Origin of the sequence: Alteromonas gracilis, from assembly GCF_043642145.1 — a bacterium.
Taxonomy (GTDB): domain Bacteria; phylum Pseudomonadota; class Gammaproteobacteria; order Enterobacterales; family Alteromonadaceae; genus Alteromonas; species Alteromonas gracilis_B.
Genome location: NZ_JBHZRZ010000005.1, coordinates 1 through 53,901 on the forward strand (window position 1 = coordinate 1; position 53,901 = coordinate 53,901).

General features: G+C 41.8%; 75 protein-coding genes (1 of these 75 only partly in view). 11 read left to right on the plus strand and 64 right to left on the minus strand.

What is annotated here, in order from left to right; translation table 11 throughout:
* Positions 1-256: 256 nt before the first annotated feature.
* Together ACHUFN_RS11350 and ACHUFN_RS11355 are read right to left on the minus strand one after the other, a co-directional pair.
* Positions 257-1,219: a ParB/RepB/Spo0J family partition protein gene (locus ACHUFN_RS11350; protein WP_394222494.1), complete on the minus strand. Its 963-nt coding sequence runs from the start codon at positions 1,217-1,219 to the stop codon at positions 257-259.
* Between the two features lie 3 nt (positions 1,220-1,222).
* A complete protein-coding gene (locus ACHUFN_RS11355; protein ID WP_394222495.1) occupies positions 1,223-2,383 on the minus strand; it encodes an AAA family ATPase in 1,161 nt (386 codons plus the stop codon).
* Between the two features lie 127 nt (positions 2,384-2,510).
* On the opposite strand from ACHUFN_RS11355, the gene ACHUFN_RS11360 reads away from it, so the two are divergent.
* Positions 2,511-3,656, plus strand: a complete 1,146-nt coding sequence (locus tag ACHUFN_RS11360; RefSeq protein WP_394222497.1) for a replication protein RepA — start codon at positions 2,511-2,513, stop codon at positions 3,654-3,656.
* A 605-nt stretch (positions 3,657-4,261) separates the two neighbouring features.
* On the opposite strand, the gene ACHUFN_RS11365 is transcribed toward ACHUFN_RS11360, so the two are convergent.
* Positions 4,262-4,705: a hypothetical protein gene (locus ACHUFN_RS11365; RefSeq protein ID WP_394222498.1), complete on the minus strand. Its 444-nt coding sequence runs from the start codon at positions 4,703-4,705 to the stop codon at positions 4,262-4,264.
* Between the two features lie 2 nt (positions 4,706-4,707).
* The gene (locus ACHUFN_RS11370) at positions 4,708-5,769 is read right to left on the minus strand and encodes a ParM/StbA family protein (RefSeq protein ID WP_394222499.1); all 1,062 of its coding nucleotides are present in this window, start codon (positions 5,767-5,769) and stop codon (positions 4,708-4,710) included.
* A 570-nt stretch (positions 5,770-6,339) separates the two neighbouring features.
* On the opposite strand from ACHUFN_RS11370, the gene ACHUFN_RS11375 reads away from it, so the two are divergent.
* The 6 genes from ACHUFN_RS11375 to ACHUFN_RS11400 all read left to right on the plus strand — a co-directional run bounded on the left by ACHUFN_RS11375 (position 6,340) and on the right by ACHUFN_RS11400 (position 13,289).
* Positions 6,340-6,870 (plus strand): hypothetical protein, encoded by a 531-nt coding sequence (locus ACHUFN_RS11375; RefSeq protein WP_394222500.1) that lies wholly within the window; start codon positions 6,340-6,342, stop codon positions 6,868-6,870.
* Between the two features lie 90 nt (positions 6,871-6,960).
* Complete coding sequence (locus tag ACHUFN_RS11380) at positions 6,961-7,650, plus strand: hypothetical protein (protein ID WP_394222501.1); 690 nt, start codon at positions 6,961-6,963, stop codon at positions 7,648-7,650.
* The gene (gene mobH / locus ACHUFN_RS11385; protein ID WP_394222502.1) at positions 7,647-10,217 is read left to right on the plus strand and encodes a MobH family relaxase; all 2,571 of its coding nucleotides are present in this window, start codon (positions 7,647-7,649) and stop codon (positions 10,215-10,217) included. Before ACHUFN_RS11380 ends, mobH begins: the two co-directional genes overlap by 4 nt.
* The gene (gene traD, locus ACHUFN_RS11390) at positions 10,207-12,105 is read left to right on the plus strand and encodes a conjugative transfer system coupling protein TraD (RefSeq protein WP_394222795.1); all 1,899 of its coding nucleotides are present in this window, start codon (positions 10,207-10,209) and stop codon (positions 12,103-12,105) included. The genes mobH and traD overlap by 11 nt, the downstream gene beginning before the upstream one ends.
* Positions 12,106-12,108: 3 nt before the next feature.
* Entirely contained in the window at positions 12,109-12,642 is a 534-nt protein-coding gene (locus ACHUFN_RS11395; RefSeq protein WP_394222503.1) for a hypothetical protein, read from the plus strand.
* A complete protein-coding gene (locus ACHUFN_RS11400) occupies positions 12,642-13,289 on the plus strand; it encodes an IncC plasmid conjugative DNA transfer DtrJ family protein (protein WP_394222504.1) in 648 nt (215 codons plus the stop codon). Before ACHUFN_RS11395 ends, ACHUFN_RS11400 begins: the two co-directional genes overlap by 1 nt.
* Positions 13,290-13,344: 55 nt before the next feature.
* Here the strand turns inward: ACHUFN_RS11400 and ACHUFN_RS11405 are convergent, their stop codons facing one another.
* From ACHUFN_RS11405 to ACHUFN_RS11510, 22 genes are all read right to left on the minus strand, one after another.
* Positions 13,345-13,611: a hypothetical protein gene (locus tag ACHUFN_RS11405; RefSeq protein WP_394222506.1), complete on the minus strand. Its 267-nt coding sequence runs from the start codon at positions 13,609-13,611 to the stop codon at positions 13,345-13,347.
* Between the two features lie 496 nt (positions 13,612-14,107).
* Entirely contained in the window at positions 14,108-14,377 is a 270-nt protein-coding gene (locus ACHUFN_RS11410; protein WP_394222507.1) for a hypothetical protein, read from the minus strand.
* 443 nt (positions 14,378-14,820) lie between these two features.
* A complete protein-coding gene (locus tag ACHUFN_RS11415) occupies positions 14,821-15,099 on the minus strand; it encodes a hypothetical protein (RefSeq protein ID WP_394222508.1) in 279 nt (92 codons plus the stop codon).
* A 10-nt stretch (positions 15,100-15,109) separates the two neighbouring features.
* Positions 15,110-15,868 (minus strand): hypothetical protein, encoded by a 759-nt coding sequence (locus tag ACHUFN_RS11420; RefSeq protein ID WP_394222509.1) that lies wholly within the window; start codon positions 15,866-15,868, stop codon positions 15,110-15,112.
* A 641-nt stretch (positions 15,869-16,509) separates the two neighbouring features.
* Positions 16,510-16,791, minus strand: a complete 282-nt coding sequence (locus ACHUFN_RS11425) for a hypothetical protein (protein WP_394222510.1) — start codon at positions 16,789-16,791, stop codon at positions 16,510-16,512.
* A gap of 216 nt (positions 16,792-17,007) precedes the next feature.
* Positions 17,008-17,226, minus strand: a complete 219-nt coding sequence (locus tag ACHUFN_RS11430) for a hypothetical protein (protein ID WP_394222511.1) — start codon at positions 17,224-17,226, stop codon at positions 17,008-17,010.
* A gap of 260 nt (positions 17,227-17,486) precedes the next feature.
* Positions 17,487-17,759 (minus strand): hypothetical protein, encoded by a 273-nt coding sequence (locus tag ACHUFN_RS11435; protein WP_394222512.1) that lies wholly within the window; start codon positions 17,757-17,759, stop codon positions 17,487-17,489.
* A 199-nt stretch (positions 17,760-17,958) separates the two neighbouring features.
* Positions 17,959-18,105 (minus strand): hypothetical protein, encoded by a 147-nt coding sequence (locus tag ACHUFN_RS11440; RefSeq protein ID WP_394222513.1) that lies wholly within the window; start codon positions 18,103-18,105, stop codon positions 17,959-17,961.
* 227 nt (positions 18,106-18,332) lie between these two features.
* Entirely contained in the window at positions 18,333-18,611 is a 279-nt protein-coding gene (locus ACHUFN_RS11445; protein ID WP_394222514.1) for a hypothetical protein, read from the minus strand.
* A gap of 278 nt (positions 18,612-18,889) precedes the next feature.
* Entirely contained in the window at positions 18,890-19,372 is a 483-nt protein-coding gene (locus tag ACHUFN_RS11450) for a hypothetical protein (protein ID WP_394222515.1), read from the minus strand.
* A gap of 158 nt (positions 19,373-19,530) precedes the next feature.
* Positions 19,531-19,788: a hypothetical protein gene (locus tag ACHUFN_RS11455; RefSeq protein WP_394222516.1), complete on the minus strand. Its 258-nt coding sequence runs from the start codon at positions 19,786-19,788 to the stop codon at positions 19,531-19,533.
* A 366-nt stretch (positions 19,789-20,154) separates the two neighbouring features.
* Entirely contained in the window at positions 20,155-20,703 is a 549-nt protein-coding gene (locus tag ACHUFN_RS11460; protein ID WP_394222517.1) for a hypothetical protein, read from the minus strand.
* Between the two features lie 13 nt (positions 20,704-20,716).
* Positions 20,717-20,881, minus strand: coding sequence for a hypothetical protein (locus ACHUFN_RS11465; protein ID WP_394222518.1), 165 nt, complete (start codon positions 20,879-20,881; stop codon positions 20,717-20,719).
* Between the two features lie 331 nt (positions 20,882-21,212).
* Complete coding sequence (locus ACHUFN_RS11470; RefSeq protein ID WP_394222519.1) at positions 21,213-21,713, minus strand: hypothetical protein; 501 nt, start codon at positions 21,711-21,713, stop codon at positions 21,213-21,215.
* Positions 21,714-22,278: 565 nt separating this feature from the next.
* Entirely contained in the window at positions 22,279-22,788 is a 510-nt protein-coding gene (locus tag ACHUFN_RS11475; protein ID WP_394222520.1) for a hypothetical protein, read from the minus strand.
* Between the two features lie 10 nt (positions 22,789-22,798).
* Complete coding sequence (locus ACHUFN_RS11480) at positions 22,799-23,281, minus strand: hypothetical protein (protein WP_394222521.1); 483 nt, start codon at positions 23,279-23,281, stop codon at positions 22,799-22,801.
* A 221-nt stretch (positions 23,282-23,502) separates the two neighbouring features.
* The gene (locus tag ACHUFN_RS11485) at positions 23,503-24,054 is read right to left on the minus strand and encodes a hypothetical protein (protein ID WP_394222522.1); all 552 of its coding nucleotides are present in this window, start codon (positions 24,052-24,054) and stop codon (positions 23,503-23,505) included.
* A gap of 171 nt (positions 24,055-24,225) precedes the next feature.
* Entirely contained in the window at positions 24,226-24,462 is a 237-nt protein-coding gene (locus ACHUFN_RS11490) for a hypothetical protein (RefSeq protein ID WP_394222523.1), read from the minus strand.
* Positions 24,463-24,472: 10 nt separating this feature from the next.
* Entirely contained in the window at positions 24,473-24,688 is a 216-nt protein-coding gene (locus ACHUFN_RS11495) for a hypothetical protein (RefSeq protein WP_394222524.1), read from the minus strand.
* Positions 24,685-24,888 carry a hypothetical protein gene (locus ACHUFN_RS11500; RefSeq protein WP_394222525.1) on the minus strand — a complete coding sequence of 68 codons (204 nt, stop codon included), beginning with the start codon at positions 24,886-24,888 and terminating at the stop codon, positions 24,685-24,687. The genes ACHUFN_RS11495 and ACHUFN_RS11500 overlap by 4 nt, the downstream gene beginning before the upstream one ends.
* A gap of 173 nt (positions 24,889-25,061) precedes the next feature.
* Entirely contained in the window at positions 25,062-25,622 is a 561-nt protein-coding gene (locus tag ACHUFN_RS11505; protein WP_394222526.1) for a hypothetical protein, read from the minus strand.
* A gap of 217 nt (positions 25,623-25,839) precedes the next feature.
* Positions 25,840-26,154, minus strand: coding sequence for a hypothetical protein (locus tag ACHUFN_RS11510; RefSeq protein WP_394222527.1), 315 nt, complete (start codon positions 26,152-26,154; stop codon positions 25,840-25,842).
* A 617-nt stretch (positions 26,155-26,771) separates the two neighbouring features.
* Here ACHUFN_RS11510 and ACHUFN_RS11515 point away from each other — a divergent pair.
* A complete protein-coding gene (locus ACHUFN_RS11515) occupies positions 26,772-27,194 on the plus strand; it encodes a hypothetical protein (RefSeq protein WP_394222529.1) in 423 nt (140 codons plus the stop codon).
* 35 nt (positions 27,195-27,229) lie between these two features.
* Here ACHUFN_RS11515 and ACHUFN_RS11520 read toward each other — a convergent pair whose 3' ends face one another.
* From ACHUFN_RS11520 to ACHUFN_RS11620, 21 genes are all read right to left on the minus strand, one after another.
* A complete protein-coding gene (locus ACHUFN_RS11520) occupies positions 27,230-28,093 on the minus strand; it encodes a hypothetical protein (RefSeq protein WP_394222530.1) in 864 nt (287 codons plus the stop codon).
* A 220-nt stretch (positions 28,094-28,313) separates the two neighbouring features.
* Complete coding sequence (locus ACHUFN_RS11525) at positions 28,314-28,454, minus strand: hypothetical protein (RefSeq protein ID WP_394222531.1); 141 nt, start codon at positions 28,452-28,454, stop codon at positions 28,314-28,316.
* 379 nt (positions 28,455-28,833) lie between these two features.
* Positions 28,834-29,334, minus strand: a complete 501-nt coding sequence (locus ACHUFN_RS11530; protein ID WP_394222533.1) for a hypothetical protein — start codon at positions 29,332-29,334, stop codon at positions 28,834-28,836.
* 109 nt (positions 29,335-29,443) lie between these two features.
* The gene (locus ACHUFN_RS11535) at positions 29,444-29,662 is read right to left on the minus strand and encodes a hypothetical protein (RefSeq protein ID WP_394222534.1); all 219 of its coding nucleotides are present in this window, start codon (positions 29,660-29,662) and stop codon (positions 29,444-29,446) included.
* A 1,147-nt stretch (positions 29,663-30,809) separates the two neighbouring features.
* Positions 30,810-31,322 carry a hypothetical protein gene (locus ACHUFN_RS11540; protein ID WP_394222535.1) on the minus strand — a complete coding sequence of 171 codons (513 nt, stop codon included), beginning with the start codon at positions 31,320-31,322 and terminating at the stop codon, positions 30,810-30,812.
* A 53-nt stretch (positions 31,323-31,375) separates the two neighbouring features.
* Positions 31,376-33,451: a fimbria/pilus outer membrane usher protein gene (locus ACHUFN_RS11545; protein WP_394222536.1), complete on the minus strand. Its 2,076-nt coding sequence runs from the start codon at positions 33,449-33,451 to the stop codon at positions 31,376-31,378.
* Positions 33,452-33,456: 5 nt separating this feature from the next.
* Positions 33,457-33,804 carry a fimbrial biogenesis chaperone gene (locus ACHUFN_RS11550; protein ID WP_394222537.1) on the minus strand — a complete coding sequence of 116 codons (348 nt, stop codon included), beginning with the start codon at positions 33,802-33,804 and terminating at the stop codon, positions 33,457-33,459.
* A 316-nt stretch (positions 33,805-34,120) separates the two neighbouring features.
* On the minus strand, positions 34,121-34,351 hold the full coding sequence (locus ACHUFN_RS11555) for a hypothetical protein (protein WP_394222538.1): 231 nt from the start codon (positions 34,349-34,351) through the stop codon (positions 34,121-34,123).
* A 421-nt stretch (positions 34,352-34,772) separates the two neighbouring features.
* Positions 34,773-34,979 carry a hypothetical protein gene (locus tag ACHUFN_RS11560; protein WP_394222539.1) on the minus strand — a complete coding sequence of 69 codons (207 nt, stop codon included), beginning with the start codon at positions 34,977-34,979 and terminating at the stop codon, positions 34,773-34,775.
* Positions 34,980-35,199: 220 nt separating this feature from the next.
* Positions 35,200-35,370 carry a hypothetical protein gene (locus tag ACHUFN_RS11565; RefSeq protein WP_394222540.1) on the minus strand — a complete coding sequence of 57 codons (171 nt, stop codon included), beginning with the start codon at positions 35,368-35,370 and terminating at the stop codon, positions 35,200-35,202.
* The gene (locus tag ACHUFN_RS11570) at positions 35,370-36,395 is read right to left on the minus strand and encodes a hypothetical protein (protein ID WP_394222541.1); all 1,026 of its coding nucleotides are present in this window, start codon (positions 36,393-36,395) and stop codon (positions 35,370-35,372) included. Before ACHUFN_RS11570 ends, ACHUFN_RS11565 begins: the two co-directional genes overlap by 1 nt.
* A 175-nt stretch (positions 36,396-36,570) precedes the next feature.
* Positions 36,571-37,149 carry a hypothetical protein gene (locus ACHUFN_RS11575; RefSeq protein WP_394222542.1) on the minus strand — a complete coding sequence of 193 codons (579 nt, stop codon included), beginning with the start codon at positions 37,147-37,149 and terminating at the stop codon, positions 36,571-36,573.
* A 21-nt stretch (positions 37,150-37,170) separates the two neighbouring features.
* Entirely contained in the window at positions 37,171-37,494 is a 324-nt protein-coding gene (locus ACHUFN_RS11580; RefSeq protein ID WP_394222543.1) for a hypothetical protein, read from the minus strand.
* Positions 37,495-37,783: 289 nt separating this feature from the next.
* Positions 37,784-38,488: a DNA-methyltransferase gene (locus ACHUFN_RS11585; RefSeq protein ID WP_394222544.1), complete on the minus strand. Its 705-nt coding sequence runs from the start codon at positions 38,486-38,488 to the stop codon at positions 37,784-37,786.
* Positions 38,489-38,491: 3 nt separating this feature from the next.
* The gene (locus ACHUFN_RS11590; protein ID WP_394222545.1) at positions 38,492-38,662 is read right to left on the minus strand and encodes a hypothetical protein; all 171 of its coding nucleotides are present in this window, start codon (positions 38,660-38,662) and stop codon (positions 38,492-38,494) included.
* Between the two features lie 37 nt (positions 38,663-38,699).
* The gene (locus ACHUFN_RS11595) at positions 38,700-38,918 is read right to left on the minus strand and encodes a hypothetical protein (protein WP_394222546.1); all 219 of its coding nucleotides are present in this window, start codon (positions 38,916-38,918) and stop codon (positions 38,700-38,702) included.
* A gap of 108 nt (positions 38,919-39,026) precedes the next feature.
* Entirely contained in the window at positions 39,027-39,497 is a 471-nt protein-coding gene (locus tag ACHUFN_RS11600) for a single-stranded DNA-binding protein (protein WP_394222547.1), read from the minus strand.
* A gap of 2,282 nt (positions 39,498-41,779) precedes the next feature.
* Positions 41,780-42,976 (minus strand): DNA cytosine methyltransferase, encoded by a 1,197-nt coding sequence (locus ACHUFN_RS11605; RefSeq protein WP_394222548.1) that lies wholly within the window; start codon positions 42,974-42,976, stop codon positions 41,780-41,782.
* A 275-nt stretch (positions 42,977-43,251) separates the two neighbouring features.
* Entirely contained in the window at positions 43,252-43,572 is a 321-nt protein-coding gene (locus ACHUFN_RS11610; protein WP_394222798.1) for a sulfurtransferase TusA family protein, read from the minus strand.
* 147 nt (positions 43,573-43,719) lie between these two features.
* Positions 43,720-44,685, minus strand: coding sequence for a phosphoadenosine phosphosulfate reductase domain-containing protein (locus ACHUFN_RS11615; RefSeq protein ID WP_394222550.1), 966 nt, complete (start codon positions 44,683-44,685; stop codon positions 43,720-43,722).
* A gap of 191 nt (positions 44,686-44,876) precedes the next feature.
* The gene (locus tag ACHUFN_RS11620) at positions 44,877-45,110 is read right to left on the minus strand and encodes a hypothetical protein (RefSeq protein ID WP_394222551.1); all 234 of its coding nucleotides are present in this window, start codon (positions 45,108-45,110) and stop codon (positions 44,877-44,879) included.
* A 198-nt stretch (positions 45,111-45,308) separates the two neighbouring features.
* On the opposite strand from ACHUFN_RS11620, the gene ACHUFN_RS11625 reads away from it, so the two are divergent.
* Both ACHUFN_RS11625 and ACHUFN_RS11630 read left to right on the plus strand, forming a co-directional pair.
* A complete protein-coding gene (locus tag ACHUFN_RS11625) occupies positions 45,309-45,512 on the plus strand; it encodes a hypothetical protein (RefSeq protein ID WP_394222552.1) in 204 nt (67 codons plus the stop codon).
* 51 nt (positions 45,513-45,563) lie between these two features.
* Positions 45,564-45,902: a hypothetical protein gene (locus ACHUFN_RS11630; RefSeq protein WP_394222553.1), complete on the plus strand. Its 339-nt coding sequence runs from the start codon at positions 45,564-45,566 to the stop codon at positions 45,900-45,902.
* Positions 45,903-45,957: 55 nt separating this feature from the next.
* On the opposite strand, the gene ACHUFN_RS11635 is transcribed toward ACHUFN_RS11630, so the two are convergent.
* The 10 genes from ACHUFN_RS11635 to ACHUFN_RS11680 all read right to left on the minus strand — a co-directional run bounded on the left by ACHUFN_RS11635 (position 45,958) and on the right by ACHUFN_RS11680 (position 50,096).
* Positions 45,958-46,206, minus strand: a complete 249-nt coding sequence (locus ACHUFN_RS11635) for a hypothetical protein (protein WP_394222554.1) — start codon at positions 46,204-46,206, stop codon at positions 45,958-45,960.
* Between the two features lie 2 nt (positions 46,207-46,208).
* Positions 46,209-46,469 carry a hypothetical protein gene (locus tag ACHUFN_RS11640; RefSeq protein ID WP_394222555.1) on the minus strand — a complete coding sequence of 87 codons (261 nt, stop codon included), beginning with the start codon at positions 46,467-46,469 and terminating at the stop codon, positions 46,209-46,211.
* An 8-nt stretch (positions 46,470-46,477) separates the two neighbouring features.
* Complete coding sequence (locus ACHUFN_RS11645; protein WP_394222556.1) at positions 46,478-46,912, minus strand: hypothetical protein; 435 nt, start codon at positions 46,910-46,912, stop codon at positions 46,478-46,480.
* A 2-nt stretch (positions 46,913-46,914) separates the two neighbouring features.
* Complete coding sequence (locus tag ACHUFN_RS11650) at positions 46,915-47,157, minus strand: hypothetical protein (RefSeq protein WP_394222557.1); 243 nt, start codon at positions 47,155-47,157, stop codon at positions 46,915-46,917.
* Between the two features lie 110 nt (positions 47,158-47,267).
* Positions 47,268-47,474 (minus strand): hypothetical protein, encoded by a 207-nt coding sequence (locus tag ACHUFN_RS11655; protein WP_394222558.1) that lies wholly within the window; start codon positions 47,472-47,474, stop codon positions 47,268-47,270.
* A gap of 527 nt (positions 47,475-48,001) precedes the next feature.
* Positions 48,002-48,226, minus strand: coding sequence for a hypothetical protein (locus ACHUFN_RS11660; RefSeq protein ID WP_394222559.1), 225 nt, complete (start codon positions 48,224-48,226; stop codon positions 48,002-48,004).
* Positions 48,213-48,407 carry a hypothetical protein gene (locus tag ACHUFN_RS11665; RefSeq protein ID WP_394222560.1) on the minus strand — a complete coding sequence of 65 codons (195 nt, stop codon included), beginning with the start codon at positions 48,405-48,407 and terminating at the stop codon, positions 48,213-48,215. Before ACHUFN_RS11665 ends, ACHUFN_RS11660 begins: the two co-directional genes overlap by 14 nt.
* A gap of 175 nt (positions 48,408-48,582) precedes the next feature.
* Complete coding sequence (locus tag ACHUFN_RS11670; RefSeq protein ID WP_394222561.1) at positions 48,583-49,002, minus strand: hypothetical protein; 420 nt, start codon at positions 49,000-49,002, stop codon at positions 48,583-48,585.
* A gap of 124 nt (positions 49,003-49,126) precedes the next feature.
* Positions 49,127-49,669 carry a helix-turn-helix domain-containing protein gene (locus ACHUFN_RS11675; RefSeq protein ID WP_394222562.1) on the minus strand — a complete coding sequence of 181 codons (543 nt, stop codon included), beginning with the start codon at positions 49,667-49,669 and terminating at the stop codon, positions 49,127-49,129.
* A 4-nt stretch (positions 49,670-49,673) separates the two neighbouring features.
* Positions 49,674-50,096, minus strand: a complete 423-nt coding sequence (locus ACHUFN_RS11680) for a hypothetical protein (RefSeq protein ID WP_394222563.1) — start codon at positions 50,094-50,096, stop codon at positions 49,674-49,676.
* A gap of 534 nt (positions 50,097-50,630) precedes the next feature.
* Between ACHUFN_RS11680 and ACHUFN_RS11685 the strand changes: the two genes are divergently transcribed.
* Positions 50,631-51,248 (plus strand): outer membrane beta-barrel protein, encoded by a 618-nt coding sequence (locus ACHUFN_RS11685; protein WP_394222564.1) that lies wholly within the window; start codon positions 50,631-50,633, stop codon positions 51,246-51,248.
* Between the two features lie 85 nt (positions 51,249-51,333).
* On the opposite strand, the gene ACHUFN_RS11690 is transcribed toward ACHUFN_RS11685, so the two are convergent.
* From ACHUFN_RS11690 to ACHUFN_RS11720, 7 genes are all read right to left on the minus strand, one after another.
* Positions 51,334-51,585: a hypothetical protein gene (locus ACHUFN_RS11690; protein ID WP_394222565.1), complete on the minus strand. Its 252-nt coding sequence runs from the start codon at positions 51,583-51,585 to the stop codon at positions 51,334-51,336.
* Between the two features lie 2 nt (positions 51,586-51,587).
* Entirely contained in the window at positions 51,588-51,899 is a 312-nt protein-coding gene (locus tag ACHUFN_RS11695; RefSeq protein ID WP_394222566.1) for a hypothetical protein, read from the minus strand.
* A gap of 115 nt (positions 51,900-52,014) precedes the next feature.
* Positions 52,015-52,137 (minus strand): hypothetical protein, encoded by a 123-nt coding sequence (locus ACHUFN_RS11700; RefSeq protein ID WP_394222567.1) that lies wholly within the window; start codon positions 52,135-52,137, stop codon positions 52,015-52,017.
* 89 nt (positions 52,138-52,226) lie between these two features.
* Positions 52,227-52,478, minus strand: a complete 252-nt coding sequence (locus tag ACHUFN_RS11705) for a hypothetical protein (RefSeq protein ID WP_394222568.1) — start codon at positions 52,476-52,478, stop codon at positions 52,227-52,229.
* A 112-nt stretch (positions 52,479-52,590) separates the two neighbouring features.
* Positions 52,591-52,983, minus strand: a complete 393-nt coding sequence (locus ACHUFN_RS11710) for a hypothetical protein (protein WP_394222569.1) — start codon at positions 52,981-52,983, stop codon at positions 52,591-52,593.
* 82 nt (positions 52,984-53,065) lie between these two features.
* Positions 53,066-53,650 (minus strand): hypothetical protein, encoded by a 585-nt coding sequence (locus tag ACHUFN_RS11715; protein WP_394222570.1) that lies wholly within the window; start codon positions 53,648-53,650, stop codon positions 53,066-53,068.
* On the minus strand, positions 53,650-53,901 hold the 3' end of the coding sequence (locus ACHUFN_RS11720; RefSeq protein WP_394222571.1) for a hypothetical protein. Its footprint extends 312 nt past the window's final position; only the last 252 of its 564 coding nucleotides appear in the window; the start codon falls outside the window, past its right edge; it ends in the stop codon at positions 53,650-53,652. The genes ACHUFN_RS11715 and ACHUFN_RS11720 overlap by 1 nt, the downstream gene beginning before the upstream one ends.

Genomic DNA, 53,901 nt, shown 5'->3' on the forward strand with positions numbered 1-53,901 from the left:
ACATAGGATTGTAATTTACAATTGGTACTTCTCAGTAAATCAGAACATGAGATTGTAATTTACAATCGGCCCTTCTTTGTAAGTCAGAACATAGGATTGTAATTTACAATCCGTACTTCTTCGTAAGTCAGAACAAAAGATTGTAATTTACAATCCGTACTTCTTCGTAAGTCAGAATACTGTGTTGTAGTATTTTGCAAAAAAAAACGGATTGTAATTTACAATCCGTCTTCTTTTGACACAGTGAATAAAAATCTTACTTCTTAAATCCGTCCACTTCCTTGAGTGCAGCTACAATCTCATCCATGCTAGATTCACGCGGTAAACCTTCAAACGTCAATGTTACTTTTTCGCCTAATTTTTTAACTTTAAGTTTTGAACCATTCAAGATAGTTGTTTTGGTTTTAGGTTTCTCTTCACCTTCAACAACAGAAATAACTGACTTTAAGAATAAATTGTTTTTTCTGTCTGGGTAATTAGCTTTAATCTTTTCGACAGCTTCAGTTAGTGTTTTGGGTTTTTCTTTGTATAAACTACCAATTTTTACAAGCTGATTTAGTTTTACTTTTGTAACGTCAACTAACTTATCAGAAAGACATAATGCATCATACGCATCTCTCGCTTTCATTGTACGAGCAAAGTTACCCGCATCCCAACCGATCATTTCTGCAATTTCTTTACCAGTAAGAACTTTATCATCGACTAAAGGTAGGATTGACAGCCAACGCTCAAAAGGGAGGATGTCGTTTCTATCCTCGTTCTCACTAAACATTAACTTTGCTGCTTCAGCATCTGTCAGCGTCTTTATAAATGCTTTAAAAAAACCTACGGTACGAGATGCTTCAAAACGCAACCTTCCAACAATCAACTCATAGATAATACGGCCGTCTTTTGTAGTTTCATTTGTTTTTCGAACAACTCCCGGAATATGCTGACCATCTGCTTCAATAGACTTTCTTAACTGTGTAACTCTCTCCGTATCAAGAGAGCTATTGTGTCTATCATGATATTTGAAGATTATAACTTGGTCATGCTCTAGTTGAAGTACCGGCTCTTTGACAGTTTTAGGCCGTTTTTCATGAACACCCATCGCCAGATTAACGGCTGGGTTAATTGTCTTTGTGCGTTGAGGTGAGCTTTTCTGTTCTGTGGCGGTTGGTTCGTCATTACTTTTAATGACATCAAGTAAGCCACGCGTATGACTAGTCTTCTTACCCATCTGTTATACCTCGACTTCTAATAAACTGTCTTGGATACTATTCAAATTTGTTAAATCGGTGATGATCTCGTTGAATAGGTCTTTCATATTTTCAGTTATGCGTTTATCTGGCTTGGCAGCCTCATATGGTGTCTGAAATACCGCTGACGCATTATCAATGGACTCTGAATGCAACATACTGTTTGCATACATATGTCTGCCAAGAACGGCTTCCATAACTTCTATGAATTCATTGCTCTTCGTGTTTCGACGATCGTACATAGAAGCCATTACTTTAATACTTTTAAAGACCTTACCACTTGCTACTTTGTAAACGTATTCTGTGGCCATTTCGAGAAATTGCCGAGTACTGACAAAATCAAGCATGCGGGGAGGGCAGGGGATTATAATATTATCTACACTGAGAAGTGTTTGAAGACCGATTATGCCAAGACTAGGGGGAGCATCTACAAATACGAAATCATAGCTGTTTCTGACGGTGTCAATACCTTCCTTCAATCGTTGAAAATATTCCAGAGGATCATCATCACCACTGCTAATTTGAGAAACAGCCTCAAATTCAGAACTAGATAAATGTTGCGTGGCAGGAATAATATGCAGATTATCGAAGTGGGTTTCACGTATCGCATAATCGAGCGTGGTCTCTTCTGAATAAAGTGTAAATGGTAAAACAGTGTCATTTGCATCGACATCCCCATCACCAACTATACCGAATAGAGCACTAGTACTTGCTTGGCTATCCATGTCAATGATTAATACCTTGTAGCCATTAAGCGCACAATATTGAGCTATGTTAACAGCAGTAGTCGTTTTACCAACCCCACCTTTAAAATTATAAAGCGCAGTGGTGATTCCAAGACGTTTGCTGGGAGTATCCTTTTTCAATCTCGGAACAATCTTGAAGTGTTCACGTAATTTATTTACTTGTTCAAGCGTGTAGCCGACGCGTCGTCCCGTTTCAGGGTTTACTTCAGGCTTTTCTATTACTCCATCTTCTTCAGCTTTATACAAAGTTGAAGTCGTCTTTTTAATAAAGTGGCATACCTCTTTAGTAGAAAAATATCTCATTTTTCTCTTAGTATGCGGTGAAATCCCTGCTTCACGAGCGTGATTGATAAGTCTATCCATCGCTTCAGTGACTGTTTTTAATGATGTTTCTGACACTTGAATAAGTCCTCAAATTCATGTAAAGATCGCGTAATGCCTATCTATCTATACTAATACAAACAAAATATAAAAAAAGTAAAGATGAGATATATTACGAAAATATTTACAGATAAGAAAATATCCAATGAAAAATACGAACGCCCAAGAAGGGCGGGTGATGCAGGACAATAAAAACCAGTATTATAAAATCCTTTCAACTCAGTTGTCTCAAGGAATACCAGAGATATCAATAGCGGCCTTGAGTCTTGAACTGTCAAAGATTTCAAAGTTTCCTTTCGAACCAGAACTAATCGATAAAACGCTTTTTGAAATAATAGCAAATGGCGTATCACAAAACCCTTTAACGATTACTAAAGAGTTCGTAATTAGGTATCGAACATGTATCGATATGCAAAAGCATGACACTCCAGCTAAGCACCTCATTATTCGTGATGAAGAAATTGAACTTGCAATTCAAATGTCTGATAAGCAAGAGCGGGATATTTGGTATAGTTACTCTACTTTTTGTACTCACTTTTTACCTCCTTCCCCTACTAACAAAAAAGAAATAACGACCAAATATCCTCACAACACAATGACAATAAGCTCTATAGGCGAAACAATGTTGCCTTACGGTTCTATACCTCGGATATTAATTTGTTTTTTAAGCACAGAAGCGAAAGTTACCGGTGAACGCACAGTGGCCATTGGGAAAACTATCCATGATTTTGTTAAAAAAATTGGATATACACCAAGCTATATCAATAATGGAACAAACCAACAAGTCATGGAGCAACTAGAGAGGCTATATAAAACAGAATTTTCTCACGATTACTCTGAGTCTAGATATCTCGAAGACGGAACCAAAGAAACTTTTAGGTACCAAAGAAGCTTTAAGATCTTTGATGAGAAACTAACCTTTGAAACAGTTAATAATAAACTCGTGCAGCAACAGGTCACGTCTGTAACGTTATCTGAAGCCTTTTTTAACGAAATCAAAAATCATTCTGTGCCTTTGAAACTAGAAATACTTAAAAGCCTAAAGCGCTCACCTCTCGCTTTGGACCTTTACGTATTTATCAATTACCGTTCAAATACAGGTCGAGTAATCGGTATAAAGTTAAATGATTTATTTAATCAGTTTCCGATAGACTATGAAAAATGGCGTTTCAAACAGCGTCTTATCACAGCTTTAAAACTAGTTAGAGCAAACTGGCCAGAATGCAATGCAATCATAAAAGAAAACACGCTAATCATTCACAACACATTACCCTCTGTTACCACAAACTGAAAACCTATCGAAAAAATGATAAAGCTGGGAGTGACCCGGCTTTTTTTTTATCAAAAAAAAGCCACTTGAGAAAAATAGGGATACTTAGCTTTAGCTCAAATTCATATAATCCACCACGTTCCTACTACAGGCACACTTCATTCAAGCTAACTTTGTTAAAAAAGCGCCGATTTTCTTTAGAAAGTTCAAAAAATTTTAAAATCGATATATTTTTAGTTTTTTTTATTTTTTTTTGAGAATGGCCTTTAAATACGAGGGATAAGAGAACTTTCAAAAGTAATACTAGCCTTATCGCATAGTAGGAACGCGGTGGTTTTATAGTAGGAACTCGGTGGCCTTATAGCAGGAACCTGGTGGTTGTATAGTAGGAGCACGGTGTTTTTGTAGATCAAATCGGCGGGTAAGTAGATCAAAGTGGTGGCAACACCGCTACAGCCCTTTTGAAACGTGGCATACAGAGAACACCAAGTAGCTCTTCAAGTAGTTGAAGTATTAAAAGTATAAAGAAGAAAACAACCCCACGACGTCGCTTCGCTCACGTCACGGGGATGTTCGAAATTGTTTATGAAAATATAAGTACATTACAACTGATGCATTAGGAGCATTTAGAGGAGTTCAGCTAACTCCATATCACTATCGTTTATAATTAGATCATTATAAAGGTCCTTTTCTGCTATCGTCTCATCAATCGATTTTGACACTGTTACCCCCTTTTTTTCACTTATAAATTTTGGCGTTGTTACGAATGTGGAATTTGCACTCTCAATAAAATTAAGCAATCGAATGATTTCAGCAGACCGATGCCGTGGAGCAAAGGCTTTTAGGTGTTCATATAGATCTGGATGAGAGGCCCTAGTGATGCGTAGTCTAATAATAAATGATGGACAAACATCACCAGCATCTAATGGATATGAAATATTATTAAGAGCTAATCGCATGAAAAGCCTAATTATCTCATTTCTACCCTTTCCATCTAATTTAGAAACAAGTGCAGTTATATTCGGTAACTCTTCATTATCAAGCCTAAACTTGCTGATGATATCCGACATGACTACTTACCAGATTTTGCCTTTAACGCACCACCATATTGCAAACCTTTGCCAACCGCATCTATGCCATAACTTACTACAGCATGATGCTTAAAGCGTCGCTGAATATGGTCTAATAACAAGCTTGAAGCACCACCAACAACGACGATGCCATCTAACGATGCACCTTTACCTATGACATTGGTTATCTTGTTCGCCGCTTTTTCCATATGGGAAGCGATTAGTTTACTAGCATCAAAGGAAACTGTTTCAGACACATGAATTGGAAAATCAAAAGTTTTACCAAACATAGATAGATTTCCAGTTTCAAAAGCCTTGTTAATGATTGATGGTGAAACCTCACCAATATCAAAAACTTTGCTGGAACCTAGGTACTCTGCAATTTCATGCACGAGAACAGACATGCCAAGGTCTATAGCACCGGAGAGTTTTTCGTCAGGTCTCATGTTGTTAATCGAAAGCCAATCAAGAGTCAGGTAGCCAATATCAATCACAAGGAAATTTTTGTTAATAAGGCTTCTCAACCCAGTTTCTGGCGATGATTCATATACGTGGTAAAGCAAACCTGCGAATGGTTGACTAACAATCCAAACATTTTCTATATCAATTTTGCGTTGGCCAATTTTGATATTTTTGGCCATTGCTTCTAATTTCGGTTTCAAATGCATCCGATTGACTGGTAGGGCAAGTGCTAACATGTCAATTTCATTATGAGGTTGCAACGACAGACAGCCAAGAAACATTGCTAGATATTCATCACTATCGATGTAGTTATCATTAAGAACCTCTACACTTTTACGCTCACTAGATAGACCAACATCCGTACCGACTTGCCACTCGTTGTCGTTAACAGTAACAACAGCACTTTTTCCGGTGGTAACCAGTAAACCTCCCGTTAAATCACTTCTAGAGCCAAGTTGTTTAGGTCGAGAGGGCATCGTCATCGAGTTCATATGCTTTCCATTGGCGCTATAAACTAATGTGGTACTTCCATATCCCACTTCAATTGACACAATAGAAGGATGCACCTTCTCATTACTCATGATTTTTTCAGCTACCGACATATATTACCTCGTACATACCTAAATTCACTGGGACATGAACACGTCACATGGGACATAAACATGTCACTTGGGACACAAACATGTCTCCAAGAAAAATATAAAAACAAATCCTGCTAATAAGCAGAGACACAAGAGAGTCACTTGGCACACAAAAGTGTCACTTGGAACACAAACGTGTCACTAAAATAATAATAAAGCTTATAAAAGCGCTCTACGTCTGATAAGGACCCTAAAAAGTGACGTTAATATAAAATATGAGAGAAAAGCATCTAATCTTTCTTAGTATTGAGATGGTTATGAATAACCTTCCTGTAACTAAATATAATGCAAATAAATCAATTAAAACAATGTAATAAGTTATAAATCATTGTTAAATAAAAAACCATATATTTAATTTTTAAAGACACGCCTATCATAGATGCAAATATCAAATAAACTATAAAAGACCCTGCAATCAATAATTTAAGGTAATTAAATGTTGAGATGTAAGATAAATAAATGACAATTCAATTGACATGTTTTAGGGTAAAGAAGGTTATTAAATTATTATATACTTTTTAGAGGATGATAATGTTTGGAGAGAGTTACGTAAAAATGCATCTCGCACAAAGAGAATGTGTACATGCATTGCTGCAAGATATGGAGATGCAAATTGCAGCGTACACTGCACGTATGAACAAGGCTCGAAATGCGAAGGTTAGTAAGGCAGACTCGAAGTATCGTTATACACTTATCCCGAAGATGACTATTCGAAGCGACAGGTTTAATCCGGTTGAGCTTCCAGAATATAGTTCAAAAGACCTTGCTCCGCGTGTTCGATGGTATCAATACGATTCTGTAAGACGTGCTGGAGTCAATAAGGTGGCCAAAGAAGTACCAACAAACAAAACCGGATACACAATAAATACATTTATGAAGTATGCACCTGTAGAGATTGCAAAGCTGGCATATGAAACAGAGCAAATATTGAAAGAGCGAAGGGGTGTTATCTCTGATCTTTATTTATTCAAACGCGTGAAGCGTAGAGTTTTTTCTATACCCAGCCTAAAAGAAGAACTAGAAGAAGCTTACGCGCAAGCCTCAATACATACTGAGAATTAAGAGACAAAAACAAGCACCTTAAATCCCATACCTGCTCACGAAAATGAGACATCATTATGATGCCTGTTCTTATTATCAAAGGAGTAGCATATGGCAGACATCAAGGGCGCAGTACTAAGCGCCACCCAAAAATTAAATATCCGCAGCGCCTCAATCGGTAATTACTATGAAAGGAACAAAAAGAGAATTACCCAAGCAGGCGCTAAATTCCTAGAGCTTAGTGAAACTGCAAAACAACGAGATGATTGGAAAGGCCGTCTCGAATTGTGGAAGCAAGACACACATATTATCGCCAATGAAAGTGTAGACAAACTTCAAGTTCAATTGGACAAATTAGGTAACGATACCATTCAACTTGAAGGCAGTGACTCTGCATTCGAGATGGAAATCGCGCACCCATTTATGAATAACATCAAAAAGCTAATCGAGAGCATTGATGCGGTCATGTGCCAAATACAATTGCAATGGGTAAGCGGTTTAGTTGACGACTTCATTTACGAACAAGCCTCGAACCAAAGTATCAATGCACTAAACAAAATTATTTCACGTTTTGTGTATCTGTCTGATGAAAGTGCCAAGCGCAATCGAGGGCTTTTTAGCCAAAGAACGTTTGAAAGAATGATTTCAAAAGAGGTTCGCAACCTAGCCAATCCAAAGACAAAAGCTAGCGTTCTTGCAAAGACTGACGCAGCCGATGCAGAAAGCGGAGTAACAAAAGAACTAGATGCAGCAACGAAGAAAGGAGCTGACAAACTAGATAAGGAGACTAAGGCTGCATGAAACTCCTAAATGCTGCTGTCGGAAGAATAGCAAAACTAATCAACAAAAAAGGTGCGGATGACAAAGACATGTCAAACCTGACTGAGGGGTATTTGAGAAGATACCCTGTTAGGTCATTTGGTATCCCTGTCGCGAATGTAGAAGACATACTTCTTTCGTACAAACTTGAAATAAAAAAGTTGATACCGGCAGCAGCAATTAGGATAAATTCTGAAAGGCCAGAAGAACCAACCTTTAACAACCTCTACAAAGAGACCATTCAAAACCTTGCTGGATATGTCCATTTATTACCGGCAAGTGAATATCACCACCACCATGAGCTTGGAGGTCTTTTTTATCACAGCCTTCAAACAGCTCATGGGTGTTTGGAAAAAGCAAGAAGCCGTGAAGGCAAGATACCCAGAGACAAGAAAAGTTCAAATATAGACATATTCCAACTGATTAAACCTAAATGGATTTACGGTGCGTGGGCATTGGGATTAGTTCATGATATTGGGAAAGTCATTATGGATATCACAGTCTATGAACATGGAAACGAGACAAACGTATGGAGCCCACTAAATGAGTCATTAATAGCTTGGGCAAAACGCACGGGTGTCAGAAGTTATGAAACACGCATGACGAAAGATAGGCAACATGGTGCCCATGAAGAAGTAGGTGCGCTGTTGGTTAAAGAAGTGATCAGCAAAGAAGGTATTGAATACATACGGGCTGGCGGCCCAATGCTGATGAATCAGATATACCAATACATGAGCGGTAAATATATTGACGGCGCCTTTCTGCACCAGATAGTCAAACATGTCGACGGGCTTGAGACCGCTCGCGACATCAATATGCGATGGGACAAACATTTAGGTGAATCAAGAGTCAATGTTGAAAAGATCTTTATTTCATCAGCACGCTCTCTTTTGCCTACAATGAAAGCCAATGAACCCAAGGGTAAAATATTCGTTTGTGGTGGAAGGGCCTTCGTGACTGTGTCGGCAATAGACCAAATAATTGCGTTCGCCAAACAAGAGAATTACAAGCAGTTTCCCAGTTCAACAAAAGAGTTTTGCGAAGCACTAATGGAAGCTGGAGTTGTCGAGCCAATACGGAATCAAAATGGGGAAGCAACCGATGAGTGGTTTGGAATATTAAAACCATCTACAGGGAATGAATACCGCGTTGTCAAGCTTGTATCACCAATAGTCATCTATTGGGAAGGCGAGACACCAAGATCTATCCCCGGTGTATATATCGTTGGGAATACAGGTGTTAAGGAAGCCTATTCAGCCGATGGTACTCTCCAATTCAATACAGGTAAGGATACTGACGGAATTGGAAATAGTGATGGGAAGGAAAAGCAAGTACTAGAAAAAGGCGCAGATAACTCAGAAAAGCAAAACACTGAAAAAAATATCAATATCAAAACAAGTGCCAGTGCAGTTGCCAAAAACGACAAACCCGACATTCCCACTATGAGTGATGCAGAAATGGCGTCACACCTAGACGCGATGGAAATGTATGTAGATGATGAAGATGATTCTCTTGCATATGAACACAACACGCCAGTTCAACACGAAACTGAATGTGCTGAGAAAGATATACCAAGACCCAAGACAAAGAAGCCGACCCTTATTAAGACAGATAAAAAAGCCACTTTACCACCACCAAAGCTAGAAACATACGAAACGGAAATTGAAGGTAAAGAAGCTGATTGTAAGCAACAAACCTTAGATGAGAAAAACTCACCTAAACGCAACAACAAGGCCATAAACCTTAAAGAAAGCGCATCGGCAGATAAGAAGGAAAAACAAAAAAATATTACCGAACGCAAAAGAAATAATCAGAGAAAGAAAAATGTTGCTGAGGACCAGAAGCTTGGAGATGAGACAGATAAACAGGAAACGAGTCACAAGATACCACGAGCAACGACTGTTCAGAATGGCACCAATAAACCTAAACGCAAAAGGTTTAACCAAACAGAAGACAAAGTAAGTAAGTTCCTTTCTGAAGAACTTAACCAAAAAATGAGTAATGGAGATGTGGCTTATATAGACGGCACTTTTGCATTGTCAGTAGACGCAATAACAGAGATGTCCAATACAGATTATATGCAGGCCTTACCACAGCTAAAAGCAAGAAACATCATTAGCGATGAGCGTGGAATTCGAAAGATAGTAGTAATGGGCAATGAGCAAATCATGGTTGTTTTAAACAAAGGACTTGTGGAACGCATAGCGGATGAAAAGAGCATAGACATGGAATCAATCGCCATTATCGAAAGAGAAAATCCCACTATAAAAGATAAGAACAACCGGAAAAATGACCTTATAGCGAAAAGTAGAGTTGCAGAAAATAAGGACGATTACGCATCTCAAGTCATGCAATTACTAGAAAACTCTGAAGCCGTTATTGAGGAGCGTGATGGAATTTACGTTGAATTCAACCACGTAAACAACATAACTCGAAGGTTTTCGAAAGAAAATCAGCAATTGTTGCAGGCGGCTATTACGAAATATCACGAAATAGAAAAAGAAGATAAAACCTATATTCGAATTTTGGAGAAATGTGATGAACGATAGGTCACACCCACTATTTAATGAAAACCTTTTCCGTCCAGTTTTTGAGATGGCAAATGGGCATTGTCTTGCTGGCCTTAGCGTTGCAAATATTGCATTACAAGGAAGTACTCCAACACAAGTTGCTGTTGCTGTTTCATGCGCACTCTTAGGCATGGGAGTGATGTCATATAAAAAAGCAACTCCAAGAGTAAAGTTGCACATGGATATCAAATACAACGATTTCATGTTTATGGACCTTGATGAAAAAATAGAGCGCCAAATGGCAGATAAATCACAAGTCCAAATCGGAAGGGGCTTTATATGGGGGCCAGAACATACCACTCGTGTTCGCGAGTTAATGAGATTATCGGCTGACAAATCAGAAATAAAGATCCCTCTCGTTGCGCAGATGTTTGCCAAAGACAAAGAGGACAGTACTAAAAAGTTAGGGGGTCAACCATATATCCATGCAGTAGGTCTTGAGAAAAAAGATGAAATCATGACTAAGAAGGCAGACAACCTTAAAGGTCATACAATGATATATGGACAAGTAGGTACCGGTAAAACAACCTTACTTGTTGAACTCTCTACTGGAGCACTGGCGCGTGGAAATACAATAGTTGTCATTGACCCTAAGAACGATGGGAACTGGCAGAATGCATTGAAGTACGTTTGCGATAAAATGGATCTACCATTTTATTATTTTCACCCATCAAAGCCGTCAGGCGATGTTGTTAGAATTGATGCGATAGGAACCTACACAAAAGCATCAGAGATTGCATCACGATTGCGGTCAATTCTACCAAGCGGTGGTGATTCTCAAGCGTTTGCAGAATACGCGTGGAGCCAGTTCAACTCCGTGTCAGAGGGACTTCTATACATTGGTGAAAAGCCTTCCTTAATCAAAATGCATAAATATTTATTCTCTGAAAGGTCAGATCTAGTTAGGCGCACCATAGAAAAATATTTAGAAAACAGGCACGGCGTGAACTGGTTCGAAGAAAAAGAATCAGCAGTTAAGCGTGCAGGTGGTGACACATGGCTAGAACAGCTAATGAATTACTACACAAATGTTGTTTGTTTAAAGCCTACAGAAGATAAATTAATTGACCGTGAGCGTCGTATAGTACGAACGATGATTAACTATATATCGTCAGAAGACCCATCACGTTATTCAATGATGATGTCGACAACAAAACCACTTATCGAACAGTTAGTGTCCACACCACTGGATGAGCTACTGTCACCAGAGTATGTTCCCGGCGCAGACGACCACCGGCCAATTATTACGACAAAAGGGGTTATGGATACAGGAGGGGTTTTATATATCGCTCTTGACTCAATGTCTGACAACACAATAGCTAGTGTAGTTTCAAAAATGCTTATCTCAGATATCAATGCAAATGCAGCAGAGCGGTATAACACGAACGCACAGGACCCTGTGAGATTGTCGTTATTTGTGGACGAGGCACATAGTGCATTGAATGAACCACTCGCAGAACTGATGGCAATGGGTCGTGCGGCAGAAATTGAGGTTTATATAAGCTCTCAGACGCTCCCAGATTATTTCCATAAAGCAGGGAAAGAGATGGCAGAGAGACTAACAGGCCTTTGCAGAAACCTAATCACAATGAGTATATCCGATGAAGTAACTAAAAAGTTCGTATCAGACATGCTAGGTCAAACTAGGGTAAGGGAGGTCGAGAGAAAGCTGTCATCTGGTTCATCGACAGAAAGTGAGGTTCAAGACTTCAGCGCTGGATATGCAGAAACGTATCGGGACGTTGATTCAGACCTTTTCCCGCCGTCGCTATTATCTGTGCTTCCGGTATTGCAGTATATGGCGAGCTTTCAAGATGGAAGTAAGGTGAAAGGTGTAGTGCCAATTCTTAGGTTCGGAGGCAGATAAAACATGGAAAGTAAGATTGCATCAAAGGGAAGGAAAGGTGTACTAATGCACCTATCACGAAAATCTAGGCAGGAATTATCTTACATCTGGACTTGTGGCCCATCACTCGAAGACGCATTCTTCAAGTTTGCAGATGCAGTAGGAGATATCATAGCGGATGGTGAACAGACCATATTTGTAAAATATGCCCTAAGTGCAATAGAAGAATACATGAAGCCTGAAATCGGCCTAAAGGAATCAGGGAAGCTTTATTTGAGTAAGCTGGTTGATGGTATGGAAGCGGTAGCTCGTTACAATGTCGTCAGTGGAAAAGCTCCGTTTGAAAATGTCTTCGATATATACAATGAGACATTTGTGGAATGGTACAAACGCATTGACGCAGAGAACGAGCCTTTAAGAATAAGTAAGCCTCCAACTACTGAAGAACAAGTTAAGTTAAGGGAAACAGCAAGAATTGTACTCCTGTCTAAAATTGCAAGCAGCCACACACTAATGATGATGGGAATAATACCCATGCGAGCAATGGAGGTGAGTTGATGGCGTCAACTGAAGGTACTAAAAAGAAAATCTCACTGATGATTGCAGCGGCGACATTTCTGCTTATCGCCGTCAATATGGTGTTCTACTCTGTTGAAGAAAATGAAAAGCGAGTGGATGAGGAAGTTGCGTCTCTGGGAGAAGCAATGGGGGCGTCGGGGGTGCAGAGAATAATAGATGACTCATCACTCGCCTATGACGTTGTGATGCGTAAATCTGGAATAGAGAAATTCATTGATGACAACATCCTGAAAAGCTCTAGGCATTACAATGCGGATGCGGTATTTGAAAAGATGAACCCTCTTGCAGTGCAAATGGGCATCAACTTTAAAATCGCTGTCTATCAAATGGCACTCCGCTATGCCACGCTTAAAGAGTGGTTTATATTAATTATGTTTCTTATTGCAGGTATGTGGGTAGATGGATATCACCAACGTCAAATAGCGCGATACGAGGTTGGCGTTCCTAGCGTAGGGCGAAGCCGATTGTGGTATATGATATTCGCTCTGTCTACCCTAATTGTATCACTTTATCTGATGCTCCCAGTTGAAGTCGGGATCATGGCATTCTACCTTCCATTAATATTTTTTACCTTAGTGGCTGTGGGTGGAAGGTTTATGATAATAAACTTTCACAAGCTCTTTTAGCGAAATTAAAAAAGCCCTCATAAGTGAGGGCTTTTTTGTAGGTTTTGTATCTACTCTAAATATTGATGTCAGAAAAACCTGAATCAGAAGAAAGAACTAAAAGCTCTGGGCTGCAATCATTGCCAGTTGACGTTACCAAAGAATTTGATGGCGCATGGTCTAAGTTGCTGTGAGATAAAAAAGCACCTTTATGACTAGTAGCACTAGAAACAAAGTTATCGTCTTCAGGGATTCTCACTTCATTAATTGGCGCATCCGAACCAGAAGTAAGAGCAAAAAGAAGACCTATAACAATAAACGCTGCTAACAAAATAAAAGCCATAACGCACCACCTAAAACTAAATAAAATTAACCTACATCATTAGTATACATACTATACAGGTGACGCAACCCTTATATCAAACAGAATTTAGTAAAAAATACAACTGCAAACACCGTCTCTCAAAGAGTTAGTAGCCGTTTATAATAGCCAAAGCGAGGTATACGAAAGAAACGCATCTTCCACCTAACATAGATAAACTCTGTATACGAAAGACATTCATAACCACGCCGCGCAGACAATGATGCATCTACAATCATGTCTATGAAAGACGCCTGTTAATAGCAATACTGACAATACAGTCACGTCAACGAAAGACACAAGAAACACCCAAAGGTGTAGTCGGGCATAAAAGGCACGCCGTCTATTAAAGACATATGTAGTGTCCAATACTGATTGGTGCTGATACACACTTCCAACACGTTTAAAATAAAAGGGAATAGGAACAAAGGGGAGGGAGATGGCGCCACTGAATATGGTGACGCAGTTCTAGATAAGGTTATAGTTCGAAGTCACTGATGTAATCGTAGACACATCCATTGATAACCTCAACAAAGCCTCTATCGTCTACGGCTGCCCACAAGCCATGCTTCATAGTGACTGCATATTCCAGACCTTCCACTTGCTCTAAATCCAGAGACTCTTTCTCACACATATAGAGATACATGTCTGAGAGAGATTCATGAACCACACAATCTGTGAGGAGACCCAAGTTCAATTGAGCCTTCACGATAAAGAAGTGTTTGTGCTTGTTAGTGATGAAATGCATAACGAACTTATCCATAGCTTTAATAATGTAATTAAATGATAAGGCAAGACATAACAATGCAAGCAAGGCACGACACTCGATGGGTTGTCTACCGAGGAAAATATAATGTCTTAGAGGAGCGATCAGCATTTAGCCAATAGCATATACCTTGTCCAAGGAAGAATAGGTGAATGCGGCATGCAGAGATAATTAACAGGTCTACGAAAGACAGTGATTTGTCGAATAAAAAAAATCGACACGCTTATACCGTAGACAGCACAGCAAGGGGTTAACATCGAAAGGACATATGGAAGCGTTGACCACCAGAGAAAAGGTTGATGTAGTATAGCGAACAAAAAAATAAGACCGCCCAGAGGCGGCCTTAACGTTGTGTAGGAGGACAACGAATTCAGTGTAAGTATTTAGTCCACCAGCGACAAAGCTAACTGGAACGTCTTACCATGCTAAGAGTTTCGATTAAGAAGGTATCGCTCTAACGTTGCGACATCTTTCTCCTCTACAAGGACAGTGTTCTTGACAGTGTAGTTAAACTCGCCGTTCAGATCGTCGACGCTATCGCCATCCCACTGTGCAGTATCGTCATCAAAAACGCCATGACACTCAGCAACAAGCGCAGCACGGCCAGCATTGTCTTTAGTTGTTGCCTTAATGAGGTGGATTGAATCTTTCTCTAACCCATTCGTTTTAATTTTCAGGGTAACTAAGTAGGTAGCTAAGTTCATTGCGATTTCCTTATGCAGCAAGAGATATTGAATTAACAAAGTCACGGGCTTCACGTATTGCTTCTGACACCATCTGACGCAGGTGCCCATCGTAATTCTTTGATGGACTATCGTTACTCTCAGTACAGCCACCAAGGTAGCTTTCGCCAAGTACAGTTTCATCCTCTCGTTCAATAACTGACACTCTCAAAGTAAAATAGCGTAGCTTTTTATCAATGCAGGCTTGAACTGTGTCGTCGATAAGTGATTCATCCCAATGTTGAACCGAAAAATCTTTATCTTCGCTCTCTTCAATAATCAAGCTGAAGCGAGCAGTATTGAATGTGCGCTTTTTGTCGGCCAGTGCACCGTATTTAGAGCCAGCATCGATAATGGCATAGCCATTTGATTCGAGTGACTGTGAGGTTGCCTTAACGTCTTCTTCAAGTGCCTGTTCAAAGGATTGAAACGACGCCCATTCAAAATCCGTTAGCTCTTCACCATAACAAGCTTCGGCAATGACACTCATTGTATTGTAGTGTGAGTAATGCGTAGCATAGCTGTTACGTTCAATTGTTACCGTTGCCCCTTTATTAATAGCTCTTTTCACAGCAGCCTTTTCAGTGTCTTTCATTAGTTTATCGGCGAAGCTGATAAGCGCCTCTTCTTCGATATCACCATACCAAGCCATACCGTCGCCCTGACAATAATTAAGTGAGTAACAGATGTCATCAGTAGGGTAACCACGTTTTTCCAGTTGGCGTGTGAAGTAAGTCTTAATAAGGTTCATAACAATTTATCCTGTTTGTTCATGACCCTATAAGTTTCTCACACAGTCAGATGGCGCAAGGGATATAGGTGTGTAGATGCCTTGTCGCTCGTGGACATGCAGGGATGCAAAGAGGCAATGTCTTTAGTGGAATTGCGAGGCAGGGGTTAAACCCGGTCATTCAAATACCCAGAGAAAGACAGTGTGTCTATCGAAGAAATGAAGAGTCTGCGCCAAGCCCGGAGCGAAATTCGTCCGGCGTTTTACGTTGTGTCTATGATGGAGAAAGGTAGTGAATGAAAGAGGCATGTAGGCCACCAGCTAACACGTTTAAATTGGGCACAAAAAAACGCCCTTGAAGTAGGCGCTGGTGGTGGACAGGGTGTGCTCCTAGTTACGTTCTACATCTTGGATGTGGAGTAGCCTTATATCGATGCAGACTGTTTGTGTTTCGATACTTATAGGTTCTCACCATTTGCCTTAGCGCAAGCGTGCTATTCAGGAATATAGAATGTACGCGGTAGACATAAAGTAGTGAAATTAAGTACAAGGCAGGTGGGGAATGTTTGGGAAAGACGAAATAGAGAAGGTGTCAGTGGCCCGGTAATGAATGACGCCCTATGAGGTGGGCGCATCCATCATAGACAGAATTAACCTGAAGGTTAATCAAGTTCAGCAATGCGTGCGTCGAGCGTAAGCAATACTGAGTGAAAGAATGTTTCGGCAGCCTTTGTATCTTGACGGACCTTTAAAAGAAGCTCGCGCTCAGTGAGCCCGTCCTTATCTATATGACCGGTAAGGCTGTTACGAACCACTTCATCCAAAGAGAGGGCTGCTTGCCGTTCAGATTCGCGTTGGGCAGAAGCGTGCCCATCTTGTATCGCTTCACCAACGGCACTGCGAGCTTTGTCTACTTCATTCTTGTTTATGTGATTATCCGTCATAACTATCTCCTTGTTCATTGGTAGACATACAATAGTCAAACAGGTAACGAAAGATATCAAGACATCTCTTGTCTTTGGTAGAGGTAAGCTAAATAGGTTATAGAGGAAAAAAGCAAGCAGGGCATTTAAGTAGCGTCATGTATAACTAAGTTAAGAAAATAATAAAAAGGGGCAATAGCGCCCCAGTTAACAAAAACAGCTTGTTCAAATAAAACGTTAATCCACCTGCTGTTCAAATGAATCCAACTCCTCTTGAAGTCTGTTGTTTTCTGCTAGAACAGCGCCCATGCGGAAGCACTGATTTTGTAGTTTAAGCTTAAGTTGTTCTATCTCTGTTGCCATCTCAATAACCAGCTCAGCTGAAATAACCATATTGTTCATGCGATTTGCTTTGGCTGTATCAACCGCAGAGTCTAAGCCTAAAATATCACTCATAATGTTGCTCTCCTTTAATTGATAACTCTACTATATCGTCAATCAGCATCCTGCAAGGGTGTGTGTACATGAGAGGCAATGTCGCCTATAGAAATGCTTCAGTGGGGAGAGTTGATGCTAGCGTCAATAATGCCTGTCCAAGATGAAAACAAAAGAAAGGCACTTTATTCCTATCGATACCAATTGAGTGATAGGGCGACGGGCTGTATATAAAAAAAACCCGCCACTAAGGACGGGTAAGGGGTCGCAGGGAGGGTGCGCTACAAAGTGAAAATGGAGTATTCAAATCCCCATATATCTGAGTGCCATGAAGCTTTGTAGGTTTCATTGGCACTACATGTAATCGTTTCTTTAAGTGACTCCACGGTGTGCTCGCTATTGCCCTTGAAATCGTCAAACTCGATAGAGACAAGCTGAGGGGCTACAGCTCCGCGAAATACGACATCATCTTCAACAGTAACGCGCCCGGTAATAATGTCACCGCTATCAAAAGTAACCTTAATGGCATTCATGTTTGTATTTAGTGTGCTCATATGAACTGTCTCTACGTTGTTAGTCACTATCTATACTTAATAAGTTAACACTGACTGATTTATCGCAATCCCCGAGCCCGTGAGATAGCGTGTCGCTGGTGGAAATATGAGGGTGGATGTGGCGTCTATGATGGAAACGATAACCCCTGGTCGGAAACAGACATTATCGCCCCGTTTAAAGCTTTTCGAGCTACAGTAATTAGTAAAAGAAAGTTTCAACTAATTGGTAGCGCTTCTTCCCAACCCGACGAACGGTAAACTCTTTTCTACCCAGTGTAAGTGACTCGCCTACCTCTGGCTGTTGTTTAAAGAACTCGACATGAGCCTGAATACTTCTATGTAGCATGAGCGTTTCCTTGATGGACTTGGTAAAGGATTATGAGCCAGATGGGGCTGAGGGCGCACTTGTTCGTCGAACCCTCGCTGTAGCAACCTCAGAGTCAGAAAGTCCATAACGTCGATTCAATCGGCTTCTAGCCTCTTTCTCTGTTCTGCCTGAGGCTCAGCCAAAAGTGGCTTCGTTATCGTCAGTGGTGTAATCGAAGGTGAATATAGGCTGTTGCATGTCGCCTCCTATAGCGCGTCAATCTGGGCATCGAGTGCGTTGTCGATATCACTTAGAAAGGCTTTAGCCGCAGCTATCTCTTTCTTAATTGCTTCAAGGCGCTCGCGTGCGCTGGTAGGAATATCGGTATAAGCGTCTCTATTTAGGCCATCACGAAGGAATGAAACCAGTGTATTAAGACTAGGTTTTTGCTCATCGCGCTTGGCGTTGTTAGCCGCTTCAATGGCAGCCGTAGTCAGTGCTTCACGAGTGGCAACGAATGCGTTGTAGTTATCTTGTCTGTTCATGGCGTTTGTCCTGTTCATTTCCAACACACTTAGTGTCTCATTGGTACAGGTGACGCAAGGGTGAAGGAGATTCAAAGTGTTGTCGCTGGTGGATGCGGGAGCGCCCGATTAAGGAACTAGTAGCTAACTCACCCTTTTCTTCGAGAGATGCCCCTTGGGGTGATACCGTTGGCATAAGTCGTCTACGGTTGAAGAAGTAGCCAAGCCACCAGCGCCTACCTTCCGTTTAAAATATCAGATAAATAAGTGGCACGAATGCCTGCCTGTTTCTTTGGCTTTTATGCTGCAAGACAATGCCCGTCGCTTTCCCTTATCCGCTCCTTAAGCTTTGAAAGCTCTTGATTGATTAGTTTCGCAGCTATTTCAGCGTGGTATGTGGCGACTATCCAATTACCTGCAAGGCCTTTAGGGTTATCTTTTACAAAGAAAACGTCGTCATCCGCTTCCCATGGTTGAAACTCATCAGGGTATAAAACTGCACCAGCATTAGCGAACTGCCACGGCGTTGTTAGTTCATTTACAGCTTCAGCGGAGAACCCTTTGGTATGGCTAGCAAAACGACTTTCATGAACGCACTGAAGGAGCATGCGTATCGCTTCGCCGCTAAGCGCCTTGAACTTACCGTTAAAGGAAACACGACAAGCAGTGACTAAGCCTCTGTCAGTAAACTCAATCCTTCTGTTATCACCATGTCCTAAATACGTGACCACATTGTATAGGGTGTTATCTACACGGGCATTTGATGATAAAGCTACTGGCATAGCGATACGCTCCTTACGCGAAAAATGTTGTTTATCTTGAACACATCTAGTGTCTCATGCGTGCAGGTGACGCAAGGGGATTGGAAATGCAAAGGGTTATCGCCGATGGACAGAGCAAACGTTAGCTCGAAGCGTGGGGCGCAATACCCCGGTTGCCTTCAAAGGTTCTCTTTCGCCCAGTCCATCGCCATATTGGCGGCACAAAGCTTTTTGAGTTTATTTGCAAGCCCACCAAAACCAGCTTCTTCCAGCGCCTCAAGTTCCTTTATAGGAGATACAAGCTCATTAACCGCACTAAAAAGATTATCCTCAGCCTTTTCATAGTTGTTTTGTGACGCCTCTGAGATAGGAAAACCCATCCCTGCCTCGAAGGTTTCTTCTACAGTAGCGTGCATAGGTGCAATTGACACAGACATAGTTGACTCCTTGGTCGTTAAATAGGGCGAGAACATAGGGAAACTCAAGTGCGATATTGCCTTTGCTCATCGATAAGGGAATTGAAACACGGGGAGAAATAGAGCAAGGTGCGTATTGATTAGCAACCCGTGTTGCTGGAAGAAAGAGAAGCCAATGGGGAGCGCGATGAAGCGCTTTAGATTTGTCTCTGAGGGAAACGAATGCGAGCACTACCGGTAATAGAAGAAGTCTATGGTTGAATCAGCTGTAAGCCGCCAGCTCAGCCGACCCATTTAAGATAGGTGCAAAAAAAGGGCATTAAAGCCCTAATAGTATGTTTGAGCAATGTGAGGCCTAGCCGAAACGCCAAGCCTCGCACAAGGGCATTAATCGCTGCCATACTTGACGGTGAATTGATAAGGCCCCTCTGTCACTTCTAGGTACATGTAGTCTTCGAAAATGCCATGTGTATCACCCTCTATGTGATAGTCAATTGAAACGCCTAGTGTCTCCATTGCTTTAAGGTGATTCATTGCTTCATCTATCTTCTTATCAGCAGCAACTTTGTGTGCTAGATAGTCTGCCTTTGCATTCTCTTTGGACATGAAAAAGCCGGATGTGGGTTGGTCACGGTGACAATTCCCTTGATCTTCAACGAACCGTTTACCGTCATACTTATATAACGCTGTGGGATGTACGAATTCCCTCTTTCTACCTGCGCCAACGGTAAAACAATTTGTTCGCTCACTCCAAGGGCAGATCATGTTTGGCTCATTTGAGCTTACACGAAGTTTTGCTAGTTCGCGTGCCTGCTCAACTGAATCGACATCCACTTCAAACTCGCCGAGCTCCGCACGGATACTCATTGGATTATCAACCTTGTTGTACATGCTTGATAGGTTTAAGGGGAGTTTTTTAATTGCGAATCGGGCCATGAGAGTATCCTTTTTACATTTTGCGTGGCTTATAGCAAAAATCAGCATCCTGACGTAACACCCTGTTAAGGGCTTCACAACGCTTCTTCGCTTCACTTTCGGACATTACAGGTTCGAAGGTCGGCTTATCTTGAAATGCGGTATTAAGCGGTGCTTTTACAATGATGTGCGTTTCCATTGGCGTATCTCTTCATTCAAATCAGTTACGTTAATCTTCCCATGAAGCCCAATGACGCAAGGGGAGGGATGCAGGTAACCTGTTTCGATGGTGGACAGAATACTACCTGACTAAAACCATAGGCGTGTCTCTGGAGGATGGTACTAGTGAGAGCGGTTGTGAGTGTGAAAGGTCAATGATAGACAACCCTTGACGGTAACAGAATCTCCACCACCAGCATTGAGAATGACTAGGCATCACGAACCCGTTTAAAAAACAGATACAAAAAAGGGGCAATGTAGCCCCAATTGACGCGTAACTAGATAGCTAGCATGCTTACAGACAGTATGTCTTATGGCATTTGTATCGCCGGATTTCTTTCAATTGAACATGTCTTATTGTGAAGGCCTGCATCATATATATCTTTTATTTCGGCGGTCAGGGCAGTGCGAGTGCTATTAATAACACCTTCGGCATAATCACGAACCATTTCTACTGCATCTAACTCTCTGGCAGAGGCACCTTCATGCACATTAACGCGTAGACAAGGAACATTGGATTTTGTGTCTATCCTCATCTTGGTGCCTTTAGTGGTCGCGTTATAAAACACACAGAGCGCGTCTGGGTCCAGACCAGCTTCTGAAGCTAACATATCCATCATCACGACAGATAACTCACCTTTGAAGACGATATAGCATTGCTCTTTAATGGCATTAGGGAATTGGGGATCATCAGAAGGAATTTCTCCTACCCATAAAGCAGAGCGATGCTCTTTACATACCCACGATACAAATTCATGGGGAAGAGCCAAATTCTTAAGACGGTGTTTTAGATAAGTGCTGATTGAGTGCATGATGAATCCCCTGTATGTGGTATAGGGTTAAGATAGCATTGGGTGCCATAATGCAAGGGATTGCATGGTAAAAAAGTGGCGTCTGCTGTAGACATAAACGAATTTCATAAAAACATATACCATCACAAATAGTATGGGTGATACAGCACGTTTAAGCAGCTATTCTATGGCGACTAGATGATAAGGCAAAAAAGCACCGTAGTGGCGCTTAATGATTGTCTTATGTCATTTAATTCAACTGGCGGCATTAAGTAAAGCCGAGCGAGAGTCAAGAGAGCGTTCGGCAGCATCCAGAAAAACCTTCACTTGCTGTATTTCATTTTGAATAACACCCAATAGCTCTTGTGAGGAAATATCGTCGCGGCCTGATGTTGTCTGTGTGTATTTAAAGAACCCCTGTCTAAAGAAGGATACTAGAGGTTCAATGGAGGCCTGTGTATCAGTTCGAGATTACCAACTACTTCATTATTTCACTAACTGAGGTAAGACAAGTGGGGCCTTTCGGATTGATTCGTGTCGCTGGTGGACATGACCAGAGGCGTCAAGTCACCTTTTCAAGAAGGGGCTACGCGGCCCCGTCAAACTCTGCTGAAACAAGGCGTGCCATATTATGCATTTCATCATCCGCATAATCTTTATTTTGTAGACCTGCATCTTGTATCTGCTGTATCTCTTGAGTGATGTCTTTCATATAATCCATCGCTTCCAATGCTAAGAGCTCGCACAGGTATTCCATCGCCGCATGTTCCTTAGCGGTATTGATGGGTTTGGTGTCAGGAATAAAAAATTGATTTCCACCTACATCGAAGTTGCGCATAACAGTCACACTGGCGCCATTTTCGATTGCACTGGCGAGGTCTTCAGTCAACGATTGACTTACTGACTGGCGCCATATTGCATTATCGTATTGGCCCTGCATAAGACGGTCAGAAGCCTTTTGAATCATTTCACTATCAAAGAGCCCAAAATATGACACGCTTGCCTTTTTTGTGTCTCCCAAAGACCAATCAATGTCACGGGTGGGCAGGTGGCGTGCTTTCAATCGATTTTTAATGTAAGTATCAATCAATGTCATATTAGGACTCCTAAACTGCATTAGCTTCAAATTCACGGGAAATCGCGGCGGCAACCTCTCTCAGTTCCCTGTCAGACGCATAACTCATACTACCTAATCCAGCTGTACGGACTTGTTCAATTTGGCTTTCAAGGCGTTTACAGCGCTCTTTGACATCTTTCTCAAAATCCTGAGCAAATCGAAGTACGACATTCCGCTCGCTATTTGAAAGGTTTCGGCTTTTGCGTAGCTCAACGACGGGCTTACCGTCTACAAACACAATGGTTACGGTGAGACCTTTTAGAAGGGCACTATCGAACTCATCCCTCAGGCTTAACTGGCCTGCAAAGAAGCGATACCCCGCGTTAACGACTTGTCCATCTGTAAGCTTGCCTTTGAAAGTAACGTGAGCATTACCAGAGGCGTCAAAAGTCCAATCATAAGACTCATGAGGCATCATTGCTGAACGTAATTGCGAATCAATAAATGCATCTATTAAGTGGTAACGTTTCATAGCGGTCTCTCCTTTAATCGATAGGCTTATTATGCTCTAAGCACCGATAACGCAAGCAGTAACCGAAAGAGAGCCAGTGTCATCAAAAGACACCGCATCAAAGAATAATAAGTAAATACAAGAAGTGATTTATGTCCACAGAAGACACGCTAAAGTGAAGCCAAGCTACTAACACGTTTAAAAAAAGGGGCAATGCGCCCCGTTAATAAACAAATAGCAGATTAAGTAGCTGACGACATCTGCTTGCCGAACGCTATCATAATGTCGTCTATGGCATACCGCAGTTGTTCGTCATCGTCGAACTTTCGGGTGTACAGGCCTGACTCATAAATTTGTTTTATTTCTTCAGCAAGCCTTTTGCGCAGTGTGTTATATTTTTCTGTAAGGAAATTGGCGCCTATATCAAAGACCATTTTATCTCTATCAAGCGCCGTCTCATGCATACGGGTTTTAACCTGTGGCACGCCGTTCTCGCACACTAGAATTAGATTTGCACCTTTAGCCCATGACTCAAGTAAGGAGTCTTTTCCATCACTGTTAAGTAAACCGTTGTCTAACCAGCGAATTAGGTTATTGATATTGATGGGGCCGTAAAATGACACATAGCTGCGTTCAGCTACGGCCATTGGGTAAAGAGGGTCGTCCATGGAAATTAAATCAAACTCAATCCCTCCAGACAACTCTTCGACGGCCCATTCGAACTCGCTATGGGGGAACCCGGCAAGTTCAAGCCGAGTTTTTATATAGGTATTAATTAGTGCGGTGTTACTCATGGAATATTCCCATAGCCATTAGATGATTTAATACTACCTCATCGTCACTGGCCGCAAGTAGCGAACTATTATGTGATGGTGTAGCCGATAGACGTAAAGGCATAGCCCAATAACATTATCTGTGCAGATATAGTTATTTATCAGTTGTACTGTCGGTGGAATAGCAGGATATTATACCTCAGAGCCACCAATCCAGTTTTCTTTATCAAAACCAAGATACGCGTTCCACCCATACGGCGCGATGGTGTAGTAATCGAAAGCCTCTAAAGCATCATGTGTCCAGTTACCCGGTGGTGCAGGTTCGGCATGAACCTGTTTGCCTTCCAAATCACGAACCACCAGCATTTTGTTTTCGTGACCGACAAGTAAATCGTTTTTCTCGTCGTTAATAGGTCTTGATACGATCATAGTAACAATCTTACTCCACTGTCATGAGATTCAGCGCCTCAGACTTTGCTTCAAGTATGACATCCTGAGGCACATCGATTTCATTTCTTCGCAATTTTGGCCAAGCATCAGTGTGTGCATATGAACCGTTGTCAGATTTGTAATAAGCGAGATATAAAATAATACCCTTAGCATTAACTTTTACGTTGAAGGTGTATGACCCGTCTTGACGTTCAATAGTTATCATAATACTTTTTCCATTTTATTCCGCTCTTCACGATACCCTTTAAGCGCTGCACGCTTATTAGGTGCATCGATTCGAATTTCATGTCGCTCAAAGCCGTAAGGAGCATCTTGGTCATCGACGAACTGCTTTGTGGCCAACACGGCTGCTACATTTCCGTCTGCATTTGACCACACGTCAAAAGCCATAAATTCTGTATCCACAATATCTCTTCCTAACTGTATTAACTTGGACAAACTGTAAACTACCTCAAGGGCTTCTTCTTTTAAACTGCCCACTCAGTCTCGGTGACATTTACTTTCAAGGTATCCGTAAGTACGCATATGTTATCGGCAAGGTGATAATACTTTCCTCGAAGAGAAAGGGGTAGCCAGTATTAAGCAGCCGGTGATTTTAACTGTTGCAGGTTACGCGTTATCTCCTGCACCAATTGGTTCACCTCATCGTCACTTTCAAGAGGCTTGTTATGCAGACCTGCCTCGTAAATAAGCTTGATATCGTCTGCAAGCAGCGCACGAAGGGCGTTATACTTTCCATTAATATATTTTGCCAAGGTACCAATGAGGGTCTTTTCGTAATAGCTGGCACCATCACGGATGTGGGTAAGCACTTGAGGCGCACCATTGTACAGTGCCAAAGACAAAACGGTACCGCCTGCCAATGACTCACTGATTTTGTCAAAGTCGTCACCCCTAAAGATACACGAAGTGGTTACCCATTGCTTCAAAGCTTCAGGGCTCAAATCCCCATAGAATGATACGTAACTTCGATCACTGACGATTGAAGGGTATAGGGGGTCGTTCTCAGAAACGGAATCCAATTCCCCCAAAAGCGAAACATCATTCACTGCCCAATAAATTTCTACTATAGGGAAATTTTCTTGCTCAAGTCGCGTCTTAAGAAAAGTAAAAATCAATGTTGTGTTTGGCATTGTCATCGCCTAGCTCCGTCCTTTGTTGATGTGTTTATTATGCATTAAAGGACGATTTGGCAATGGCAAAAAGAGGGAAAGCGCGAGTCTGTGGTAGACACGATTGATTGACAATAACAGGAATGAGCCACCAGCATTGACGCTGGTGGAAAGAAGACACATGCAGGATAAAAAGACGAACGTGACCTGCGCCCGTTTAAAGAACTTGTACCGGGGCCATTAATTAAGCAGCCAGCGAGTCTATAGTGCTTAAGTGTTGTTCTTCAATATGCTGTGTGGTCAAAGGCTTTATCTGTGACAGTGACGGCTCTATTCTGCTGGGGTGAATCCCAGTAAAAAGATAAAAGCGAAGCAGGATAGCGTCAGTCGGCCCATTGTTGATGGCATCGCTGAAGGTAGATCTTTTAATCCCCAACATCTCTGCGCCAATGGTCTGGTTCATCTTTATCTTTTTCGCTTTGCAATCACGAAGGAACGTCGTCCATTCATTACAGAATGCCCTCTGTCTTGCTAGTCGTTGTCGTTTAATGTCTACCATTGAATGTACATATCCTTAAAAATCTCAACCTGTAATATAACGAAAACCGTCAAGGAGGACTACCGCCTTCACTCAGAGCTCACGATTTGAAGGCCTTCATGTTGCCTCGTCGATTGTTGATAGTTTAAGTATGACAGCAGATTGCATATCGCAATGGGTAAACGAGTGGCGAACTGAGTCTCTGGCCAAATGTTGTCTATCGTGGAAATGCTAGGAATGACAAAAGGAAGGGACCAGCTGTACCGTATAAAGCTTGCTCGGAAGTAATTAATGTGACTGCTATTGGCAGACATCTTTATTAACTATAGATACGCTCTCACAAGATTGTGCTTACGATTTATAACAGAAACGGTCAGTCGAAATGGTACAATATTGAGAAGCACTAAGAGAATGAAGTCCGTGGTAGACATGAGAATAAGTCATGTAGAGGGTATACATTGAGTAAAAGAAGATCATTAAGATTGGTTCTCGCCGAGGCAGGAGCGCAGGCCGCTAAGGAGGCGATGGAAATAACAGGGAGGTCTATCAACGACTTTCCAGAATACTTTTTATCAGTATCTATTGCCCGGTGCGTCCACCAGCACTACAAGACACTGACCTTTTCTATGGAGGACTCCGTGAAGAGTATCTGTGAATCATTACAGATAGATGATGGACAAATCTTGCGGCACGGTAACGTAGACATAGTGGTACGCTCACAGAGAACAGGGAACGTCAGGCATGTTATCGAGTTGAAGCGGAGCTATAATTTAGAAGGCCACCTTGCTGACATAATTCGATTAGCTGACTTCTCTTCGGCTGCTGCTGCTGGACACTCGTTAGAAAGAAACTTTATGGTTGTTATCGCTGCTCCTTCAGAAAGTGCAACAGAGGCTCGCTGGGAGCTAATAAACGAGCATATTAGTGAGTTATTCGACGATACGATTTCATTAGTCTGTACACCCATTGCATTTGAAGAAGGAATGTCCAGCACACGAGAGGGCCGGACGAATAAAAAATTGCTCATGGGTGAGGTATGGGAAGTGGGGTATGTAGGTTAAGCTGAAAAACTGAAATTTATCAGTGCAGTTATCTATCATACATTGCCAATCAGTGTCACCGAAATATCGTAATCGGGAAAAATCGCCAGATATTGATTTTCAGTAATTTCGAGAGAGGCTTTTATAACATCTTCACCCGAATAACCATGCTTGTAGAGAAGTTCTTTTAAATTAACTAATTGCGATTGAAGATTTTCTTCTAAACCTTTTAATAGCCTTCGTTGTTTGTCAGTATTGATAATTGATTGGGCGTTGTAACCACTAGTTACAACGCCACCACCAGTAGGTGCGTATACCGTTCCATCTGATACAGTAAACATGCCGTTCACATTTTTCGCTCTTAAAATTAGCCTTTCACTCTCTGATACTTTTGTAGCAGAAATAACATTATTTAATCGGTAAAGACTCAGGGCATCAGGCCAATTCCTGTGTAGAGTTTCAACTATATCCTGATCAGCCCAAGCTCCATGTTGAAAAACATTGATTGCATAGAAGTTATCTTTCGCGACAAGAGCAAAGAGTAATGGCCCGGTTCTCTCAATGTAATTGCCGTTTAGCGCTTCGCCCAAATGAAAATGATGGACACCCCAGTCATTCAACAACGAATCTTTATTATTCAGTTTACTTACTAACTTGCTCAAATTTGGAGTTAAATCACCACCGGATTCAACTAGATTTTTTAAGCGTTCCCAACCCGTCTGAAGGTCTGACGGGCAACTAAAAACATCAGAAGTTTCAACATTTCGGCTTCTTTGTTCGGGTCTACGCTTTTCAGCGTTGAAGTACACATATGGCAACTCGTCCTCGCTAACGCCAGAAATATCATACCCCCAATGATTCTGAAGGATATCTTTAAGTATATTTAACCAGTCACCAAAAAAGTCGGACTTAAGCTGCATTTGTACTCCTTGTAAATAAACAGCATTTTACTAAGCCCCTATAGTAGCATCCGATTTCTGAGAAATGAGATAATCATAGTTATAAAGGGGAATACCCTCACAGGTTTAGACATTGAGGGCCCTTTTTTTAGGCGTTTACTCTGAAGGGCGCGATAGGAAACGCTCCCATGTTTGACGCTTCAAGTCCTCGATGTCTTCTACGGAAGTAAAAAGCCACTCATCAGTCACCAAAAAATACGAACGCTTCACCACTCCCATCCGGTTCAAGGTGAACCGTGGCAGTAATGTGGTTCATTTCGATATCATGCTCTGGGCACTGGCATTCATCATGCGTGCGGGTAGCGACAGTTACAAAAGGCATGGTTTAGTCACATCGGATTTTAACGTTCAGCTTTAATTGACTTTACTATGGGCAACACCGCACGATTAATATAATGGTGCACAATCATCGCGCAGGTTAAGACAGCCCACGCATTGAACAACTGAGAGTCAAGAATATAGGCAATAATAAAAGACCAATAAACAAAAAAACCACCTACAAAGAGTACAAATGAAAGAAGTGGACTTGACACATATAGTCGAGCCAATGAGGTGGCTATGCGTCGCTGCATATTACCCTCTTAGAGTTTCATGATATAGACCTATATTGTAATCATACATTTAGGTAAAAATGTGAATTAAGAGACTGATTTTATGCCTTTGATGGACAACGCTGGTGGAGAGTTCAATAATCAGGAGCCCTAAGCCTGCGTATCAATAGCGTCGACGATAGACTCAACGGCACGCGTCATTGATTTTCTGTCGGCGTATTTTACTGTATCGATACCTGCCTCCTTAATTTGAATGCACTCATCACGTAACTGTTTGGATATCATTAGCGCCTCAGTTGCTAGTTTTTGCCTAAGATTAGTGAGCGCATATAGCTCCGTTCCCGTCATTGCAATGGTCTTTGATAACTCAAAAGACATGCCGCGAGTGTCATGTTTAGACACCTTGTCAGAGTATTTAATTGCAATGGTTACTCCACGCTCTTTGATTGCCTTAATTGCATCCAATCTTACGTCAGTGCTATCAAGCAAACGATTGGCTGCCTCTTCGAGCATAATAGAAGAGAAGAAACCATAAAAAGCAACACCACCGATACCACTCTCACTGATCGACCAAACTGGCTCTTCGCTAGGCAAGCGATACTGGCGCAAGCGGTGGGCTAAGAAAGCATCAATAAGTGATGGATTTTGCATGGCGGTCGTCTCCTTCATTTCATACTTTGAGTATGCCATGAGTAATAATAACGCTAGGGAAAAGCGGCAGGCCTAGCGTGTCCACCAGAGACATGAAATAAGAATACTTTTATGAGAAAGGGTTAAAACCTTCATCCCTGTACAATTGATATTCTATCAGGCTTAAGAAAAGGCCAGCAGAAGTCATGACCCAAGCGAGGAATAAAACAAAGAGATGAACGCTCTCATCGGCCAAAAAGCCAAGATGACTAAAGAAAGGCAATAGGGTTTGCGTTAGAGGGCCGAGTGAAAGTAGGACGAAGATAACAATAAAACGATAAATCTGCATAAACACCCCCTAAGCGTTTGAATGGAGGATATGAGTGTAATGCAACAAAAACTTGGAGTTCTTCACTAAGATAGCAACTTTATGATGTTATCGGTGAACTGATGAATAGGTTGATTGCGTAATTAACATGCCATTAGGCATAGTTTCACCTTGTAGAGATGACTCTACCCTCCCGCCCCCTGCTAGATTGCAGGGGGTTTTTAATGCCTTGGTGGCTGGTAAGGGGTGACCGCCCGGAGGCGGCCTTGCGCTGCGTAGGAGGACAACGAATTAGGTAAATAATTGATGAGGTAATCATGCCATGGTTCCCAACCGGGCAACCCATCAACACGCTTCTCCCATGGACAATACACCTTCACATGCATTGACGAAGCTCAATACCCCGGCGCATTCTGCGACGAAGAAAGAATAATGGCAGAAAAAATACAGGTCTCGAAGCATTTATAAAAAAGCTATCTATCAAAGACCTGATTTTATTTTTTATGAAATTATTCTGGCCAGTACGAGCCTCAAACAAACGGAACGGCGAATAGCTCGGAAAAAGGCGGCAACGCCACGCGCACCTGTCATGTCAACGAGCAGGTTTTCTCATATGTTGAAAACAACCTAAGCGTTAGCTTATCGTATATTTCCAATTTAGTTTGCCCGTAGCAGATATTACGAACAAGCTTAATTGGCATTGCATGCGAATCCATCAATGATGGCCGACATCGTATAAAAGGCAAAAAAAAGCGCTCATTGGAGAGCGCAAAGGGTAATTTAATTTTTACAATTGGTGGGAACTATTCACCAATGAAGAAAGCATAACAGAGGGGTCTTACACTAATGTGAATTAAGACCTGAAATTTAAGACCTTAAATAATTCTAAAAGGGGCTAGGCCGCCTGCGTATTAAGTGCTGTGCCTTAAATTATCTTCAACATGAAGCACTGCCTCTCGTTTAATGCAAGTCTTCACCGCGTGTCGCCGTAAATGAAATAGCGTTCGGCGTTTCAAGTACTTCTCAATACTCGCCAAATGAGCTCTTAATTAGTATGGATATATTATGTATTGTTTGAAGAAACGCTTACGGTGACAACATTATTGCCACCACAGCGTTGAACCTAAAGCAATTAAAGAAAGTCAAAAATAAAGCCTATTTATGGAAATTACATGATCTCCATGCCTCCACCATCTACATTAGAGCCATCTGGCAACATAACAAATATCTCTGCAATCGTGAATAAGTTGAAGGCTGTCGTTGGTGGGCCCAGCGACTCTACGTCGTCGACAAGATGAGCAGTAAAATCGACTACAACGGTCTGCTCACCTGTTCCCGGAGGCGTGATGCTAAGGGGTCCTTCATCCATGATATTTTCATAAACTAAGGCCGCCCCGCGAGCCGTAAACACTACTACTCCATCTAAGCTGAATAGCGGAGGGATGCTAATACCGATGTTGTCATCAATATAGGCAAAATTACACTCGAGGGTAACACTAAAATCTATAGAACGGCTTTCACCAATTAATGAGTTAGTGAAGTCCAGAGCGACAGGCGCGTCAGAAACGCCACAAATGGTTGAAAAGCTAGTTTCAACAGGAAACGATGCAGCACTTTGTGCCATTGAAGAAAGTGATGTCACTGAAAGAGCTAACGCCAATAAAGTAGATTTAATTTTCATAGTTATTCCTATGCTGTAGTTAAGAAGCCCATTATTGAGCAGGTTTAATAAAATTAAATATCACATGAAATCTTTGATTTTTTGTATACCGCAGACACTGTAAGCGAGGTGTTGCAAATAGCTTCACCCTTACGCATTACGCTTGCTGAATACTCACCGATAGGCAGCGATTTGACGAAAAAGCCAACCTTTTCGAAAAAGGTAAATGTTTTGTCATCTATGCTAAGTACATCTCCTTTTTTTCCACCAGAAAAAGTGAAATTTGCCCCCGGAGAAACAAATTCAGCTCTAATCTTGTAGGCCCCAACTCTCCCAGACGAAAAAGTCGCTGACGGCGAAGCCAAAGAAGAGAAAATGTCACGGGAAGACAGCGCAAAGGAGGTGTCTCTGTATGTAGGGAGACTAAGCGCGGTACTCTGTCCATCAATAATACTGGACTTTTGAAAATGGCCATTGATATCAATATCGCCACCTTTAGCCTCTATAATACCAATTGCCTGAGCCCGATTGCGTATCGCAGACCAGTTGTTACCATCAAAGATAAGACTACCGTTGACATCAATGGCGTGCTCTCCACGTTCAGTGCTGTATCGTGCATTAACTTGCATTGAAGGTGTAGCGGCTGATGCCTGAAGCAGACCGCCTTGTTCACGAGAATGTGATGCGTTGTAGATCAGTTGTATACCATCGTAATTATGTGCAGCGCTCATATAACCTCTAACATCGTTATCTGAGATCGATAACGATGCACTGCCTAAGCCGTTAAAGGCGAAGCTTAAGGTAAGAAAAAAGCTGGTCTCAATGTCACTGCGTTGTATATTCCCAGATAAAGAAACACCATTATTAAATGTGGTGAAAATAGAGCCTGAATAGACATCCCAATGTTGTCGATTAACGTAGCTTCCAGAAAAGCTAACGTTGCCTATCCGATAACTTGCACGCACGGTTGAGAACGTTCTATCCGAGAAATTATCTAACGTATTATCGTCTACGTAAGACGCTGAAAAGCGAAAGTACTTATAGGAATAGTTATAGCCTATGTCCATTTGGGACCCAGTGTCTGATTGTGAAAAGCCACTAACTATTGCGCCGTAAAGCGTACTTATTCCACCGTAGACACCTGCTATATAATTGTTTTGCGTACCAAGAAAAGAGGTGTTCATCCAAACGTTATCCGTTATGCCATACTCAAAATTAGCAGCCAAACCGTAGTCGTAGCGAAATGGCCCACGGTTAAACTGACCAAACGCCACATTTACGTTGGTATCTCCTTTAGGAAGCGCCTGTGCATCGAAGTAGAATTGATAATAGTCAGCCGTCTCAGAGTTTTTCCTGACTTCGATATCCATGTATCCGCTACCGAAAATGTCCTCGATCGAGAATTGGCCTGCGCCTTGATACCCTTTGTAAATGGTTCTGCCATTAGCAATGACTTCCACCTCTGTATGACTTTCAATATCAATGGACAAATTATCAGATAGTCCATAGACATCAGTTAAACGAGGATCGGTAGTAAAGTACCCAATACCGGCTAAACCATAATTGCCGCCCCAAGCGAGACGTGATGTATTAATATCCCCAACGACAATTTCATATTCATCAATGATGTTTTCATGAATGAATTGAATATTTTGCAGTTCGCTACCACGTCCTTCGTAGTAATCAGTTCGGGCATTCAATGTGCCCCAAGGCGTAGAAAAATTATTATCAAGAAATAAAGAACGTCTATCGTCAAACTTGCCGCGATAATTTACCCAATAGGCCCATGTCTGTTCGGAAGCACCTGATAGGTTTATTGAATTAGACATCAACGAAACGCGGCTATCATTCGACTGAAAACTGGAGAAAGGATAAACCTGAATGTTAATGCCGTTCTTCTGTACTTCTGCAAAGTCCTCTAGAGCAATACATTCGCCACAATGAGGTATGGTTTTGCTGGCGACCTGAGTAGTCAAACCCAGTCTCTCGAAGATAGGAATAGGAATATAATTTTTGCCTTCGAACTCATAAATGAAGCCAGATACTTTTTTGTTATCAAGCAGCAGCTCACCGAAGAACGCAGAGGCGTCAACCGGAGATGAAAGCAGTAACGAGCTTGAAAGTAGGGCGCACAAGAGAAGGCGAAGCATGGTATTTAATTACCTATTACGCCTATTTTAAAGTTATAGCCGTCACCTATTTTAACAATGACATAGTTCTTGTCAGACTCATTCGGCTCTGCCATAAACGCAACGTTAATTGCTTGTTTCTCACCCGGCCCTAACTTCTCAATCACAGGTGGATAAACCATTACGTTGTCGTTGTCGGAGTAAGAAGTCACGAAGGTTGCTTTATCCGAAGTATTTTCGACATAGATGACACTTGGAATTCCAACACCCACATTCGATAAATTCATTGGGTAGGCTCTAATACCCCCAGATATCGCTGAGTTAGAAAGCATTGCAGTTAATATTGCTGTAGTAAGTAGTAATTTCCGAAACATACGTATCCATAACACCAATTGATATGGTAAAAGGATAAAGGAAGTCTTATTTGCTAAAGGGGGATTAAGAAGCTGATTTTTCGTGTTTAATGAAAATGGAGCGATGCCTTCAGAGGAGGTGGAAAAGACATGAAAAATACCGCTCTCAGGCGAGAGCGGCAAAACAAGGAAAAATCACATCCAAGAATAAATACAGGAACAGTAAAACTTGGACACTATTAGATTAGCTGTAACTTGTGGTGGTGAGCGCCAATTAAGTGCATTCATTTGTCGCCTTATTCTATTTGCTAAAAAACTAAGATGTAGGAATCATCAGTTAATGCAATGTGGTGGCTGGAGATGGTAGTTCAGCAACCACAGCCTTCACCATAAAAGCAGTTTCGGGCGAAGAAGCCATACGAACCTCACGAATCAAACTTCTGACTTTACGACGGCGGTTAGCGCGGTCCTGACGTAAATATTTGCCGCTCATTGAAGAGGCATGACGCATCACAAAGTTAATATTAATAGCGAGTTTCTTATGGTCGATATATTCATTCAATGTCATTAAGCTTTGTACTCCTACTGGTTAACAAGGTGATATGTGTTATACACATCTGTTCCATTGCAACGAACCACTCGTTTAGTGCGGGTGCTGCACATTTCTTTCAAGGGTCCGTAGCAATTAGTGGTTAATGATTATGTGTTCCGAACATGACGTACTCTCCGCATCAATCGATAGGTCTATACTCTCACTAAATACGTTAACGCAACCGCAGCAGGTAATATAGAGTTAGTCTCCGGTAGATATACATTGTTTAATTGTGCAGGACGTTGATGGAACTCAGGACAAATAAAAACTGAAAAGGAAACGCTGCTCAAGCGAATAACAATGTCGACTATAGAGTGCTAAGAATAATAAACGCCTCGCAGTGGAGGCGTAACAGCGTTATGACAAGAAAGGTACTTTGTCTATTTCTAGAGAAAAACTAACCCAGCATCACTAACCTATCACTCTCTTGTTCAATTATGGTAGGGCGACGGTGACCGGCTTCCTCTAATAGGGCTTCCAGCTTCACTCGGTAATACTGCGTAGCGACCAGTTGGCCTGAAGCCACTAAATCCCCTTTTTTTTCGCGAAGACGTTTCTCATCATCGCGCATATCCATAATCAACCCACGTATATCTTCATTCATAGCTGTATCCTTTTCGTATGGTAATTTTACTAAGCAAAACTTGGAGGTAAGGGGGATTTTGCTCAACAATGAGTGCTCCCTCAGAACGGCTTAGTTGTAACTACTGTAATGCAGTTTGGGACAGTGCAAGGGTATTAAGGGGGTAAATTAGTGTCGCTGGTGGACATAGAGTGAAAAAATAACAGGAAATTAAAACCCGTCACATGGACGGGCTTTTAAACTATTCAGCGGTCATTTCGGTCTCAACAAGAGGTGGGAATTGTTTAGCTATCTTTTCTTTAGAGCGCTCTCTGAATGAGCACATAAACTCGTCTAAGCGCTTTTTGTCCTCAGGGCGAGGGTTCTTGCTTGAAAGAATAAAGCTTAACGGTACTCTCGATACGCGTGCCATTATACGTCTCCCTCTTTGAAAAATACGGTGTCAATAGAGGAATTTTGCATTTTGGTGTCTAAAAAGTCAACATATATCGACGCTAGACGGGCGGTAGCCACTAGCAATGACTCATGGCGATTCTCATTGCCAACCGCGTCATTAAAGGTGTTTGGCTCATTACTAGTCAGTACCAGCACTCCTAACGGGTCAGCTCCATCCATATAGTCATTGGTAGACAAAACAGGTACGCCAATTACACTGTGGTAGTATTCGTTATCTGCATCAACAAGTTGCGAGAAAGACGGTCTAGTGTTGGCGTTGTTGATGTCGTTCTCGATGATGAAATTGCCTGTAGAGAAAACCTGACCTGCGAAGCCTTCACGTCTACCCCATGAGCGATTTTGCTCATGAATACTTCCTACTTTACGGCGAAATGAAATATAAAGGCGTTCGCTTTTCTTATCCCAGAAATAAAGGGTCAGCATGAGCTTCGACGCGTTAGTGCCGTATAACAATGGTAGATTCTTCGATAGAGGCGTTAAAATCTTCTTTAATCCAGCTTTGTATTCTTCTTGAGAAGACGGTATTGCATTGCCGCCAATAGCCGCACGCAATTCAGCAAGCGAATATGTCAGGGCAAGTGTCGTTGCTTCAATAGACGAATCAAGGAACTCTAAACTCTCACGCATTTCGATGTTTTGCTTCGCTATTTTATCTTTAACTTCGTGTGCTTTTACCACCTGCTTAAGCATGTCTTGAAGTAAGAATAAAGGGTTGGAAGGGGGTTTGGTGGTAATGGTGTAGTAAACACTCGCGAGTGTTGTCAAGGCAAGCAGTGTCACTAACCAGCCATATAGTTCATCCCCCATATTGCTTTTATACGTGAAGATGACCGAAAACATTAGCGGAGCAATAATGCTGGCGTATACGGTTAACCCGTTCTGAACCCAATGGTTAACGTGAAGTATTTTACGTGCGCTCTTTTCTGCTTCGTTGATGGCGTTGTGTACGTCAGCAGATAGATTTTTGTTGGGCGTTGTCATAGCGATAATCCTTGTAATTGATACCATCCATAGTACCCCAGTACTCTATATGACAAGCCCCACAAGAGGAAGCAACTTATAATGCGCTTTGTATAGCACGTCCACCAGAGAGCAGTAATCCGCTGCTGGGTGTGTCGCTGGTGGACAAGGATAGGAAAGTTAAAGTGGTCTACTATTACGCGTCTAGAAACGCATAGGCAGGCTTAAGATCGTCCTCATTGTGTGTAATCCCTTTATTCATTTGAATATAGAACTCGCACGCCTCTTTATCGCTTTCAAACTGATAGATATTAAGCAATAAGTTCAATCGTGGAAATATACCGCCTGATTTCACCATATCCCAGTACAGGTCACCAAAGACGGGGAACTGACCCTCTTGGTAAGCGGCAATGGCTGTCAGTCTTTGTAGGCCGTCCAGTATCAGGCAGTTATCCATATCATGTTCGGCGCTTGATAAGTCGTAGAAATGTATTTTTGTTTCGCAGCCTGAAAGCAGGTTCTCGACGAACGTAATCTGCATTTGCTGCGTCCACTTTGTATTCTCTCGTTGAAACGCCGGGGTCAGACGCGACAATACTTCTTCAGGAGACAAGCCTTGTTCATTTGCAGCCTCAGAGACATCGAGGTTATAAAGTAAAACCCCCGTATCAGGTACAAAAACATTCTTAAAATCGATGTTCACTGAATATCGAGGAGAAACGTTGAATGCACTCTTAGAAATGATAGATTTTAGTCTTATTAGATGTTCGTTCATTTTTATTCCTTGATGAAATAGCTACCTAGCCTTCACACTGAAAGCATGATTGAAGATGCCGCGCTCGAAGTCTGAACTTAATTTACCAATGTGGATAAATTCGTAGTTGCAAAGCGCCCTAGATAGTCTCGCTGGAACAACATCCATGATTTCAATACAGCGCTCAGAAAAGCCGTCATAGCGCCCGTTCGGGAAAAGAATGGAAACACCATGATGACCACCTATAGTGTAGTTTTCATAAACTACACCAAGAGTACCAGCTGGATTACCAAGGCAGCCTCTGCCAATAGTGCATACCATACCAACAGGAAAAGCGGTGTGCATAGTAATTGATGAATCTTTCATTTTACGCTACTCCGAATGATGTAACTTAACAATACGCCTTGTCGATAACCCACTCTACCCTGAATTCAGGTCGCACAAGGTTGTACGTCGGGTCCACGGTGGAAAAATAATAAAGTGGTTGAATAAAGTCTCAAACTACCTCTTTCTTTGGGAGAAAAAGTTCAGGGAGCACTGGGCCAACCGCATTGCATTTTAAAGGAAGGTCAACAGTAGAAAGTCCGATAAGGGCATTGTTTGAGCAGCTTAACTTAGAGGAGTGGCGCATCCTTGCGCCTGCCATGAACACGGTTTAAAAATTGGCGAGAGATAGTTGCTTTCGAGGTTGATAAAGGCATTCACTGCTTGAAAATGGCGTCAGCCGACGTTTGATATCAGCGCAAGCTTTGGCAGATACTTCCGACCCAATAGCATAGCGAGAAAGATTTAATGCTGCCTCTAATGTGCTACCTGAGCCAGCAAACATATCCATTACGATTTCACCTTCATCTGAAGAATTGGCAATTAGAGCTTCCATCAAAGAAACAGGCTTCTCGGTAGGGTAAGCGCCTCGAACGCGTTTATGTCTAAGTACATCTGACCAACCAAGATCATTTAATCGGCGTTTGCCCTTTTCTAGGTAACATATCACTTCGTGTTGGCTACGCCAGCTGTACCCCATACCAATTGAGTCTTTGTCCCAGATAAGCAACTTTTTCCAAGTAAACCCACAAGCAATAGCGGCCTCGCGTATGACGTAGTGGGTTTCTTGGTCACACAATACATAACAGTGACTGTCAGGCTTTAGTATCCGAAACATGTCTGCCACAGACTCTGCTAACTTTTCATTGGATATTACAGGGAACCAGTCATTTGTTAGGCGTGTGGTCGTACCCACGGCCCGGTGCTTCTCCAAAGAAGAGTAGGGAGGGTCTGTAACAATTAAATCTACAGACTCGTCTTCGACGTCTTTAAGCAGCGTGAGACTGTCTGCATTAATTATCTGATACGCACTCATAGATTACTTCTCTCTGGTATTTTTGATATGACGTTGCGCAGCCTTAATTGCTGCCTCTTCACTACCAAATGTTCTTGGACCCTTTTTACCCATGAGCACACATCCATCAATCAACACAATATATGGACGTGCCGCCTCATAATGCCTTTCCCAGCGCCTTGCTTCTAATTTCATGTACTTTTTAATCCTAAGCGCTATTGGGTAATGTCCACTAATGCTCTCTGTATGCAGTTTCAACAGGAGATTCTGCAATGCGCTTTCCCGTCTTAGCGTGTTCAATCCACGCACGCCAACCATGGTTTGATACATTTTCAAACGCTTCATTCGCTTCAGAACGCTTTAGAGGCCCACAAAGAGCAGTACGTACCTTACTGAAAATATTTGGGTTGCCTGCAACAAATTTCACGTTCCATATTTTCTGACTCATCATTTTTATCCTATTAAATTAAAATTGAGGTCTATTTTTATTCCCTGTGTGCATTCTACATCAAGAATGAGGGGAGTGGTGCGTCCTTGCACCTGCTATGAACCTAGTGCGTTAGTAGTTATTAGTTCCATTATTCTGCTGTTGGCAAGGTGGTGGCTGCATATAACCAGTATTCTGCGGTGCAGATGTAGACTGTTCTTGTGACTGGTACTGGCCTTGTGGCTGCGCGTCGGCTAATGGGCGCTCTTTACCGCGACGCAGCACATCAAAAGAGCTAACAATAACTTCAGGCGTCTTTTTGTCCTTGCCATGCTGATCTTGCCATTTTGAATTAATTAATTTGCCTTCTAAATAAAGCTCAGTCCCTTTTTGCACCATCTCATTGATGAGTTCAGCCGTTTTGCGGTAAGCGGTCATTTTAAACCACTCGGTACGCTCCACTCTGTTACCTTGGGCGTCTTTGTACCATTCGCTTGCGGCCAGCGAGAAATTAACAACCATGTCGCCTGAAGGAAGATTGCCTACATCGATATCTGAACCTACATTGCCTTTAGCTATAACTTTAAAAAATCCGCGTGACATATGAATTACCTCTAGTTGTTTAAAGTTGTTAACCTGTTTTGCCTTTCGACACATTTAGAATGACACGGTATGACATCACGCAAGTGGCGAAGCGTCGTCAATGGGAGAAGCCACAGCCAATCGGGTAATAAACACAAGAGTCATGTCTATCACTGACATCAGACGCTAAACCAGTAATCAATTCAGATACAAAATAAAAAGCCCTTTTTGAAAGGGCTTTGATGTAGGAAAAGGTAGATATGTAGCGTTTAAGTCGTTATCAGGTAGACAAACGTAACAAGCATGAGCCCAAAAAATTGCAGACGTTTAACACGCACTTCCGCCGTAGGTGATATCTAGCAGGTTTTATTATTGTTTGAGTGATAGCGAGTAATAAAAGAACTGCGTTATACCGGCTTTCTTACTGGAAGTGCTTATTATATTTTTACAGGAATTCCCACGTTCTTTTTATACTATGCATTGATTCAACATACTCGAAACTAACCTCCCAATAAAATTTATTTTCTGAGAAGAACCCTTTATTTGTCGGTTCCTTGTCGTGCGGGATAGTAAAGCTGAAACCTAAGAATGTTTTACAGTTTACATGATTAATCTTTGTTGTCGCGCTTGACTGCCACACTATATCTTCTCGGCTGTCGTCCCCCCTCATTGTGCGGTGCCACAGAGTAATTGATATTTCTTTAACTCTATTAAAGTTTGACTTTTCAATTTCAATAGAACCTTTGAATTCCTCGCCAATTGTGCAGAATGATGGTGTTAGTGTTAATGGGGTCTTGCCCAACTTATAAAATTTCCGCTTTTGATAAGCGCCTATCGTCCATAAAATAATGGAAAATAAAAAAAGCCCCCAGAAAATAAGTATATAGCAGGTGAACTTGCCTCAGTTGATATGTAAAGAAAGGTAATTGCAGAAAGAAATAAAACTACGCCAAAAATTTGAAGGCTAATACCATGTTTGCTCTCTTGGCTGTGTATGACTTTATTTATTTTATCCAAAACTTTTATTCCTTCATATGTAGCCGTGATTGAATGCAAATATAAAACCCGCATAAGTCGAAGATAATGCTTAGCTGTGAAAAGAAACGGAGTCAAGCATTGACAAACCCATCATTTAAGCATCTATTTTAAGCCCATTACAATTTCTTTCACGTCTTAAGTAAAAGGTACATGATGCCACCACTAAATAGTAACAACACAATAAGCATAAACACAGAGTTGTTAATTTTGACCAGTGAACAGTTCTATCTGCGATAGCTTCACAAGGCTTGTCTGAATTTACAAATACACGAATTGGCTTACCAGCTTTTTGATAGGATTTAAATTTATAAGCTAATTGTTCCAAGGGGCCATTATCTGTACCTTCAACCCTCAAAACCCGGCGTCCAACGCAATTAGCGCCCCCAAAATCTTTTTAAATTTTCGCGTAACTTAACTTACTTTGATAATTTTGCATTTAAACACTCTCCCGGCGAATAGCAATAGCATTGAAATAAAGAACATAAAAAAGGAGCTTGGTTTAACACCGTTTTCTAACACTCCATAACTAGGGTAAAGAGCCGGATAAAAAATTTTCACCTTTTCCCCAGTACCGTATTTTTTGAGCTTTGCCGAGCTAAACGTTCTTTTTTTAAATTGGATTCTTGGATTAAGTGAAACAATATCTGAGACGTACTGAATAGAGTCAACGTTGTAAGTGAACTCTATAAGTGCTTCATCAACGTAGCCAATTCCAGTCCTAACGGTAACTCTATTGGACGACAAAATTATCCCTTCAGTCTCGTCCCAATAATAAGAAGCTATACCTAACAACAACCCATAAGTAGACAATGGTAGAAAAAATAAATTAAGGAAAAAGCATGCTGAATAGAGTTTTTTATACATAACCATCATCTTCTAAAAAATGTGTTACTAAATCGGGTCCGTGAAAGCAGAATCGACTAAGTAAAATTTTGCACAAAAGAGCTAGAGTTACTGGCGGTGATTCCATTACTTAAGAGTGGCTTTTAAATATGCACATATTCTTCGAGTTAGGCTATTGTTTTTGGCCTTGAAATTTTTATTGCATCAAGGCCCGCTTCAGGTAGGCTAGAGCCTTTAAGCATATTCTAAATACCTATCGTAAAGTCGATATCAGTCAACTGTGATTATTGTCACCACAAATTAAATTTGCAGAAGATTTATTAAAATAACTGAGATCTCATATCACGCAAGTGAGACGATTTATCAATCTTCATGAGAATCCACAGTTGAAAAAGCTAGGGCTTATTCTCTATCAGGCAGTTCTAACAAGCCAAATCCAGCTCAAACTGTTTTATCGGAACATCTTTGACAATTAATGGTTGAGATGCCAAAGGGGCAAACACATGTTTTTCCACCCACGCCACAGCCTGCGGTACAACCGAATCTCCTGTACATTGATATGCCTGTTTTGCGTTTTCAGGAAGCTCAAAACAGTCATCGAATCCCATTAAACGGGCAGATTCTCTCGGAGAAACACACTTAAATCGATAACATCCTTTACCTGCCACAAGCACCCAGCAGCGACTACTGCCACCCTTATAGGGGCGTTGTGCGGGGGCAAGGCCGGATGTTGATATCTCAGTAGCGTTATAGGAGGTTCCATCTGCACGCTTACGGCCTCTTCTCGCTACAGAGGCAACGCAGATTGCAGGAGAACGAACAAGTTTGTCGAAGCGGTCGCGCTGCACACCAGTTAGGTTAGCGACCAGCTCTTGAGTAAGTGCCTGTGAAGCCCAATCAGATGAATCAGAATTGAAGTCGATAAGGTCTTCCAATTGCACTGTACGTGTAGGTAACGCCGGTGTACCAATTGAACATATATCTAAATCAATATTCTTCGCCATCCAATCGCGTAATGGTTTTGGATAGAGCTTATTGCATTGAGGGATATCAGCTGCGGAGTTAATCGCTTTTAGGTTTTCATGTGCAATGGATTTTTTTATACAGTTAATAAATATACGAGGGCGACTCTGCGGAACAAAGTGAGAAGCACAGACGACGGTTAATACCACACTGTAACCCATTTCATTGACTGTCATTATCAGTGAACGAAGATCTTTTCCTTTTCCTCGCGAGATAAGACCCGTGGGGTTTTCAAGCATACCAAAGGGGTAACAAGATGCTCCACCTTTACTTCTAACCAAGCTCACCCACTTGTATACCACGCCAGATTGTATACCCATCAAACCGGTACGGTCTCCAGCACAGCTGGTATTTGTGCAAGGGTAGGTAGCAGAGACCAATGATGACTCTGGCACATCTGAAGGCGAAAGCTTATTAATATCTTCACAAACAATGTGGTCGCCGTGATTCTTTGCGTAATACTCAGACTTCATTTTATCAATGTCATTGGCCCAGATGGTTGACCAACTATTTAACCCAGCAGTAACACCACCAATACCAGCAAAGAATTCAACGTGTGTCTTTGATGGAATAACTTCATTCGTGTCTGGGTGCATTACTTTGGCTTCCTTCTATAAACATCTATTTTCTCAAGCCCATATTACTAAAGATAAACGTGATGCAAGAGGCAGAGCGAAAGGAGGTGAGATATCTATGAGAGAAGGACGGTTAATGTCGAACAATGAGGAGAAAAAGAGAGGGGCAGAACTCATACCCCTCACCAAGCAGTCAATATGATTAATCAACCTTTCGAATTGATTAATAGGATTAACAAATGACCGTAGACAAGTTTAATTCAGGCGCTCATGACGCGCAATAAAGACGTTGTTTATTAAATTGCTGGTTCGTTGAGTGACTTGAACCAGTGATAGCGTGGCCAATTTTCTTTTTCTCCTTGATACCAGAGAAAGCAACTCTTAGCACGCTTACGAATTGTGTTTCCTTCGGTAAGTTCTTCAAAGGGGCCATGGCCTCTTGGGAAATAGTGTTTTAAAAATTTACCGACCTCCATACCTTTCTCAACTGTCAAGAATTCGCATAGCGCTGATTGTGAAAAACCACTTTTTGAAACTCGAACAAAGAATTTTTCACCTTCTGACATTTGTTTAAAAGACTTGTCAGTCCTAACGATAGGTAAGTGTCTACTTTCCATAAAAACTATTATTTCCTGCTAATTTTCAATACAACTATCCTTACACAATATGTTACCTAAAAATAGGTAACTGGTATCTACGGTTGACGATAAAGAGTTAAGGATAGCGCGTCCTTGCGCCTGCTATGAACCACTGTCGCTGGTGGACTATGCCGCCTCGAATTCGATGGTTTGCTGGTCTTCTTTAATAGGCTGGCCCGGCATGACCTCACAAGATTCAGAACACATAGTTGGGTCGTCTTCGGTGTACTCAGCTTCCATGCGAAGGGCATCAACAAGCGAATGCTTATCAAGTATACGGCCCATACGAATGACGTTATCGATAGAAAGCGTTCCACGGTAGATTACCCCTCGGCCATACTTATCAGAGTCTTTTACACGCACTTCATCAGAATGAAGCATGTCACGGAATTCTTGTGCCATATCAGGGTATGCCTGCGCTGCCGCGTAAAGCTTTTTTGGACCTTTTTTCAAACAAAACACACAATTACCGGCAAATTCTTCGATATCTAGGTCAAAAGACTGTTTTGACCACCATTCATTTATTTGCGGCTTACCTGCAAGGTCAAGTTCTGCAAGGTAACGGATAGCACGCTCTTCAGGTACGTCCATCGAGAACATATCGAAGTTTGGATCATAGTAAGTAAGACGCTGCGGCTCATCTGCGCGGATTCCGAGCCATGTGGTGTAGTTACCTTTACCGAATTTATCGTCACAGAATTTGTCGTGTGGCTCTGTCTTCATGCGGCTAGTGCAGTAAGGCGTGTTAATCGTTGGCACGCCGTATTTAGCAATCATGTCTTTCCACGGCTGGAGGTCCGGCCCCATTTCATCAAGACTGATTTCACGATAGGTAACACCTACATTCATTTCGGGGTGAACCACCGTGCGAATGACTGTTAGCTTAATACCCCAATGCTTAACAATGTTACGGATGAATTCATATGTCTCAGGAGCTTCAGCACCTGTATCCATGAACACAAAATGCACATTCCATCCAAGCTCTTCAACCTTATCTTGCATGATGCGAGCTAGATAGCCAGAAGTACGGCCACCACTTAGGCTTACAACCTGTGGTTTGATGCATGGATTGTGATTAATTGTTTGTTTCATAGCAGCTTTCTCCTCAAGCGATGTATCCAGAATAAGGGTGTATCCTGTGACGCAAGGGGCTTTGACAGCTGAATGCCTGTCTACCAGCGAAATAGCAAAAGGGGATAACTTGTGTCTTTTGAGGAAACAAAAAAAGAGAGGCATTGCCTCTCATCACGTTTAAAAAAACAGGCCGAAATGTATGGGGGGTGTTAACTTGGGAACGCGGTGGCGAATGCCTTCTTGAGTACTTCGATATCGGATTTTAAAGCTGATGAATGATGTGAAGCATTTGCATTGTAGCTTGTGGTTTGCGCTCGCGTGAAACCGTCTCTGTTTGTTCGCTCAATGAATGAGGCATGACACTTGTCTAGTCTTCGTTGAGACTTAACGGCCTCGTTGAGTGCTTCTCTAATATTAAGTAATTGTTCAAGTTCTGGGCTCAAGTCACACTCCTCACAAAGTCCTAAAAATGTCGTTAGGCTTATTGTAATTGATGGGTACATTTCGCAATGTTCGCATTTATGTCTATCAATGATGTTGCTCGCTAAGAGTTAAAGAAACCAAAGTTAATACTTTCTTTTTAAATTAAATGGTTATACTTAATGGAATGACGTTAAATCGCAGTTTGAATGGAATAAACTATGACTACCAGAGGTTATGGTTACCCGATATTAAATGAACTAAATGGTTTGCTTAATCAACTAAACGAAAATGATCCATCCCACAAACACCTAATGGGCGAAGCACGCTTAGTGCTTAGGTTAGGTGAAAGCGCGCATGGCAATAGGCATCGAACCGTGCTTGCACCAAAGCTGATAGAGCAGATCAAGCACCAGATGTCATAGCAAGAATTTTAGGTAAAGGGTTATTAAATAATAATGTGCAATGAAAGAGACTTGAAAGAAAGGATAAATGAAGCTGAAGCTAAAGCATCAGAGAAAGCGTTAACGTGCGATGAGCTCTTGCGCAATAAAGGTCTCAAAGAAGCCATAGAATATTGCGACTCACAGGGTATCGAGCCCCCACAATGCTCTCTTACTGCACAATCTGCTAACGCTGATAGGCTGCGAGAAAAAGCGGCCAGAATGTTAAGTGAAACAACATGGTGGAAGCGAAGGCTCAGAAATAAAGCCAAGCAGGATTTTGAGTTCGAGCAGATTTCAAAAGGCAATGTTAAGAACGTCGTTTCTGAGGCAAGTTTGAGGTATGACACAGCAAACAGGAAACAAAGGTAATGCTTTATGAATAAGAGATATCGTGGGCTAACCATCAGCCCAACGCTATCAGCTTTCAATATTCTTGATCATCAGGAAGATGGTCGAATGTATTTTGAGGCAAAAGATGCGGGTGTGTAACCTCGGCCTCAGGGTAGGCTTCTTTGGCTTGCTCAAGCGTATCAAAAGCGTCTACGAAAGAGATTTTCACTTGGCCAGCGAGAACACTACCTGCTTCATAGCGGCCACCAATATCTTTAACTACAAACGAATCCGTGCTGAATTTGTCGCCGTCCTGAACTATGACCAGCTCTTTATTTTCCATTTTCATTTCCTTCTAAAATTTTTATTCGCTCTGTGAGTGTCTAGCTGCTGTTGAGTTAACGTGGTAAGGCGAGGATACACAGCAGCAAGTTTTTTTAAAAATGCTTTCTCGATGGATTTATTACTTAGGCAGACACCGGAGGTGTATCGCACTAACTGTTCACAGTCTGCGCCTTTGTCAGCCATTCCATGCACTCGCGACATAAATTCATTCACTTTCCTCTGTCTACTAAAGACAATCTTTTTAGCAATAGCATTAGACATGATTGTTCCTAAATAAACGGCTCAAGTTGAGTTTCTAACTCAGCAACAGATAGGTTACGCTCACTTGCAACCTGCTTAATAATGCTAGGCAAGTTTTCAGGCGCATCCTCTTCACTGTCCATTAATATCAAAACCTCTTTAGCGGCAGGCATCTTTACATACACACCGTCACTAAACCCTAAAGTCGATGAAGGCGATGCGAGGCGCTTTAAATCATCATTAGTGGTCGTGATGGGCATGACCTGCTCAATGCTGTGACATTTGACACCAAGGGAGGTGTAATTGTTTTTGACTAGATTTAGTGCCTCGTCAACATTGCGACCAATCGAATAAACAAATTGTGTATCGACAAAGCAATTACTACCATTGAAAGAACGCTGTGGAAATTTGGCAACAAAATTAAAAAGAAAGTAGCCTCGCTTAAAAAAGTATTCCGGTGCCATAATTACGCCTCCAGCCCAAACATTTCGCCATCTTCAGTGGGCGTAAAAGTCAAATCAGGATGCTTAAATTTGAACTTTGCCATGATGTTGATAGCGGCCTCGCTCATGTCTAAGAACACAGATTCTAGGCGCTCACCACGAAACGTACCTATCCAACCTTGTGACGTTTCTTCATAACTTACTTGTTCTTCGTCTGTGGCAGTGTCAACGTTTCCGTTCGTTGTAGCAATAATGTAAAAACCCATCGTGGTAACTCCTAAGGTGTCAATATCTGATGGGTTTATAATGGCGCAGTTTGCTATATAGCAAGGGGAGAAGTGATGTCTTTGAGAGAGCAGAGCTACCTATTCAGTGCTTACTCATCGTTTTGTATATGGTTGACCGCGTTGTTGTACACGCGAATATCAGCCTTGACATGTTTGCCAGTAATAGCGTGCGCGAACTGCTCTGCGGTAAGCACTGCCTGACAAAGCTGATCGCCATTCTCACTTTCTATCTCTATAAAGAATTCGCCATTGGTGGATTTGCTGATGGCCACCCCACCTCGTTTATGTTTACTCATCTCTCACCTTCTCATCACTTTTAAAGACATGGTACAGACAAAAAGAAAGCACAGCTATCATCACTGGGCTCACAAAGTAACTTCCACCAATAAATGCAATTGCAAAATAGATAATTCCAATTGGCAGCAAAATTTTTAGTAATATATTCATAATGAAGACACTATTTACTGACTCTATGTAGCCGTAAAAAGCTAATAAGGGCCATTAAAATACATATACCTAAACCACAAAAGAACCATATTCGTCCATTTACAAGTAAGTCTCTATTGGCTCCCAATATGCTCGTGCCTATCCCTATGCTTTGTTTGAAGGGTTCTGCCCAATAAGACATCACTATAGCTCCAACCATCGTTACTGAAGCAATCAATGCGGATTTGATAGATAGCCTTAACCAAAATTCAATTGATAAGTTATTCATCATGATTCCAATTTTTTAATGTTTGGGAGTTAGCAGCCATTATACCTAGATACCCCCCAGTTTTAGAGATATATCAGTCATATACACTAACATAGTTCATAACCACACCTATGTTTTGTGCTGAACCGTGGGTACCGATTGTACATCAACCACAACCACATCATCGCCATCATTAAGTGAAAGCGTGTCTTTCAGAGACAAGTGTAAATCGGCATGACACATGTCGGCCAATGGGGAAGAGCTAACCACACGAAACCAATTGGTATTGCCGTCGCTATCTTCGATACCAACAAGAAAAGGTTTGGGAGTACGGTGAAAATCACTCATCGTCATGTTTAACGTCCTCGTCAGTCAGGGCATTAATCTTGGCATCTAGCTCGTTGAGCGTGACTAAAAGGGACGTCCTTTGGCAGTCATCGGACGTTACCCCTGTTTGCTTAACGAATCGTTCTACCAGTTCGCGAAGGGTCTCTGAGTGTGAATCGAGCAAGTGTTTTACGTGACGGGCGCTCATAGAATTATCTCCTAGTTACTCAAAATAACGCTTTGTTTCGATAGCTTTATTATGCAGGGAAACGCAATCACACAAGGGGGGGAGGGATGTCTTTCAAAGACATTGTTTAACTTAGAAAAGCTTGAGGGATGGATAAAAGCGCCGTCCATGGAAGACAACGCTTTTAGATGACGTGTTACAGAACTACGCGCTCAGTGAGTGACAAGTCAATGACTTCTATTGAATCGTTGTTATCAATTTCAACAACGTCCGTAACGGCGTTGATGACATCCTCTTCGCTCATCTCACACAGTTCAAGCGTGGTTTCAACGCGCACATGTTCCGTTGAGTATGTTTTGCTGTTTCTGATAATAAGCAGATAGGTTTTCAATTCAGACAGTAGTTCACCTTCTTCGGGAGAAGCACTGGCTGTAGGCATGGCCGGGTTATCGCTGTTAGTGAATTCATAATCAGCTAAGAACCCGGACGATACCGACTCGCGCAGCATTTCATTGAGGCCATCAGCAATATGGTCAACATTGTGCGAGTCATTAGCAGAGATCACTAATCGGGTGTTGATTACTGCATGTTTGGCATTAGCGGTGTAATTATGCATTTTGGGTTACTCCGTTTGATTTAATGTGCTGATACGATAGGTTTATTATGAATCTGTTTAGGTACACACAACCCAGCCAGCAATGTCTGTTGAAGACATCGCTGACAGTTGTAAATCAAGATAGCTAGATTATGCTGCTAACAACCTTTAGCAGGCGCTCTTCAACCCATGAGGCTTTATCCTCAGTCATACCCATGCCGACAATGACTCCGTTGAAGGTTATAGGAAAGATAGGATAATCGTGACGCTCTCCGCGTAAGCTTTCTTCAAGCGACACGGGAAGGGCAGTGTATCCTCGCTCTTTGGCGTCATCCCAGCTCCTCTTTTCACCGTTTATTTGTGGTTCGTATTTAGCGAGATAGTCCACCAAAGAAAACAGCACGGGGGCAATAAGAAATGCGGTCACGCCTCGGCCTTCCTCAGCAAAACCATATACGTCACTGTTGTGGGGCTTACCCTCCAATAGATAGGAGGGAGAAACGTTGAAGAACGACCCAATGCCAAGCAACACATCCGTATTAACGGTGCGTCGTACCCCTGTTTTCATTGTACTGAATGCAGATACTGAAAATCCTTGACCCTTTTTGTGAGCAAGCTCTGATAACTGGGCTACAGATGCCCCCTTAAACAAGGTAATAACCTTGAAAACCTTACTGAACATACTCATCGTTCTACTCAGCTCCCATTAAGTCGGTCATCACAGATAAATCAAAATAGTTTTCAAACCACAACCAGATTTCGAATCGTTCTGTTCCTACATCAAAATGTAGAAACGGCTGTTCGATGTAATCGTCATCGTTTATGGGTACATCACTAAAAGCACCCCAAAGGACTTCGGCCACGTATATAGCATTATCGAGAGGCCAAATGTCGCCCTGAGGGTGCTTTACGCGTTCAGTAACCACATAACACCAAGCTTCTTGCTTAGTGGTGAAACCACTGGTTAATTCTGATAATGGCTCGGGAAATACGGCCTGATATTGCTCCCCATTAAAGGAAACAGTGAATCGATGAGAGCGGGTGGCTTCAATGTCAGCTAGTGAAGCATGAATAATAATACTGCGTGCATTTGTTGTCGCCAATTGCGTATGCATGTTTGTTCTCCTACATATTGCATGTAGGTAGAATATCGATATTTAGAATGTGGCAAGTGATAACAGAATGTCCATCAAGGACAACTAATAACTATGGGTAATTACTTAAATGTTATGACTTTTGCTGGTTTACGGAGGGAGACACTTTCACACCGAACCCACATCCATTCGTCGGCTGGAAATTCACCTTTGCTTGGTACAAGTGCGAACAGAGCTTCTGGGAAGTTTGTTGCGATGACGTAATACAAATCCCCTTCATACTCTACATAAATGTTGGCATGGTGAGCCATGGAATTAAATTCTGCTCTTTGCATACATCAGTCACTTAATAAATCACACGCCGTTAATATACCCTATTTTTTATTTATGGGAACACTAAAAATCTACCGAAGACACAAGAGCGGTGCCGTGTTTATGAAATAGAGCTATATCAACAATTAAGGCATTTTCACCTATAGACGAAAGTATAAAGTGGTGCTAGATTTCGCACCGCACTAAGTTTGTGTATATATTAAATATTAAAAGGAAGTACATATGCATCTTAAAAGTAAAATCACAGCATCTTTGGCTGCACTTATCGCAGCGTCTTTCCCAGCAGTAGCTGATGATTATGCTGGCAATGCACCAAAATGGGATCTAGTTGAGGTAGGTTATGTAGAAGCCGATTTCGACGACGATGACGTATCACCATCTGGCTTTAACGCTTCGTTCCTGAAATCACTAGGTGAAAACTTTTTCCTTACAGGCCGCTACCGCGAGGTTAGTGAAGATGAAACGTTTTCAGGTATTACTGTAGACGTTGAGTTATCACAAGTATCAGTTGGTGCTGGTTATAAATATGGCGTGACTAAAAACACTGACGTTTTTGCGCAGATCACATACGAAAATCTAGAGCTTAAAGCATCAGCACAAGGTGAGTCTGGTTCAGAAGACGAAAACGGATTCGGTGCAGCTGTGGGCGTTCGATCAATGGTTATTGACCAACTGGAACTAAGCGCACAAATTGGTTACCTAGACATCGCTGATGAATCAGAAACAGCATTCAGTGCATCGGCCTACTACTACTTCACAAACAATGTAGCTATTGGCGCAACCTACGAAATGTGGGACGGCGTAGACTTCATGGGTGCGAACTTACGTTACGCACTCTAAAGCTTCTTCAATAGAACCAGCTTCACGAAAAAAACCCGTCTTTTGGACGGGTTTTTTTATAACTTTTTTAGAGTGGAAGGCTAAGCTACTCCTCCCAATAGAATGTTTCACGTAGTTGAGAAGTCATGTCGACATTATTGAATGAGTACTTCATATCAACATCAGCGTCATCTTCATTGCCACCATGCTGAGCAGTGACATACTTACGAATGTCATCAGTGTTAAGGGCGCTTGGAACTGCTAGTACTTGAATATCTGAATCGGTATCTTCGATAACATTATCAATACCTACCTCTTCTACAATGGCCTCTGCTACAAATCGAGTTACAAGTATCATAACTATGCTTCCTCAGCCGTTTGGTATAGTTCGCTATCTGGATTACGAAGTTGCTCTATGAATGACTCTGCTTGCTCTTTGAAGCTGGCCTTCACGGTATTGAAAGTGCCGTCTGGTTGGCGATAGTTAATAAAAAATGCACAACCAGAAGTCATGTGAACCTCTTCATCGTAATCAGGAGAAGATGGACGATTATCAAGGGCAGTAACCAAATCTACCGTGAACTTGATGTGTACCTTCTTACCTGCACTATTCTGTGTGGGCGTGTTGTTAGTGATAAGGCGCGTGCGGTATAAATCTTTTAGTGATGACATAGCATGGCTTCCTGTTGTTCATTGCTTAACTGCTAACAAGATTACTATGTCTTGAGGTAACGCAACCGGGCCCCCAACACTCGGGGGCAATTTAACTCTGTCTTTCAGAGAGTTCTTAGTTAGAAATTTCGCTCTTATTTGCAGTCTCTTCAGTCGACACTTGACCACTTTCTTGCGTGCTTGAGCTATTCAAGCTCTCTTTCATTTTCTCTGCAAAAGGAAGCGTAACAATAAACATGAGGATTGCTATAACTATGCATAGCATAGTTATAATAAGCTTCCACTCACCTAAATCTACATTTTTATCCGAATCTATATTCTAACCTCTTAATTAAAAAATTTTATTGCAGAACTCAAGATAGTATCGTCTACCTTTGCGCCTTGCATTTTATCGATTGCACCACCGTTATCATCTAATTCTAGCTCCGTGTTTTTAGGGATGAAGGCGAGGTTATTAGGGTTTTTAACGATTAGAGTGCCTTTCTTATGTGCCCAGTCTTCATGACCTAAAAATTGACTAACTTCACCACACTCAATACCATCCCAGTACAGGGTTGGCGACTTATTGCAGTTTGACATTTACAACCCTCCTTTAAACGTTGAATGATAATAGCCTATACAATTATTTAAAACGCACATGCCCAACCAAAAATAATCCGAATTATGGTTTACGAGGGATGATATCAGATTTTTATTGTTCATTAGCCTCGGTAGTTTCTAGCAACTCGTCAATGAACAAATATGTTGAATCCATTGCTCCGCAATCGTTACGTTTATCCCAAACGTCAAATACAACCCCTTCATCCGTTCGGATGATATGTAGACTCGTGTAGTCAAATGTTGCAATCACCATCGCTGGTGTATCAGATAGAGCGATGAAAGGACGGGTGTTATCGCTTTCGTCAACGCAGGTCGTAAATATTGATTCACCATTCCCGGCTAATACATGCAGGATGGGATTATTATCAGCGTTAATATCGTATTTCACCTCTAAAGGCACAGTTGAACCTTCAACATTTAGCGTGGCATTGAAGCCTGCTTGGGTATCTCCGTGGGGCGTGATAGTTTTTAGTGTAATGCTCATGCAGAACCTCCTTAATTGATACCCCAAACATACGACACGCAGGCGCAGGGCAAGTAGCCCAGTATTGTCTATGGGAGAAATACTAATACCTTCGCCTCAACGCTTTGTGTCTAATCACGTTGCTCGACATGACTCTGATAAACACGCGGCATCCAGTATTCGCGATTCGACCTTTATGAAAATCGAAGGTCGTATACGTGATAGGAACGCCATTACCTATCTCAAAACCTTTGCCCTCATCGTGTAAATCGTGTCCAAGCATATGAGTGAACAACTCTCGGCGGCCTTCCATGTCTGATGGGGGAGTTTTAACGGCATAGGAGTCGAAGGAGTGCTGGTGGAACATCGTTCTCATTCCGTCAGGCCCGAAGCAAATAAGGGCATACTGTTCGGGGTCATCACTATTCATTTTGCCGTCTAAATGCCAACCCGTGTCCAAGCAACTGCGCTTAGAGGTTTGAAAGTTCGTTACATGAACGGACACTGACAAATACCTCCTTGGCTCGACCATTGATGCAAGGGTTTCTGCCAAAGCCGAGTATTGTGGATAGACTTTGATAATGTGAGCTAATTTGACGTCTTTGACGTTAATGGCAGGTAACGCATCGGCATCAATCGATACCGGCGCGTGCTGCTGCATAGAAGCGTTATATATGACAGACGACACTACTTTGCCTCGTCATCAGTGACCTTATCGTCAATGAGGTTACAGATTTCCGCTAGGGCAAAGTTAACTTGCTTTTTGTGTTCGATAAATTCTTTTACCGTCTTTGATATAAGCGCCTCAACCATTTCTATGTCTATGCGCGTTTCACCGACTTGCTGTAATCCTCGAAGGATCTCTTCGTAATCTATACCGCTTGCTTCATCAAGATATTCATTTACAAATTCATCTTCCAGATAGTGAATTACCTGAGC

Bases quoted from the DNA above. Each gene is read 5' to 3' on its own strand.
- ACHUFN_RS11350 (WP_394222494.1), bottom strand. From the start codon at position 1,219: ATGGGTAAGAAGACTAGTCATACGCGTGGCTTACTTGATGTCATTAAA.
- ACHUFN_RS11360 (WP_394222497.1), top strand. From the start codon at position 2,511: ATGAAAAATACGAACGCCCAAGAAGGGCGGGTGATGCAGGACAATAAA.
- ACHUFN_RS11365 (WP_394222498.1), bottom strand. From the start codon at position 4,705: ATGTCGGATATCATCAGCAAGTTTAGGCTTGATAATGAAGAGTTACCG.
- ACHUFN_RS11370 (WP_394222499.1), bottom strand. From the start codon at position 5,769: ATGTCGGTAGCTGAAAAAATCATGAGTAATGAGAAGGTGCATCCTTCT.
- ACHUFN_RS11375 (WP_394222500.1), top strand. From the start codon at position 6,340: ATGTTTGGAGAGAGTTACGTAAAAATGCATCTCGCACAAAGAGAATGT.
- ACHUFN_RS11380 (WP_394222501.1), top strand. From the start codon at position 6,961: ATGGCAGACATCAAGGGCGCAGTACTAAGCGCCACCCAAAAATTAAAT.
- mobH (WP_394222502.1), top strand. From the start codon at position 7,647: ATGAAACTCCTAAATGCTGCTGTCGGAAGAATAGCAAAACTAATCAAC.
- traD (WP_394222795.1), top strand. From the start codon at position 10,207: ATGAACGATAGGTCACACCCACTATTTAATGAAAACCTTTTCCGTCCA.
- ACHUFN_RS11395 (WP_394222503.1), top strand. From the start codon at position 12,109: ATGGAAAGTAAGATTGCATCAAAGGGAAGGAAAGGTGTACTAATGCAC.
- ACHUFN_RS11400 (WP_394222504.1), top strand. From the start codon at position 12,642: ATGGCGTCAACTGAAGGTACTAAAAAGAAAATCTCACTGATGATTGCA.
- ACHUFN_RS11405 (WP_394222506.1), bottom strand. From the start codon at position 13,611: ATGGCTTTTATTTTGTTAGCAGCGTTTATTGTTATAGGTCTTCTTTTT.
- ACHUFN_RS11410 (WP_394222507.1), bottom strand. From the start codon at position 14,377: ATGCATTTCATCACTAACAAGCACAAACACTTCTTTATCGTGAAGGCT.
- ACHUFN_RS11415 (WP_394222508.1), bottom strand. From the start codon at position 15,099: ATGAACTTAGCTACCTACTTAGTTACCCTGAAAATTAAAACGAATGGG.
- ACHUFN_RS11420 (WP_394222509.1), bottom strand. From the start codon at position 15,868: ATGAACCTTATTAAGACTTACTTCACACGCCAACTGGAAAAACGTGGT.
- ACHUFN_RS11425 (WP_394222510.1), bottom strand. From the start codon at position 16,791: ATGACGGATAATCACATAAACAAGAATGAAGTAGACAAAGCTCGCAGT.
- ACHUFN_RS11430 (WP_394222511.1), bottom strand. From the start codon at position 17,226: ATGAGTGATATTTTAGGCTTAGACTCTGCGGTTGATACAGCCAAAGCA.
- ACHUFN_RS11435 (WP_394222512.1), bottom strand. From the start codon at position 17,759: ATGAGCACACTAAATACAAACATGAATGCCATTAAGGTTACTTTTGAT.
- ACHUFN_RS11440 (WP_394222513.1), bottom strand. From the start codon at position 18,105: ATGCTACATAGAAGTATTCAGGCTCATGTCGAGTTCTTTAAACAACAG.
- ACHUFN_RS11445 (WP_394222514.1), bottom strand. From the start codon at position 18,611: ATGAACAGACAAGATAACTACAACGCATTCGTTGCCACTCGTGAAGCA.
- ACHUFN_RS11450 (WP_394222515.1), bottom strand. From the start codon at position 19,372: ATGCCAGTAGCTTTATCATCAAATGCCCGTGTAGATAACACCCTATAC.
- ACHUFN_RS11455 (WP_394222516.1), bottom strand. From the start codon at position 19,788: ATGTCTGTGTCAATTGCACCTATGCACGCTACTGTAGAAGAAACCTTC.
- ACHUFN_RS11460 (WP_394222517.1), bottom strand. From the start codon at position 20,703: ATGGCCCGATTCGCAATTAAAAAACTCCCCTTAAACCTATCAAGCATG.
- ACHUFN_RS11465 (WP_394222518.1), bottom strand. From the start codon at position 20,881: ATGGAAACGCACATCATTGTAAAAGCACCGCTTAATACCGCATTTCAA.
- ACHUFN_RS11470 (WP_394222519.1), bottom strand. From the start codon at position 21,713: ATGCACTCAATCAGCACTTATCTAAAACACCGTCTTAAGAATTTGGCT.
- ACHUFN_RS11475 (WP_394222520.1), bottom strand. From the start codon at position 22,788: ATGACATTGATTGATACTTACATTAAAAATCGATTGAAAGCACGCCAC.
- ACHUFN_RS11480 (WP_394222521.1), bottom strand. From the start codon at position 23,281: ATGAAACGTTACCACTTAATAGATGCATTTATTGATTCGCAATTACGT.
- ACHUFN_RS11485 (WP_394222522.1), bottom strand. From the start codon at position 24,054: ATGAGTAACACCGCACTAATTAATACCTATATAAAAACTCGGCTTGAA.
- ACHUFN_RS11490 (WP_394222523.1), bottom strand. From the start codon at position 24,462: ATGATCGTATCAAGACCTATTAACGACGAGAAAAACGATTTACTTGTC.
- ACHUFN_RS11495 (WP_394222524.1), bottom strand. From the start codon at position 24,688: ATGATAACTATTGAACGTCAAGACGGGTCATACACCTTCAACGTAAAA.
- ACHUFN_RS11505 (WP_394222526.1), bottom strand. From the start codon at position 25,622: ATGACAATGCCAAACACAACATTGATTTTTACTTTTCTTAAGACGCGA.
- ACHUFN_RS11510 (WP_394222527.1), bottom strand. From the start codon at position 26,154: ATGGTAGACATTAAACGACAACGACTAGCAAGACAGAGGGCATTCTGT.
- ACHUFN_RS11520 (WP_394222530.1), bottom strand. From the start codon at position 28,093: ATGCAGCTTAAGTCCGACTTTTTTGGTGACTGGTTAAATATACTTAAA.
- ACHUFN_RS11525 (WP_394222531.1), bottom strand. From the start codon at position 28,454: ATGCCTTTTGTAACTGTCGCTACCCGCACGCATGATGAATGCCAGTGC.
- ACHUFN_RS11530 (WP_394222533.1), bottom strand. From the start codon at position 29,334: ATGCAAAATCCATCACTTATTGATGCTTTCTTAGCCCACCGCTTGCGC.
- ACHUFN_RS11535 (WP_394222534.1), bottom strand. From the start codon at position 29,662: ATGCAGATTTATCGTTTTATTGTTATCTTCGTCCTACTTTCACTCGGC.
- ACHUFN_RS11540 (WP_394222535.1), bottom strand. From the start codon at position 31,322: ATGAAAATTAAATCTACTTTATTGGCGTTAGCTCTTTCAGTGACATCA.
- ACHUFN_RS11545 (WP_394222536.1), bottom strand. From the start codon at position 33,451: ATGCTTCGCCTTCTCTTGTGCGCCCTACTTTCAAGCTCGTTACTGCTT.
- ACHUFN_RS11550 (WP_394222537.1), bottom strand. From the start codon at position 33,804: ATGTTTCGGAAATTACTACTTACTACAGCAATATTAACTGCAATGCTT.
- ACHUFN_RS11555 (WP_394222538.1), bottom strand. From the start codon at position 34,351: ATGACATTGAATGAATATATCGACCATAAGAAACTCGCTATTAATATT.
- ACHUFN_RS11560 (WP_394222539.1), bottom strand. From the start codon at position 34,979: ATGAATGAAGATATACGTGGGTTGATTATGGATATGCGCGATGATGAG.
- ACHUFN_RS11565 (WP_394222540.1), bottom strand. From the start codon at position 35,370: ATGGCACGCGTATCGAGAGTACCGTTAAGCTTTATTCTTTCAAGCAAG.
- ACHUFN_RS11570 (WP_394222541.1), bottom strand. From the start codon at position 36,395: ATGACAACGCCCAACAAAAATCTATCTGCTGACGTACACAACGCCATC.
- ACHUFN_RS11575 (WP_394222542.1), bottom strand. From the start codon at position 37,149: ATGAACGAACATCTAATAAGACTAAAATCTATCATTTCTAAGAGTGCA.
- ACHUFN_RS11580 (WP_394222543.1), bottom strand. From the start codon at position 37,494: ATGAAAGATTCATCAATTACTATGCACACCGCTTTTCCTGTTGGTATG.
- ACHUFN_RS11585 (WP_394222544.1), bottom strand. From the start codon at position 38,488: ATGAGTGCGTATCAGATAATTAATGCAGACAGTCTCACGCTGCTTAAA.
- ACHUFN_RS11590 (WP_394222545.1), bottom strand. From the start codon at position 38,662: ATGAAATTAGAAGCAAGGCGCTGGGAAAGGCATTATGAGGCGGCACGT.
- ACHUFN_RS11595 (WP_394222546.1), bottom strand. From the start codon at position 38,918: ATGATGAGTCAGAAAATATGGAACGTGAAATTTGTTGCAGGCAACCCA.
- ACHUFN_RS11600 (WP_394222547.1), bottom strand. From the start codon at position 39,497: ATGTCACGCGGATTTTTTAAAGTTATAGCTAAAGGCAATGTAGGTTCA.
- ACHUFN_RS11605 (WP_394222548.1), bottom strand. From the start codon at position 42,976: ATGCACCCAGACACGAATGAAGTTATTCCATCAAAGACACACGTTGAA.
- ACHUFN_RS11610 (WP_394222798.1), bottom strand. From the start codon at position 43,572: ATGGAAAGTAGACACTTACCTATCGTTAGGACTGACAAGTCTTTTAAA.
- ACHUFN_RS11615 (WP_394222550.1), bottom strand. From the start codon at position 44,685: ATGAAACAAACAATTAATCACAATCCATGCATCAAACCACAGGTTGTA.
- ACHUFN_RS11625 (WP_394222552.1), top strand. From the start codon at position 45,309: ATGACTACCAGAGGTTATGGTTACCCGATATTAAATGAACTAAATGGT.
- ACHUFN_RS11635 (WP_394222554.1), bottom strand. From the start codon at position 46,206: ATGGAAAATAAAGAGCTGGTCATAGTTCAGGACGGCGACAAATTCAGC.
- ACHUFN_RS11640 (WP_394222555.1), bottom strand. From the start codon at position 46,469: ATGTCTAATGCTATTGCTAAAAAGATTGTCTTTAGTAGACAGAGGAAA.
- ACHUFN_RS11645 (WP_394222556.1), bottom strand. From the start codon at position 46,912: ATGGCACCGGAATACTTTTTTAAGCGAGGCTACTTTCTTTTTAATTTT.
- ACHUFN_RS11650 (WP_394222557.1), bottom strand. From the start codon at position 47,157: ATGGGTTTTTACATTATTGCTACAACGAACGGAAACGTTGACACTGCC.
- ACHUFN_RS11655 (WP_394222558.1), bottom strand. From the start codon at position 47,474: ATGAGTAAACATAAACGAGGTGGGGTGGCCATCAGCAAATCCACCAAT.
- ACHUFN_RS11660 (WP_394222559.1), bottom strand. From the start codon at position 48,226: ATGACGATGAGTGATTTTCACCGTACTCCCAAACCTTTTCTTGTTGGT.
- ACHUFN_RS11665 (WP_394222560.1), bottom strand. From the start codon at position 48,407: ATGAGCGCCCGTCACGTAAAACACTTGCTCGATTCACACTCAGAGACC.
- ACHUFN_RS11670 (WP_394222561.1), bottom strand. From the start codon at position 49,002: ATGCATAATTACACCGCTAATGCCAAACATGCAGTAATCAACACCCGA.
- ACHUFN_RS11675 (WP_394222562.1), bottom strand. From the start codon at position 49,669: ATGAGTATGTTCAGTAAGGTTTTCAAGGTTATTACCTTGTTTAAGGGG.
- ACHUFN_RS11680 (WP_394222563.1), bottom strand. From the start codon at position 50,096: ATGCATACGCAATTGGCGACAACAAATGCACGCAGTATTATTATTCAT.
- ACHUFN_RS11685 (WP_394222564.1), top strand. From the start codon at position 50,631: ATGCATCTTAAAAGTAAAATCACAGCATCTTTGGCTGCACTTATCGCA.
- ACHUFN_RS11690 (WP_394222565.1), bottom strand. From the start codon at position 51,585: ATGATACTTGTAACTCGATTTGTAGCAGAGGCCATTGTAGAAGAGGTA.
- ACHUFN_RS11695 (WP_394222566.1), bottom strand. From the start codon at position 51,899: ATGTCATCACTAAAAGATTTATACCGCACGCGCCTTATCACTAACAAC.
- ACHUFN_RS11700 (WP_394222567.1), bottom strand. From the start codon at position 52,137: ATGTTTATTGTTACGCTTCCTTTTGCAGAGAAAATGAAAGAGAGCTTG.
- ACHUFN_RS11705 (WP_394222568.1), bottom strand. From the start codon at position 52,478: ATGTCAAACTGCAATAAGTCGCCAACCCTGTACTGGGATGGTATTGAG.
- ACHUFN_RS11710 (WP_394222569.1), bottom strand. From the start codon at position 52,983: ATGAGCATTACACTAAAAACTATCACGCCCCACGGAGATACCCAAGCA.